Raw genomic sequence first — 56,285 nt, forward strand, 5'->3', positions numbered from 1 at the left:
GCCCGGTCACATTCCGAACCCGGAAGCTAAGCCTCACAGCGCCGATGGTACTGCAGGGGGGACCCTGTGGGAGAGTAGGACACCGCCGGACTTCTTCTGTGAAAGAGCCACCCATCGCTGGGTGGCTCTTTTGCGTTAACGCGCCCCCGATTTGACTTCCCCCGGGTCCGGGCTATGGTCAGAGGTCACCAACCCGCCAGCCGAAAGAGGGGAAGCGAGTCACATGGCCGGAAAGACACCGCAGTCGCGTGCGAACAAGAAGGTCCCGAAGCTCTCGATCAAGGAGAAGAGGGCCGAGAAGCGCGCGAAGCGCGAACCGGAGACATTCATCAAGACCCGCAAGGGCGCGACCGGCTGATCAACAGGCTACGGCCGGGCTCAAGCCCGGTCGTAGCCGAGGCGGCTCTGCAGCATCCGTGCCGCCTCCACGACCGCATCCGTCGGGTCGGTCATCGCCCGCTCTTCCTGCCACGTCACCGCGATGGCCGCCGCGGGCCAGCCCGCGTGATCGCGCACCACCGCCGCGACGGAGCGGAAGCCCTGCGTGACCTCCCCGTCCTCCGTGGCGACGCCGGCCGCGCGGACTGCCCGCAGCACCTCGCGCAACTCGGACGGCCGGGTCGGACCGCGGCCCGTACGGTCGGTGAAGGCTGCACGATCCGGGTACAGCGCTCGCACCTGGCTGCCGGGAAGCGCGGCCAGCATCGCACGCCCGGTGGCGGTGAGATGCGCGGGCAGGCGGACGCCGACGTCGGTGATCAGCGCCGGCCGGCGCGCCGCACGCTCCTCGACGATGTACAGCACGTCGCGCCCGCTCATCACCGCGAGATGCGCACTCTCGCCGATACGGTCCGCGACAGCGGCGATGAGGGGGCGCCCCAGCCGGGCCAGCGGCTCCTGCCTGGCGTACCCACCTGCCAGCTCGAAGGCGCTGGTCCCCAGCCCCCAGCGGCGCTCCTGGGCGAGGTGCACCACGAAACCGTGCACCTCGAGTGTCGCCAGCAGGTGGTAGACGGTGGAACGCGGGATGCCGAGATCCCGCGCCAGCGCCGACGCCGCGATCGGCGCCGGACGGCGCGCGAGATGGCGCAGGATCCGCAGGGTCTGATCCGCTGCCGGCACCTGGGGACGCGCCGCTCCGGTATCCGCGGAGGTGCGGCGTGGTGCATCCCCGCCGGCGTGCACATCGTCTGGTATCACAGACACAGTCTGCCACCACGGCTGTCGCAGGGCGGCGGCACGGTGTGGAATCAGAGCATGCAGCATTCGTCTTCTGTCACCGTGGGCGCAGTGCCCGTCTCGCCGGCCGACGTCGTCGCGGTCGCGCGGCACTTCGCGGAGGTCGAGATCGCCGACTCGGCGCGCGAGCGAGTCGCGGCCGCTCGTGCCGTGATCGAGGGCCTCGCGGCCGATCCGAATCCGCACTACGGCGTCTCCACCGGTTTCGGTGCGCTCGCGACGACGTTCATCGCGCCCGAACGGCGTCGGCAGCTGCAGCTCAGCCTGATCCGATCGCACGCCGCGGGCACCGGCGCCGAGGTGGAGACCGAGGTCGTGCGGGCGCTGCAGCTGCTGCGTCTTCAGACTCTGGCATCCGGTCACACGGGTGTGCGCCCTGTCGTGGTCGACACGTACATCGCCATGCTGAACGCCGGAATCACCCCCGTGGTCCGCGAGTACGGCTCGCTGGGCTGTTCCGGAGATCTCGCGCCGCTGTCGCACGTCGCCCTCGCAGCCATGGGCGAGGGGGAGGTGCGCGTTGCGCGCGCCGAGGGCGAGCCATCGGCTCCGATGCCCGCGGCCGACGCACTCGCCGCCGCCGGCATCGCGCCGCTCGTCCTCGAGGAGAAGGAGGGGCTGGCTCTCATCAACGGCACCGACGGGATGCTCGGGATGCTGGTGCTCGCACTCCACGACCTCGAGCAGCTCGTCAGCACCGCAGATCTCGCCGCCGCCATGTCGATCGAATCGCAGCTGGGCACCGACGCAGTGTTCGCCGCCGATCTCATGGCGCTGCGCCCGCAGCTCGGGCAGGCGGCATCCGCCGCGAATCTGCGCGCCTTCCTGGGCGACTCGCCCATGGTCGCCAGCCACAAGGGGCCGGAGGACGGGCGGGTGCAGGACGCATACTCGCTGCGCTGCTCGCCGCAGGTGCACGGCACCGCGCGCGACACCATGGCGCACGCCGCGCTGATCGCCGAGCGCGAGCTGGCATCGGTCATCGACAACCCCGTCGTCACCGGCGACGGGCGCATCGAGTCCAACGGCAACTTCCACGGAGCCCCGGTCGCCGCCGTCCTGGACTTCCTCGCGATCTCGGTCGCCGACGTCGCCTCCGTCTCCGAGCGGCGCACCGACCGCGCCCTGGATCCGGCGCGCAGCCACGGTCTGCCGCCGTTCCTCGCGCACGAGGTCGGCGTGGACTCCGGACTCATGATCGCGCAGTACGCCGCCGCCGGCATCGTCTCCGAGCTCAAGCGGCTGGCCGCCCCGGCATCCGTCGACTCGATCCCGTCCTCGGCCATGCAGGAAGACCACGTCTCGATGGGCTGGGCCGCGGCCCGCAAGCTGCGTCGCGCCATCGACGGCCTCACCCGAGTGCTGGCCATCGAGATCCTCACCGGCGCGCGTGCACTCGACCTGCGCGCGCCGCTGGAGGCGGGCCCTGCGACCGGCGCGGTGCGCGACCTCGTTCGCACCGTCGCCGACGGCCCCGGACCCGATCACTTCCTCTCACCCGACATGGAGGCCGTCACCGAGCTCGTGCGCTCGGGAGCGGTCCTCCGCACCGCCAAGGAGCACGCGCATGTCTGACACCGACACCCGAACCGTCCGCGCCGCGCGCGGCAACGAGCGCACCGCGAAGAGCTGGGGCGCCGAGGCCGCCAAGCGGATGCTGATGAACAACCTCGATCCCGAGGTCGCCGAGCACCCCGAGGATCTCGTCGTCTACGGCGGCACCGGACGTGCCGCGCGCAGCTGGGAGGCGTACGACGCGATCGTGCGCACCCTCGACGAGCTTGAACCGGACGAGACGCTGCTGGTGCAGTCCGGCAAGCCGGTCGGTGTCTTCCGAACGCACGAGTGGGCGCCGCGCGTGCTCATCGCCAACTCGAACCTCGTCGGCGACTGGGCCAACTGGCCCGAGTTCCGCCGCCTCGAGTCGCTGGGTCTCACCATGTACGGACAGATGACCGCCGGCTCCTGGATCTACATCGGCACCCAGGGCATTCTGCAGGGCACCTACGAGACCTTCGCCGCTGTGGCGCGCTCGCTGGGCAAGGAGTCCCTGAAGGGCACACTCACCCTGACCGGCGGCGCCGGCGGCATGGGCGGCGCGCAGCCGCTGGCCGTCACCCTCAACGACGGCGTCGTGCTGATCGTCGACGTCGATGAGTCGCGCCTGTCTCGTCGCGTGGAGCACGGCTACCTCGACGAGTACACGACCGACCTCGACGCGGCGGTCGCCCGCGTCGTGGCCGCCAAGGGAGCCGGAGAGGCGCTCTCCGTGGGCGTCGTCGGCAATGCCGCCGAGGTGTTCCCCGAACTCAAGCGCCGTCAGGACGCCGGACTCCTGACGATCGACGTCGTCACCGACCAGACCAGCGCGCACGACCCGCTCGCCTACCTGCCCGTCGACATCGCCGTCGAGGACTGGAAGGCCGAGGCCGAGCGCGACCCCGAGGAGTTCACCCGCCGCTCGCGAGAGGCCATGGCCGCGCATGTCGCGGCCATGGTCGCCTTCCAGGACGCCGGTGCCGCCGTCTTCGACTACGGCAACTCCATCCGCGCCGAGGCACAGCTGGGCGGGTTCGACCGCGCCTTCGAGTTCCCCGGCTTCGTGCCGGCGTACATCCGCCCCCAGTTCGAAGAGGGCCGCGGACCGTTCCGCTGGGCAGCGCTCTCGGGAGACCCGGAGGACATCTACAGGACCGACCGCGCGATCGCCGAGCTCTTCCCCGAGGACAAGGCGCTGCACCGCTGGCTCGACAAGGCCGGCTCGACCGTCCATTTCGAGGGCCTGCCGGCACGGATCTGCTGGCTCGGCTACAAGGAACGCCATCTGGCCGGGCTGAAGTTCAACGAGATGGTGGCCTCGGGCGAGCTGAAGGCGCCGATCGTGATCGGCCGCGACCACCTGGACTCCGGATCCGTGGCCTCGCCGTACCGTGAGACCGAGGGAATGAAGGACGGGTCGGACGCGATCGCCGACTGGCCGCTGCTGAACGCTCTGCTGAACACCGCCTCCGGCGCGAGCTGGGTCTCCCTGCACCACGGCGGCGGCGTCGGGATCGGTCGCAGCATCCACTCCGGCCAGGTGACCGTCGCCGACGGGTCGGAGCTCGCCGCGCAGAAGCTCGAGCGCGTGCTCACCAACGACCCGGGCACCGGCGTGATGCGGCACGTGGACGCCGGTTACGAGCACGCCCGCGACATCGCTCGCGAGCGCGGACTCAAGGTGCCGATGCTGTGAGCACCGTGCTCATCACGAACATCGGGGAGCTGACGACCAACGTCGTCTCCCCGCACGACACCTTCGGCACCCTGCACGACGCGGCGGTGCTGATCGAGGGCGACCGGATCGCGTGGACGGGTGCCTCGGGGGATGCGCCCGTCCACGTGGACGAAGTGGTCGACGCCGGCGGCCACGCCGTGATCCCGGGCTTCGTCGACAGTCACAGCCACCTCGTCTTCGGCGGCGACCGCGCGGCCGAGTTCGAGGCGCGCATGGCCGGGCAGAAGTACGCCGCCGGTGGCATCCGCTCCACCGTCGCCGCGACCCGCGGCGCGAGCGACGACGAGCTGCGTGCGCGCGTTCGCGGCCTGCGGGACGAGATGCTCGCCCAGGGCACCACGACCGTCGAGATCAAGAGCGGCTACGGGCTCGACGTCGCGACCGAGGAGCGTCTGGTGCGCCTCGCCGCGGAGGTCACCGATGAGGTCACCTTCCTCGGTGCGCACGTCGTGCCGCCGGAGTACTCCGACCGCGCCGACGCGTACGTCGATCTGGTGATCGGCGAGATGCTCGACGCCTGCGCGCCGCATGCGAGATGGATCGACGTGTTCTGCGAGACCGGTGCCTTCACCGTGCCGCAATCGCGACGTGTGCTCGAAGCCGGCATCGCGCGCGGGCTGAAGCCGCGCGTGCACGCCAGCCAGCTCGGGCCCGGCGACGGGGTGCGGCTCGCGGTCGAGGTCGGCGCGGCATCGGTCGATCACGGCACCTACCTGACCGACGCCGACATCGCAGCGCTCGCCGCATCGGACACCGTGCTGACCCTGCTCCCCGGGGTGGAGTTCTCCACGCGTCAGCCGTATCCCGACGCGCGCCGGCTCATCGATGCCGGTGTGACCGTCGCGCTCGCCTGCGACACCAACCCGGGCTCCAGCTTCACCTCGTCGATGCCGTTCTGCATAGCGGTCGCGGTGCGCGACATGGGCATGACTCCGGCCGAGGCGATCCGGGCGGCGACTGCCGGGGGCGCCGCAGCCCTGCAGCGGGACGACGTCGGAGTCATCGCCCCGGGCACGCGCGCCGATCTGGTTCTGCTGGACGCGCCCACCCGGGTGCACCTGGCGTACCGGCCGGGGGTTCCCCTCGTGAAGCGGGTCTGGAAGGACGGCGTCACCGCCTGGCGGAAGGAGCAGCGTGGCACTGTCGCATGACGAACTGTGGCCGAGGGCCGGGTCGTGGCCCGTCTCCGCCGCGGGGGAGCGGGTTGACGCCGCGATCCTCGGGGTGCCGACCTGGCGCACGTCGCTGTCGTCGACCGGCGCGCATGCCACGCCCGCGGCGATCCGAGAGGCGCTGCGCCGGTACAGCGCGACCCTGATGGGGCCGCCCGCGCTCGACCTGAACGAGGCCCTGCGCATCGTGGACGCGGGCGACGTGCACGAGCCGGACGGCGACGAGGGCGTGCAGCGCACGGTCGATCGCGTGCGCGGACTGTCGGAGGACGCGCGTCTCGTCATCGCACTCGGCGGCGACAACTCGCTGACCTACCCCGTGGCGCGCGGATCCGGCGCCACCGGGCTGATCACGATCGACGCCCACTTCGACCTCCGCGACGGCGTCTCCAACGGTTCGCCGGTGCGGCGACTGGTGCAGGACGCGCCCGACGCTGAGCAGATCGATCCGCGGCGGATCGTCCAGATCGGAATCGCGGACTTCGCGAACTCGGCGGCTTACGCGCGACGGGCTGCCGAGTGGGGCATCCGCGTGATCACGCTCGACGAGGTGCGCGGCCGCGACCTCGCGGACGTCGTCGGCGAGGCGGTGCGGGTCGCGGGCGCGGAGTCGCGCATCCATCTCGACGTCGACGTCGACGTCGTCGACCGCGCCGTCGCCCCCGGGTGCCCGGCCAGCGTCCCTGGCGGGCTCGCCGCCTGGGAGCTGCGTGCGCTCGTGCGCGGGATCGCCACCGACCCACGGGTCGTCAGCGCCGACATCGCGGAGGTCGATGCGACGGCGGATGCCGAGGACGCCCGGACCGTGCGCCTGGCCGCGCTGTGCGTGCTGGAGCTTCTCGCGGGCCTCGCGGGCCGCTGATCCGACGACCGCCGCAGTCGCAGATGCTCAGGCGCGGTCGACGAGCTCGGTCTCGCCGGCGGAACGCGCGCAGTTCGCGCAGCAGAAGATCCTGCCCTCGGTCTCGACGCCGTGGCCGATGACCCGGCATCCGCAGTGCTCGCAGGTCGGTGCCATGGCGTGAATCGCGCATTCGAAGCTGTCGAAGGTGCCCACCGTCGTGCCGCTGGTGACCATGATCATGCGATCGTAGGTATTGCCGCAGACGTCGCAGACGCCGGTGGCAGACCCTTCCGTGGGGGCGATGCTCATGACGATTCCTCCTCGGTCGTTTCGTGCCAGCATGCGCTCCGATAGGGCCCGCCCGGCAGGGGGTGGTCAGCTCCCCGGTGGCGGCGTACCCTGTGGGCTGACGTGGTGCGGGGTAGCGTGGAGGCATGACTCGCGTACTGATCGTCGGCGGCCACGGCAAGGTCGCGCTGCTGCTCGCGCCGATTCTCGCCGCCCGAGGCGACGAGGTCACGGCCGTGATCCGCAATCCTGCTCATGCCGACGACGTCCGCGCCGCGGGCGGGAATCCGGTGGTGTTCGACATCGAGCGAGAGGGTCGGGAGTCCCTGGCGACGCTCATCGCCGGGCACGACGCCGTGGTCTGGTCGGCGGGCGCCGGCGGAGGTGCGCCGGAGCGGACGAACGCGGTGGACTTCGAGGCGGCGGTGCGATCGATGGATGCCGCGGCGGATGCCGGGGTGCGTCGCTACGTGATGGTGTCGTACTTCAACGCCTCGCCGCAGCACGGGGTCCCGCCGGAGAACTCCTTCCACGCGTACGCGGAGGCGAAGGCCGCGGCGGACGAGCACCTGCGCGCCTCGCCGCTGGACTGGACCGTGCTCGGCCCCAGCGCGCTCACCCTCGGTGAGGGAACCGGCCGGATCGACGCGCAGGCCGCCCGGTCGGGTGAGGTCTCCCGCGCGAACACGGCGCTGGTCATCGCGCAGTGCCTCATCGAACCGGCGACCATCCGGCGGACGATCCGGTTCAACGACGGCGATCAGCCGATCGCCGAAGCGCTCGCGGGGTAGCCCGCCCGCGGACGCCCGGGCGTCGGCGATGTCACCGCGTATCAGACCGGCAGCGCGGGGATCACCGCGTGGGCGACGGCGAAGATCGCGAGCCCGGCCAGAGCGCCGACGACGGTGCCGTTCAGCCGGATGTACTGCAGGTCGCGCCCGACCATCAGCTCGATCTTCTCGGTGGTCTCGGCGGCGTCCCACTTCTCGACCGTGTCGGTGATGATCGAGGCGATGTCGTGCCGGTACCGGTCCACGAGGAAGACGGCGGCATCCGTCACCCAGCCGTCGATGCGCGCCTGCAGCGCGGGCTCCGTGGCGAGCCGGTCGCCGATCTCGGCCAGGGCCGAGGCCGCCCGGCGCCGCAGTCCGCTGTCGGCGTCGGCCAGGGCCGTGAGCAGGCCGTTCTTGGCCGTGTTCCACGCCTCGGCGGCCAGCGCGATCACGCGAGGACTGTCGAAGACCGCGGACTTCGCGCCCTCGAAGCGATCGCGCAGGGCCGGTTCGTGCTGCAGGCCGTTGGCGAGGCGTGACAGGTAGCCGTCCAGCGCGAGTCGCGCCGGATGCCGCGGATCGGCCTGGACGGCGGCCACGAAGCGCACGGCCTCGTGGTAGACGGTCTCGTCGACGAAGCGGTGTGCGAGGCGGGGCACCCACCCGGGCAGGCGCTTCGACACCAGCCCGGTGAAGGTGTGGGCGTTGCCGTCGAGCCAGTTCGCGATGCTGTCCACGGCGAGGTCCACTGCCCCGCGGTGGGCATCCGCCTCGACGATGCGCTCCAGCCAGCCCCCGGCCGCCGGCGCCCAGTCCGGGGTGATGAGATGCTCTCTCGCGAGGTCGGCGATGAGGCTCTGCACGTCGTCGTCGCTGAGCGCGCGCAGCACGGCGGATGCGGCCGTCGCGCCCTCTGCGGCCACGCGCTCGGCGTGCGTCCGCCCGGACGAGGACGGAACGGGGTCGCGCAGCCACTCGCCGAGACGCTGCGACAGCGCGGTGCGCGAGAGCTTGTCGCGCACGACGGGGCCCGCGAGGAAGTTCGTCTCGACGAACTCGCCGAGCGTGCGCCCGATCTCGTCCTTGCGGTTCGGGATGATCGCGGTGTGCGGGATCGGCAGGCCGAGCGGATGCCGGAACAGCGCGGTCACCGCGAACCAGTCCGCCAGCGCGCCGACCATCCCGCCCTCCGCGGCGGCGCGCACGTAGCCCAGCCACGGATGCCGACTCTCCAGCCAGAAGGCGATCACGAACACCACGGCCATGAAGACGAGGGCGGCGAGGGCGACCGCCTTCATCCGCCGCAGCCCGCGCAGCCGCTCCTGGTCGGCCGGGGACAGCAGTGCCATCGGGATTCGCGACATGCCGACATCCTTTCACGGACGGCTAATCTCGAAGGGTGATCGAAGACATCAAGAAGCGCGCTCTGCACCGCACCAGCATCCTCGAGGGTCAGCTGCGCGGCATCGCGCGGATGATCGAGAACGAGGAGTACTGCATGGACATCATCACGCAGTCGCGTGCCGTGCAGCGCTCGCTGGAGTCACTCAACCGGCTGCTGCTGGAGAACCACCTGCGCACGCACGTGACGCACATGTTCGACCAGGGGGGCGACGAGCGCGAGCAGGCGGTCGGCGAGCTCCTGAAGGCGTTCGACTTCGACCGGAGGTGACCTCGGAGGTCAGCTCTCGACGGGGCCGAGCCAGAAGCTCGCGGCGGTCGAGTGCGCCGACTCGGGATCCGAGGGATGGAAGTGTCCGGCGAGCACGTCGCGGTACAGGCGCGACAGTTCGTTCCCGCTGAAGTACGAGCCGCCCCCTCCGACGAGCATCGCCTCGTCGATGACACGCTTCGCCATCACGACCGCGCGGTGCTTCACACCGGACAGCAGCGTGAACCAGCGCGCACCGTGGTCGGTCCGATCGTCGACGTCCCGCGCCAGGCTCGCGATCTGGGGCGGCAGGGCGTCGTGCGCCAGGGCCATCTCGGCGATCCGCCACCGGATGTCGGGATCCTGGCTGTACGCCGCGCCGGACTTCTTGGAACGCCGTGTCCGCGCGGCGCTCACGGCCAGGTCGAGTCCGCGCCGGGCGATGCCGGTGTAGACCGAGGCGAGCAGGATCTCGAACACGCTGAAGATGCCGAAGACGATCGGATCCGGATTCGGGCCGGGGTCGATACGGCGCACCACATGCTCGGGCTTCGCGATCGCGCCGTTCAGACGCGTCGTGCGACTCTGCGTGCCGCGCATCCCCAGGGTGTCCCAGTCGTCGCTCGTCACCACGGCGTCCGTGCGTTCGATGAATGCGAAGACCAGCCGGGGGGCGTCGTCACTCGTGGTGTCGAGCCCGTGCAGGCCGAGCTTCGTCCACACCGGGGCGAGCGAGGTGAAGATCTTCGTGCCCGTGAACGCATAGCCGCCGTCGGGTCGGGGCGCGGCATCCGTGTCGCTGCCGAACAGCACGAGGTCGTTGCCCCCCTCGCTGATGCCGAACGCGAAGACCTCGCCGTCCACGGCTCCGCGCTGCACGAACTCCAGGCCGGGGACTCCGCGATCGGAGAAGACCTTGGCGACACCCGTCCAGACCAGGTGCATGTTGATCGCCAGGGCCGTGGCAGGGGAGGCCGTCGCGAGCCGCTGCTGGAGCACCGCCGCCTGCTCGAGGCCCAGGCCGGCGCCACCGAGCTCGACGGGCACGAGGACCGCCAGGTAGCCGGCATCCCGCAGGTCGTCGAGATCCTGCTGCGGGAACGTGTTCTCACGGTCGTGCACGGCGGCGCGCTCGCGAATGCGCTCCAGCAGATCGTCGGGAAGGTGCGCTGCGGGGTCGAAGGTGCTCACGGGGCCAGCCTATGCCGCACGTCTCAGGGCCGGATGGTCGGGATGGAGAGAGTCTCGGTGTCCGGGTACGGACTCGGATCGCGGTGGCGCAGATCGGGGAACGCGTGCACGAAGACGATGGAGACGATCAGGCCGACGAGAGCGAACAGCGCCGCCGCCAGGTAGGCGCCCGTCGGGCCGCTGCCGTCGATGAGGATGCCGGCCACCGCCGACCCCGCTGCGGCGCCGATGAGCTGGCCGGTGCCCGCCCAGCCGAAGGCTTCGGCGGTCTCGCTGAACTTCACGCTCGCCGTCGTGATCGCGAAGAGCACGGCCAGCGCGGGGGCGATGCCGATGCCGGCCAGCAGCAGCGTCCCGCCGATCCAGAAGATGTCGAGCGACACCATGGTGAGCGCCAGGCCGATCGTGACGATCACCAGCCTGCGCGCCATCGCCCACGGACCGATCGGGATGTGCCCGAATGCGAGCCCGCCGGCCAGGCTGCCCACGGAGAACACGGCCAGCACCAGACCCGCTTCGAGTCCGCCGTGGCCGAAGGTCGCGACCACGCCGACCTCGACGGCAGAGCAGGCGCCGATGAGCAGGAAGCCGATCACGGTGGCCAGCAGCACCGGCGGCTTGAGCACGACCCGTCCGAAGGCGCGCCGGCTGCGCGGGATGCGAACCCGCCCGACCTCGGGGGAGAGGATGAACCAGGCGCCGCCGACGACGAGGATCACGGCGACCAGCTGCAGGCCCTGCACGGTGCCCGCCTGCGTGGAGACCATGGTGATCACGACCGGCGCGACGATCCAGATGATCTCCTGCAGGGACGCGTCGAGTGAGAACAGCGGGGTGAGCTGGCCGGCGTTGACGAGCTTGGGGTAGATGGTGCGCACCGCCGACTGCACCGGCGGGGTGGAGAGCCCCGCGAGCAGTGCGAAGACCATGTATCCGGGCAGGTTCAGCGGCAGCAGGGCGAGGCAGAGCACGGCCGCGACGCACACGATGAGCGTCAGGGTGAGCACCCGCCGCATGCCCCAGGCTCCCATCCAGCGGCTGGTGACGGGGCCCGCGATCGCCTGGCCGACGGATGCTGCGGCGAGGACGATCCCGGCCGCGCCGTAAGATCCGGTCTGCTGCTCGACATGCAGCAGGATGGCGAGGCTGGTCATCCCGTTGGGGAAGCGCGCCAGCAGCTGTGCGGCGATCATGCGCCCCACCCCCGGCGTGCGAAGAAGGTCCCGATATCCCGCCACCAGAGAACACTATCCGGGGCCTGCGTGGGCGCGCGAGGGGCGGATGCGGCGACACGCCGCGACACGCCGAGGAGTCTTCTCCACAGGAAATCGGATGTCGGTGACCCGGCGTAGCGTCCGGGCTGTGGATGGATCGCCTTCGGTGTCGCGCGAGCCGCGAGAACATGCGCTTCGGAGGGCTTCCGACAGGGCCCGCGGCTGTGGAAGGAATGGTGGACAACCTGTGTTGTACATGGGGAGAGCGGTGGAAAACTACACGGATGTAACTACTATCCCTAGTGGTCGCCCTCAATGTCCGTCCCCATATGTAGTATTGAAGTCCGGCGGGGGGCCTGCCGGAGGAACACCTGAGATCCGAGGGGAAGAAGCCAGAAATCATGTCGATCACGGTCTACACAAAGCCTTCGTGCGTGCAGTGCAACGCCACCTACCGCGCTCTCGATGCGAAGGGCATCGAGTACGAGATCCACGATCTCTCCGAGGACGCCTCGGCGCTCGAGCAGGTCAAGGCGCTCGGCTACATGCAGGCGCCGGTCGTCGTCACCGATGAGGACCACTGGTCGGGCTTCCGTCCCGACAAGATCGACGAACTCGCATCCCGCCTGGCGTGAGGTGACCGGCCATGAGCGCAGTCGCGACCGCCGCGCCGCTCCTGGTCTACTTCTCGAGCGTGTCCGGCAACACCGCACGCTTCATCGAGAAACTCGGGCTTCCCGCCCGCCGCATCCCCCTGCACCGCACTGACGAGCCACTCGTCATCGACGAGCCGTTCGTGCTCGTCACCCCGACGTACGGGGGCGGTCAGGGGCGCGGCGAGGAGAAGGGCGCCGTTCCCAAGCAGGTCATCCGGTTCCTCAACGACGAGCACAACCGCAGCCTGATCCGAGGCGTGATCTCGGCCGGGAACACCAACTTCGGCGAGGCGTTCTGCCTGGCCGGTGAGATCGTCAGCCGCAAGTGTCATGTGCCGCACTTGTACCGGCTCGAAGTATTCGGCACGCCGGATGATGTCGATCGCGTGAGCGACGGATTGGAACGATGGTGGACACGGCAGTTGAAGAGCAGGCAGTGACGGAGCAGGTGCAGTTCAAGGTCAACCCTGCGTTCGAGGGGCTCGACTATCACGCGCTGAACGCGATGCTGAATCTGTACGACGCGAACGGCAAGATCCAGTTCGACGCCGACAAGCGCGCCGCCCGGGAGTACTTCCTGCAGCACGTGAACCAGAACACCGTGTTCTTCCACTCCCTCAAGGAGCGGCTGGACTACCTGGTCGAGAAGGAGTACTACGAGGGTGCGGTCATCGAGCAGTACTCGTTCGACTTCATCCAGAAGCTCAACGACCTCGCCTACTCGAAGAAGTTCCGCTTCGAGACCTTCCTCGGCGCATTCAAGTACTACACGAGCTACACGCTGAAGACGTTCGACGGCAAGCGCTACCTCGAGCGCTTCGAGGACCGGGTCGTGATGACCGCTCTCGCCCTCGCCGAGGGCGACGAGCAGGTCGCGATCGACCTCGTCGAGGAGATCATCTCGGGCCGCTTCCAGCCGGCGACACCGACCTTCCTCAACGCGGGCAAGGCACAGCGCGGAGAGCTCGTCAGCTGCTTCCTGCTGCGCATCGAGGACAACATGGAGTCCATCGCGCGCGGCATCAACTCGTCGCTGCAGCTCAGTAAGCGCGGCGGCGGCGTGGCTCTGCTGCTCAGCAACATCCGCGAGTCCGGCGCCCCGATCAAGCAGATCGAGAACCAGTCCTCGGGCATCATCCCCGTCATGAAGCTGCTCGAAGACAGCTTCAGCTACGCCAACCAGCTCGGTGCGCGCCAGGGTGCGGGTGCGGTGTACCTCTCGGCCCATCACCCCGACATCATGCGCTTCCTCGACACCAAGCGCGAGAACGCCGACGAGAAGATCCGCATCAAGACGCTCTCGCTCGGCGTCGTCGTGCCCGACATCACCTTCGAGCTCGCCAAGAAGGGCGAGGACATGTACCTGTTCTCGCCGTACGACGTCGAGAAGGTGTACGGAGTGCCGTTCGGTGACATCTCCGTCACCGAGAAGTACTACGAGATGGTCGACGACGCGCGCATCAAGAAGACCAAGATCAACGCGCGCGAGTTCTTCCAGACCATCGCCGAGATCCAGTTCGAGTCGGGCTACCCGTACATCATGTTCGAGGACACGGTGAACAAGGCCAACCCGATCAAGGGCCGCATCAACATGTCCAACCTCTGCAGCGAGATCCTGCAGGTGAACACGCCGACCACGTACAACGACGACCTGTCGTACGACCGGATCGGCAAGGACATCTCCTGCAACCTCGGCTCGATGAACATCGCCCTCGCCATGGACGCCGACGACCTCGGCCAGACCGTCGAGACCGCGATCCGTGCGCTCACCGCGGTGAGCACGCAGAGCCACATCAGCTCCGTGCGCTCGATCGAGGACGGCAACGACCGCTCCCACGCGATCGGTCTCGGCCAGATGAACCTGCACGGCTACCTGGCCCGCGAGCACGTGTTCTACGGCTCGGAGGAGGGTGTCGACTTCACGAACATCTACTTCTACACGGTGCTGTTCCACGCGCTGCGCGCCTCGAACAAGCTCGCCATCGAGCGCGGCGAAGCCTTCGACGGCTTCGAGGACTCGACGTACGCATCGGGTGCGTTCTTCGACAAGTACATCGACCAGGCATGGGTGCCGGCGACCGAGAAGGTCAAGGAGCTCTTCGCGGGCAAGCACATCCCCACCCAGCAGGACTGGGTCGAGCTGCGCGAGAGCATCCAGAAGCACGGCATCTACAACCAGAACCTGCAGGCGGTGCCGCCCACCGGCTCGATCTCGTACATCAACAACTCGACGTCGTCGATCCACCCGATCGCGTCGAAGGTGGAGATCCGCAAGGAGGGCAAGCTGGGCCGCGTGTACTACCCGGCGCCGTTCATGACGAACGAGAACCTGGACTACTACCAGGACGCGTACGAGATCGGCTACGAGAAGGTCATCGACACGTACGCCGCCGCCACCCAGCACGTGGATCAGGGCCTGTCGCTGACACTGTTCTTCAAGGACACCGCCACCACGCGCGACATCAACAAGGCGCAGATTTACGCCTGGCGCAAGGGCATCAAGACGATCTACTACATCCGCCTGCGTCAGCTCGCGCTCGAGGGCACCGATATGACGGAGTGCGTCAGCTGCATGCTGTGACGCGCCAGGATCTGAGAACAGGAAAAGAACGATGACACCCTCTCCGAAGCTCACGCTGGTCGACCACGTGCAGGCGATCAACTGGAACCGCATCCAGGATGACAAGGACCTCGAGGTCTGGAACCGCCTGGTGAACAACTTCTGGCTGCCCGAGAAGGTGCCGCTGTCGAACGACGTGCAGTCGTGGAACACGCTGACGCCCGAAGAGCAGCTGCTGACGATGCGCGTCTTCACGGGGCTCACTCTGCTCGACACGATTCAGGGCACCGTGGGTGCGGTCTCGCTGATCCCCGACGCGATCACCCCTCATGAAGAGGCGGTGTACACGAACATCGCCTTCATGGAGTCGGTGCACGCCAAGAGCTACTCCTCGATCTTCTCGACCCTCGCGTCGACGAAGGAGATCGACGAGGCGTTCCGCTGGTCGGTCGAGAATCAGAACCTTCAGAAGAAGGCTCAGATCATCGTCGACTACTACCGCGGCGACGACCCGCTGAAGCGCAAGGTCGCCTCCACCCTGCTGGAGTCGTTCCTGTTCTACTCGGGCTTCTACCTGCCGATCTACTGGTCGTCGAAGGCGAAGCTGACCAACACCGCCGATCTCATCCGTCTGATCATCCGTGATGAGGCCGTGCACGGCTACTACATCGGCTACAAGTACCAGCGCGGGCTCGAGACCGAGACGGCGGAGCGCCGTGAGGAGCTGAAGGACTACACCTTCTCGCTGCTCTATGAGCTCTACGAGAACGAGGTGCAGTACACGCAGGACCTCTACGACGGCGTCGGCCTGACCGAGGACGTCAAGAAGTTCCTGCACTACAACGCCAACAAGGCCCTGATGAACCTGGGCTACGAGGCGATGTTCCCCTCGACGGTCACCAACGTGAACCCGGCGATCCTCTCTGCCCTCTCACCGAACGCCGACGAGAACCACGACTTCTTCTCGGGATCGGGCTCCTCGTACGTGATCGGCAAGGCCGAGGCCACCGAAGACGACGACTGGGACTTCTGAGAAGTGCGCGGCGTCATGCAGTGTGGCGCCGCGCCACATTGAAGCTGGCACACCTCAAAGGGAGTGGCGCTACTCGCCACGGAGCGTCGTCCCTGCCGCCCATGGCTCATCTCCACGACCAGCTGCAGGCGGAGAGCCCGCAGCTGGGGTCAAGGGCCGTCAATCTGTGCCGCATGTGTCTTCTCGGCATCGCATCGGGCTTGGCATACGACCGAGAGAGCGGCGTGTCGACTCGGTCCGAACCGCGTTCGCGGGTGCGGCGGGGCAAGCGATACCCACACCGACTCATACGTCGTCACCCCTTTCGGTGGTGCGAGCCGAGAGCGCTACTGCAGCTCCGAGAGCGAGAACGACGGCGTTCGCCCAGAACACAGAGATGAGACCGAGGGGCCCGGCGATGGCGCCCACGCCGAGGGGAATCGCGACTTGAGCGATGCGATTGGCCGTCAGCCGCAGGCCTAACGCCGCTCCGTGCGCGGTGGGCGGCGTGATAGCAGTCGTCCATGCCATCGTGAGCGGTTGAGGTACTCCGAGTGCGATGCCGAGCCCGACCATTACCGGGATGGCGCCCCACGTTCCGCAGAAGGGGAGCGCGACGAGACTCGCCACGCCGACGAGCATGGACGTGACGAGCAAGGGCTTCCGACCGAACCGCCCCACGAGACGCCCGAGCCCGAGACGGCTGAACACGGAGATGAGGGCGCGTAGGGAAAGAAGGAGCCCGACGGCAGACGCCGGGATGTTCCGGTCGACGGCCCACAGGGGCACAAACGTGTACAGCAGATCTACAGTGACGAGGACGGCTCCGCTCGCAGTCAGCGCCTTCCATAGCTCTGGGGCTCTGAGCACCTCCCTCACGCGCGGTCTTGTCTGCGGTGCCGTGGTCGCGCGTCGGTGGGCGTCACCCTTGTGGAGCACGAAGATCATAGGAAGGGCGGCGAGTGTGAATCCCACGCACACAGCCAAACCCACGGTGACGTCCGGCCGTGTCGCTCCGTGCAGAGTCGATCCGATGGTGACGGCCGAAGGGCCGATCAGCTGACCAATCGAAGCGGCGGCGGCCAGGGTGCCGAATCCGCTGTCGTGGGAACCGCCGCGGCTGGCGTGCGCGACGTAGGTCTGCTGGCCGACCATCACGCATAGGTGACCGAGTCCGACGACCAGAGTGCCGAGGATCAAAGTCGCGACCGTCGGCTGAAGGAGGAGAATCGTCGTAGTCCCGGTGCCAGCGACGATGAGGCCGCACGTGGCGACGGAACTGCCGCCGATCCGGTCGCTGACTCGGCCGATAGGTAGAGCGGCCACAATCGTAGGGACCGCGAAGCAGGCTGCCAGAACAGCGAGGAGTAGCGGGTCCGCCTGGAGGGCGAGTGCCTGATACCCGACCATGATTCGCACACCGACCCATGACGCTTGCGACAGCGAAGCCTGGAGGCTGAGTGCAAGGCGCCAGCGAGGCGCGGTCACGAACGGATCGGGATCTCGTCGGTGCCACCCAACATGCGCGTGAGACCGTCGATGTCCTCACGGATAGCGTGATAGCGATTGCGGTCAAGATGGTAGATCGCAAGTTGAAGGCCGTAGCTGATAGCCATGGGGACGAAGAGCGTTCGGTACTCGCTGTCTGCGCTTCGAGCAGCGGCCAAGAGTTGGTCGGGGGCAGGGCGGATCTGCGCCCCGGGCACGTCCGTGATAATCAGCGACTTGCCTCCGCGCCGGCTCACCTCGCCGATGAGCGCCGGGAGCATGCGAGGCGTCTCCCGGAGCGCGAATCCGATGAGAACGCTGGAGGAATCGAACGGCACGAACCGCTCGGCGAGGTCTTTGGCTTGCGGTGTCAGCGAGACGACGACGATCCCCACACGTCGAAGGCGTCGGCCCAGCAGCTCCTGGAGAGACCGCGAGTCCCCGTTCGCAAAGATGTACACGACGCTCGCCTCGCTGATGGTTCGGGCAGCGGCATCCAGTTCGTGCTGGTGAACGAAGTCAGAGACTCGTGACAGTCCCGCCAACTCGTCGTCGATGAAGGAGGCAAGGTCGGGGCCGGAGTCCGAACGCATGAGAGCGACGTGACGCTGCTGAGATTCATCGACGCGCAGGTCCCTGCGCAAGTCGGGGTATCCGCGATACCCGAGCTTCTTCGCTAACCGGACGACGGTGGACTCATGTGTCCCGGCTCGTGAAGCGATTTCCGCAGCCGTCAGTTCAGACGTGGCATCGCTCAGTAGCACCGTGATCACCTTCTGCTCTGTAGTGCTGAGGGACGCGGTGCTACGTGCTGCGACAGCTCGGAAGCTCATTCTCTCTCCTTCGAGACACCCATTTCAGGTCGTGTTGACAAGTGTGGCGCATCCTGCAATCCTGTGCAAGTGCGCAAGTTCGCTTGTGTGCTTGCAAGCGTAAACATATCCGCAGAGAGGCGGCTTGACGATGACGTCGAATGTGTCGACTTCGCCCGCAGCGAAGTCGCGAACGTATCTGGAATGGTGGGTGGTCGGTGTCAGCCTCGCCGGGGGCATCGCGGTAGCCATCTCAGGGCTCGGCTTCGGCCTGACGAATACCACTGGCGTCGGCGCGGGCTTCTTCCCACTCGTGGCGGGTGCCGCGATTGCGCTCGGTTCGTTGCTCTGGGGTTTCCAGATCCTCGGCGAGCTGCGCGAGCGTCGCAGGGAAGGGCTCGCATCGTCCAGCGGGGAGATCGGTACTCGAACCTTCGAGGACAAGCGTGTCGATCCGCCCACCGATACCGCGCTTGGCGCCCTCGTTGTCGACGGGATCGACGAGGAGGACGACGATATCGTGCTTCCCGATCGCCAAGGTGTCATCCGTATCGCATCGGTCGTCGTCGCCCTCGTGCTGGCTGCCATCGCGCTGCCATTCCTTGGCTATCTGCTCACCATGACCCTCATGCTGTTCGCCGTCATGACGCTGGTCAGTGCTCGTCGTTGGTGGGTCGCGCTCATCGTCGCCGTTGTCGCCGCATTCGCGAGTCGCTTCGTGTTCGAGACGCTTCTCGGAACCGCGTTGCCACACCCTGCTATCGACATCCTTCGCGTGATGGGACTCTGACATGGACTTCGGTGCACTCTTTCAAGGACTTCTGACGGTACTCACCCCTGAGAACCTGCTGTTCGCCCTGGTCGGCTGCGTGCTCGGAATGCTCGTCGGCGTGCTGCCCGGCTTCGGCCCGGCGGCGGCGGTGTCGCTGCTCATTCCTGTCACCTTTGGGCTGTCGCCGACAACCGCAATCATCATGCTCGCCGCGATCCTCTACGGTGCCGCGTTCGGCGGGACAATCACTGCCGTACTGTTGCGTATCCCCGGCGAGGCATCGTCCATCGCGACGACGCTGGACGGATACGAGCTCGCCAAGCAGGGACGCGGAGGACCGGCGCTCATCATCGCGGCGGTTGGCTCGTTCGTGGGCGGGCTCGTCGGCGTCATCGGGTTCGTCGCTGTCGCACCGTTCGCTCGCATCGCCTTGGAGTTCGGAGCTCCGGAGCTCTTCCTCGTCGCTCTTCTCGGGTTGGCTCTCATCACAAGCTTCGCCGGCGCGAATCCTGCGAAGGCACTGCTGAGTGCTGGAGTGGGCCTCGCGATCGCGACCGTGGGCATCGACCCGGGCGTTGGAATCGTGCGGTTCGGCTTCGACGTCCCGCAACTCTTCGACGGGTTGAGTCTCGTTGCCATCGTCATGGGCGTCTTTGGTCTGAGTGAGGTGCTCTCGCAGGCGCAGCGCGGGCCGCAAGGCATCCCGAAGCCGCTGTCAGTGGGGCGGCTTTTCCCCACGCGGGACGACTACCGTCGGTCGGCTCTCCCTTTTCTTCGCGGTTCGGTCATCGGGTTCTTCATGGGCCTCCTCCCGGGTTCACCGGGCTCTGCCACCTCACTCGCGTCGTACGCCGCGGAGAAGCGATTCTCTCGCCATCGCTCACTGTTTGGGCGGGGCGCCATTGAAGGCGTCGCCGGACCCGAGACTGCGAACAATGCGCTCGCGGTGTCGTCCATGATCCCGTTGTTCACGCTGGGTATCCCGACATCGGCGACCGTCGCCATTATGGCCGGTGCGTTCACCATCAACGGGCTCATCCCCGGTCCGTTGCTCTTCCGTGACAACCCCGAGGTTGCATGGGCAATCATTGCCAGCTTCCTCGTCGGCAATGTGATCCTGCTGATTCTGAACGTGCCGCTCGTGCGAGTGTGGATCGCGGTCCTTCGCCTGCCATTCGCCTACTTGATGGCCGCGATCCTTGCGTTCATGTTCCTCGGGACGTACTCCATCGGCGGAAACACGTTTGAGATCTTCGTGATGGTGGCATCGGGCGTCGTCGGATACGTCTTCCACCTGTTGCGAGTTCCACTCACACCGCTTGTCCTCGCCATCATTCTCGGGCCGCTCCTGGAAGACAATTTCCAGCGATCCCTCGCTCTATCGAAGGGGGACTGGGGAGTGTTCGTCAGCAGCCCCATCGCGTCCGGCCTGCTCGCGATCTGCGGACTCGCCCTCCTGCTCGGAGTGCTTCGTCCCGCCCTCGCCGCAGTCATGCGCAAGCGGGAGCGCACCCGTTCCACGTCCCGATAACAGATCACACCAACACTAAGAAGGAGATACTCGAGTGAACAGATACCGTCGTCTCGCGCTCGTCACTGTTGCCGCTCTCGCCATCGGAGCCCTCGCTGGGTGCACCAGCGCCTCCGGTACGACCGATGAAGGGAGCCAGGAAAAGTGGCCGGCCGCGGGCACCACCATCGAGTGGATCGTCCCATCCGCCGCGGGGGCGGGAAATGACATCCTTGCTCGCATCATGGCCCCGGTCATGCAGGAGGAACTCGGAGGCACCATCAAGGTTGTGAATGTCGAAGGCGGAAGCCAGGTGGTCGGCCTGACACAGCTGGCCACCGCAACGCCTGACGGGACCTCTTTGGGCCCCACGAACATCCCGTCGATCCTTGGCCGCTACCTCGACCCGTCGAAGAACGCGCCATTCGACCGTGACGACTTCTCCGCGATCGGCGGGTTCGCAGTGAACTCCATCGTCATCGCGGTTGGCAAGGACAGCCCGTACGACACGGCGGAAGAGCTGTTCAGCGCCATCGAGGAGTCACCGGGGGAGATCACCGCAGGCACCGACTCCCGAGGGGGCGATGATCACATCAACCTGAACCTGCTCGAAGACGCCACCGACACCGAGCTCAACATTGTGCACTACAACAGCGGAGCCGACAAAGTGGCAGCCGTGATGTCGGGGGAGATCGACATGGCGCTCGGCGGGGTCTCCAGCTTCTACGGGCCCTACCAGTCCGGGGACCTCAAGCTACTTGCTGTCGTCGACGAAGAGCAGAGCGACCTGATCCCCGACGTTCCGACTTTGGAGAGCGCGGGATACGAGGTTGCGCCGATGGAGAGCCGGTTCGTCCTGTCCGTTCCGTCGGCAACGCCTGACTACATCCAGGACGCTCTCGAAGCAGCGCTGAAGAAGGCGACTGAGGATCCCGACGTCGTCGAGAAGCTCAAGGGCGCGGCGACGGTGACCGAGTGGTTGTCAGCTGAGGACGCAGGCGAGCTCTGGGATGAGAGGGAAGCCGAGATCGAGCCCATCATCGACGATCTTCTCGGGCAGCAGTGAGCATCGTGACAGAGGGCGACAGTGTGCGAGAAGCGCCCGCGGCACTGACTGCTGAACAGAACCAGCGCTTGGACCGACTCGCGACTTCCAGCATCGTCGACTCCATGGACCGCCTCGGTGCTCCCGATGCAGGAATTTCCGCGGTCTGGCCCGGAGCGCGAGTCTTCGGCCCCGCGCTCACGGTGCTCACCGCCGCCGGAGACAACCGCATCATTCATGAGGCTCTGGACAATGCGAAACCCGGCGACGTCGTTGTCGTGAACGGATTCGGGGACCGCAACCGCGCACTCATCGGAGATCTCATCGCTGAACGCGCCAGGGCGCTGGGCGTGGCCGGCTTCGTCATCGACGGGTGTGTCCGCGATGCCGATGCAATCCACGAGGTGGGCCTTCCGGTCTTCGCTCGCGGTGTAACTCCAGCGGGACCCTATAAGAATGGCCCCGGGCAGATCGGTGTGCCGGTCGCCATCGGTGGAGTTGCGGTCCTACCGGGAGACATCGTCGTCGCGGACGCAGACGGAGTGGCGTTCATCCCTCGCGCGAGGGTCGACGCTGTTGTCACCGCAGCGGAACTCAAGCTCGAAGCGGAAGCGACCAAGCGCGCACAGCTGCGTGGCGAGAACTAAGGCGAGTGGAGGTCGGAAGATGCTCCGACCTCCACTCGTACCAACTGGCCCGAACGGTGGAGTGCAGCGGAGAAGGGCTGTGTGGGGCGGCGACTGTCCCTCACCCCCATAGCAGTGAACGGTTGTCAGCGATCTCGGGGGCGACCCCGGCCCCGTCCGCTTCGCAGCGGCCGCTAACGACGTTCTTGGCGGCGCGGTGACTCGAGTGTCAGTATCCGAGGCGGGATCGGATGTCGTTGAGCAGTTGCGACGAGCGCAGTGCAGCGTCGGGGGCGACCGCTGAGATCCCCTGCACGAGCACATCCGAGATCAGGATGCCGGCAAGGCTCTCCGAGGTGAGGCCGGTCGGGGTGTGCGGTGCGGTGAGTGTTGCGTCTACGCGCGAGGAGAGCCGCTCGTGGAGTTCGTCGGTGACGAGGATCACATTCGCACCGACCAACTGCGCGTGATCGAGCAGCACGTCGATGTCGCGGGTCACGCGGCCGGGTGCGAAGACGACGAGCGCGTCTCTCGCGCTGAGGTTCATGACCTCGTCGGCGAGTCGGAAACCGTCGGTGCTCAGACGCCGGGTTGCGATCCCTGTGCGACGGAGGCGGAGGGCGAGATGCTCCGCCGCGATGCCCGATGCCCCGAGACCATAGCAGTACACGTCATCGGCGCGGACGAGCAGGTTGATGGCAGCGGAGTACGAACTGTCGTCGTTCGAAGTCCGCGCGAGGTCGATGAGCGAGGCCGCCTCGTCCCATGTCTCCTGCTGAATACGGGCGAGATCCTGCCCGATGTGCTCGATGCGCGTCTTGAGCCGGACCTCGGGGGACACGCTGCTCGAGAAGGGAGCGGCGACCTCCTGCTTCAGCTGTGAGAGCCCCGAGTAGCCGAGCTTCTGCAGCGTGCGCACGACCGAGGCGTTCGACGTGCTGCTCTGCGCACCGAGTTCCGCCGCGCTCGCATACAGCAGGTGTTCGGCCGAGGTCGACGACAGCACCCGGCACACCGCGCGCTCAGACTTCGAGAGATCGTTCCACGCGCTCGAGATGCGGCCGCGGAGCCCGGAGAGCGCCGGATTGTCCGTACCGGTTGTTACAAACGGGTCCATCGATGTATCATTCTGTTCGAAAGCTGTTCATCCGTAACGGATGTTCCAATCATCCCGGCAATGCCGGTATTGCGCAACACCAGCAGCGCAGCGTACGAGGAGGTCGCATGGCGGACACCAGGCCGATCCGCATGATCGAGATCAGCGGAGATGCCCGAACGCGCGGACGTCAGCACGGTGAAGGCGCCGCTGATCTCATCGCGCTCTCGCTGGAGTACTACCGGGAGGCGCTGACGCAGCAGACCGGCATGAGCTGGGCTGCGATCACCGATTCGGTGTCGCGGTGGTTGCCGGTGAGCGAGCAGCTCGCACCGCAGCTCGTCGAAGAGATGCGGGGGATCGCCGAGGGTGCCGGTGTTTCGTTCGCCGAGATCGTCACTCTCAACGTTCGAGGCGAGTTCGTCTACGACCATCAGGGCGCACGTGCAACAGTTCCGGCTCCCGAGGTCGACGATGACGAGCGAGACGCGGTCGACGGCTGCACGTCGTACTTCCTGACCGGGGAAGGGAGCGGCACCGGGCACACCCTCATCGGGCAGAACTGGGACTGGCGCACCAGCACCACGGACACCACCCTCATCGTGCGGGTCGTGCAGGAGCCGTCGCCGACGATCATCATGCAGGTTGAGGCCGGTCAGGTGGGCCGCCACGGCGCGAACTCGGCCGGCATCGCGCTCAACGCCAACGGCCTGGGTGGCAGCTTCGGCGGCGGAGTCGGCCTGCCGCAGACGCTGATCCGACGCCTGGTGCTCGATCAAGCGGGCATCGCGCCTGCACTCAAGGTGCTGGTCAAGACCCGGCCGCACATCGCGAGCAACGCGCTGCTCGCGCATCGCAGCGGATTCGGCATCGACATCGAGACGACGCCGGCCGGCGTGGACTGGATCTACCCCGAGCATGGAGTGATCGCGCATACGAATCACTTCCAGGCATCCGTGCCGACGCAGGTCGCGGGAGCGTATCGTCCGGTCTCGGCGGATTCCCTGTTGCGACTGCCGCGGGTTCAGGAAGGGCTCGCGCGTGTCGCCGGGGCGACGACCCCGGCGGAGAGCTACGAGCTCGTGCGCGCGGCGATGTCTGATCATGTCGGACACCCCGAGGGTGTCTGCACGCATCCGCACCCCGATTCGCCGGCGGTGAAGCAGTGGTCGACGCTGCTGTCGAGCTGCGTCGATCTCACGACGGGGGAGTACCGCGTCGCCAATGGATTCCCCTGCAGGACCGCGTACGAACTGCTGCCCTGGAACCTCTATGACGGCCCGGGCGATCCCTTCGAACCTTCCGCGCACCAGAGCCCCATTTTCCCCCTGACAGACTGAACAACGAGGAGACGAGTTCAATGAAGAATCAACATCGCCCCATCTCGCTGATGATCGGCGCGCTCGCCGTTTCATCACTGGCGCTCGCCGGGTGCAGCTCCGGATCCGGCTCGGATGACGACGGCGGTGCCGCACAGCTCGACGCACCGTTCGGGGCGACCACACCCGCGGCGAGCGGTCCGATCGACAGCGTGACGTGGATGCTGGGCGGTGAGCCCACCACGCTCGACGCCGACATCGATGCCACGACGCCCGACGACACCGTGCTCGCGAACGTCTGCGACCGGCTGATGCAGGTGCAGCCCGATCTCACGCTCGGGCAGGGCATCGCTTCGGCCGCCGACTGGGTCGACGACACCCACCTGGTCTTCACGATCCGGCAGGATGCGCTCTTCCACGACGGCAGCCCCGTCAGCACCGCGGACGTGCTCTGGAGCATGCAGCGCCACTCGGCCGAGGGTGCGGCGGAGTCCGACGAGTATCAGAACGTCGTCTCGATCGAGCAGACGGGCGACGATCAGATCACCGTCACGACCTCTCAGCCGGACGCGATCCTGCTTCAGGCGATGGCGGGCGACGGCGGCATCGTCTGGAATCCGCGCGTCATCGAGGCCGAGGGAGACAACTTCGGCAGCCCGACCTCGGCTTCCGCGTGCAGCGGCCCGTACGAGGTGACCTCGTGGGAGGCCGGATCGCAGCTCACCATCACCAAGTTCGCCGACTACTGGAACCCCGACGTCGACGCCCTCGCCGAGGAGGTCGTGTTCCGCTGGGCCGAGGAGACCGCGATCGCCAACAGCGTGACGACCGGTGAAGCGCAGGGGTCCTTCCTCGAGAACGCCGGCGCGGCGATCAGTTTCGCCGGCAGCTCCGACGTCTCGGTCTTCCAGGGACCCTCGACCAACGCGTGGGTGCTGGAGACGACCGATCGCGGCGCGCTCACGGACGAGCGGGTCCGCAAGGCGCTGTCGCTCGCACTGGACCGGGAGGGCGTCGCGACCGCGGCCTTCGGGGGGCTCGCCGAGCCGTGGAAGACGCCCGTGGGGTCGGGATCGTGGGGCTACGAGGTCGAGGCCTTCGAGACGGCCTACGATGCCCTCAAGGGGGCGCCGGCGAAACCGAGCGAGGACGACCTCGCCGAGGCGAAGAAGCTCATCGACGAAGCGGGCGCGCCGTCCGAGCCCATCGTGGTGGCATCGAACGGCTCCTCGACCCACAACGTGATCGCGAACGCGCTCGTCGCCGCAGCGAAGTCGATCGGGCTCGAGGCCGAGATCACCGTGGTGCCGCAGGTGCAGTACGGCGACTTCTACTCCGACGCGGAACTGCGCGGCCAGGCAGATCTCTGGCCCGACGAGTACTACATCTCGAAGAACGATCCTCTCGGGTTCTACAAGAACGGCAAGTCCGATGCGAGCGTCAACTTCGGCGTCTTCAGCGACCCCGAGTACGACGCTCTGGTCGATGCGGGCTACGCTGCCACCGATGACGCCGAACGCGCCGAGATCACGATCGATCTGCAGCGGCGCTGGGTCGATCATGCGATCTGGCTGCCCGTCGTCGCCACTCCCGCAACGCTGATCATGTCGAATGACGTGACGGGTGTTCCCTCTTCGGCGGCGTACATCTACTACCCGTGGGCGGCTGACCTCGGCAGCGCGAAGGGCTGACCCCGATGGCGTTCGCGATCCGCAAGCTCGCCGGCATGATCCTCACGCTGGTGATCGCTTCCTTCATCATCTTCGCCGCGATGTACGCGGCACCGGGTGACCCGGTCACGTTCTTGATCGGCAACCCCGAGAACATGACGCCGGAGCGGATCGCGAACGTCCGGGCCCAGTACCATCTCGACGAGCCCATGCTCGCGCAGTACTGGCACTGGGCCTCCGCCACGCTGACGGGGGACTTCGGTCAGTCGTTCCAGTACCACCAGCCCGTGAGCGCACTCCTCGCGGCCCGGGTGCCCGTCACGCTCTCTCTCGTCGGGTACGCCGCGGTCCTGCTCTCGGTCGTCGGCATCGGGCTCGGCGTCCTCGCCGCGGTTCGCCGCGGTAAGACGGTCGACACCCTCATCGTCGGAGGCACCACGCTCGCCGCGAGCGTGCCGTCGTTCGTGCTGGGCATCGCCTTCGTCGCGCTCTTCGCCGTGCAGTTGCGATGGTTCCCCGTCGCGGGCGCAGGATCAGGGGGATTCGATCGGCTGTACGCTCTGACGCTGCCGGCGCTCACCCTCGCGATCACGGCTCTCGCCATCGTCAGCCGGGTGACGCGCCAGTCGATGATCGAGCAGTTCTCCTCAGAACATGTGGAGGCTGCGCGAGCCTCGGGTCTGCGCGAGCGCTTCATCGTCCGCGACCATGTGCTGCGGGGATCCTGGGGGCCGATCATCACCATGGTCGCACTCGTCATCGCCAGCATGATCGCAGGCACCGTCGCGGTCGAGACGGTGTTCGGCATCTCGGGCATCGGATCGCTCCTCGTCGACGCGATCAACACGCACGACTTCCCGGTCGTGCAGGCCGTCCTGCTCTTCATGGTCGTCGCGTACATGGTCGTCACCACCATCGTCGACCTCCTTCTTCCGGTGCTCGACCCTCGCATCAATCGAAAGGCGGTGTCCGCATGACCGCGATCCTGCCACCGCGGGTGCGCCGGCGCAGGCGAGGCGGATCCGACATCGGGTTCTGGATCTCGTCCGGCTTCCTGGCGCTCGTCGTCGTCGCGGCCGTCCTGGGGCGGTTCCTGGCGCCGTATGAGGCGGATGGCGTCGACTTCGCCGCGATCTGGTCGGGTCCGAGCGCCGAGCACGTGCTCGGCACGGATCAGCTCGGTCGCGATCTTCTGTCCAGGCTGCTGATCGGCACCGGTGAGACGCTGCTCGGCCCCGTGCTGCTGCTCGTGCTCGCGTCGATCATCGGCGTGGCGGTGGGAGTGCTGGCGGCGTGGCGGGGCGGCTGGCTCGACACGCTGCTGGCGCGGGTCACCGACGTCATGTTCGCCTTTCCCGGACTGCTCTTCGTGGTGCTCGTCATCGCGGTCTTCGGGAAGGGTCCGGCCACCGCCGTCGTCGCCCTCGCGTTCGCCTATGCTCCCGTCATCGCGAAGTACACCCGCAGCCTTGCACTCAGCGAGATGTCGAAGCCCTACATCGACGCCTACCGGGTGCAGGGGCTGGGCGGTCTCGCGATCTGTGTGCGAGGCGTCGTGCCGAACCTGCTGCCGCCGCTCGTCGGGTACCTCGTGGTGCTGTTCGGAGAGGCCCTCATGAGCCTCGCGACGCTGAGCTACCTCGGGTTCGGGGCGCAGCCGCCCAGTTCGGAGTGGGGCCTCATGGTGCAGGAGGGCCAGGCCGGCATCATCCAGGGACAGTTCCTGCCGACGTTGGTCCCCGGCGCTGCGATCGCACTCGTCGTCATCGCGGTCAACATCGCCGGCGTGCGCGTCGCCGATCGGCTGCTTGCGAAAGGGTGAATGATGCTGCTTGCTATTGAGGGCCTTGAACTCTCGTTCGGCGAGGGGGAAGACGCGGCGCGCATCCTGACGGGGATCAGTCTCGCCGTCGACCGCGGTGAGCTCGTCGGTCTGGTCGGCGAATCCGGATCCGGAAAGTCCACCACCGTGCGCGCAGCGTTGCGGCTCTATGGCGACGAGGCGACGATCGGCGGAAGCGTCGTCATCGACGGCACGGAGATGGTGGGCGCCGACTCCGGAACGCAGCGACGGGTGCGCGCCGAGTCGGTCGCGCTGGTGCAGCAGGATCCTCGCGCCGCGCTCAATCCGGTGCGACGCATCGGGGACTCGCTCGCCGAGCGGCTCGTGCGCGTGCACGGGTGGAAGCGAGCCCGGGCCGACGAGCGAATCCTCGAGCTGCTCACCGAAGTCGGCCTGACGCAGCCCGGACGCCGTATGCGCCAGTACCCGCACGAGCTCTCGGGCGGCATGCTGCAGCGGGTGGTGATCGCCTCCGCCCTCAGCACCGATCCGAAGCTGCTGCTCGCGGACGAGGCGACGAGCGCGCTCGATGTCACCACGCAGGCGGAGATCATCGCGATCTTCCAGAGGCAGATGCGCGAACGCGGTCTCGGGATGCTGTTCATCACGCACGATCTGCACCTCGCCGGGGCGATCTGCGACCGCATCCACGTGCTCAAGCAGGGGGAGATCGTCGAGACGCTCACGGCGCCGGGCCTGTTCGACGGGGCGCAGCACCCGTACACGCGCGCACTCATCGCCGCGGCCCCGTCCCTTGAACCGAAGGAGCGAGCATGAGCCTGGTGGAGGTCACCGACCTGCAGCGCGTGTTCCGAGCGGCACGCGGTGCCGACCACGTCACGGCCGTCGACCACGTGAGCTTCGCGATCGAGTCCGGCGAAGCGGTGGGGCTCGTCGGCGAGTCAGGATCGGGCAAGACCACGATCGCCCGCATTCTCGTGGGCCTCGAGCGTGCGGACGGGGGGTCGGTCACGGTCGACGGTGCGGATCGCCTCAGCCGTGCGCGCGGCAGGACGGAGCGGCTGGCGCGCGCGCGGGCCGTTCAGATGGTGTTCCAGGACCCGAACGGCTCGCTCGACCGCCGGCTCAGCGTGACGGAGACGCTGCGGCGCACCCTGCGACTGCGTGTCGATGCTCCGCACGGCGCGTCCGCGGAGCGCGCGGAGGTGCTGCGGCTGCTCGATCGCGTGCGCCTCACCGAGCGGCATGCCGTGGCGAAGCCGCACGAGCTCTCGGGCGGTCAGCGGCAGCGCGTGGCGATCGCGCGAGCGCTCGCCGTGTCGCCGAAGCTCGTGGTGCTCGACGAGGCCGTGTCGGCGCTCGATGTGTCGGTGCAGGCGCAGGTGCTCGACCTGCTCGCCGAGATCCAGCGCGACTCGGGGGTGAGTTACCTCTTCGTGAGTCATGACCTCGCGGTGATCCGTGAACTGTGCTCGCGCGTGCTCGTGCTGTTCCGCGGGGCGGTCGTGGAGTCGGGCGAGACGTCTCAGGTCCTGACCGCGCCGGAGCACGCATACTCTCAGCTGCTCATCGCTTCGACACCCGGGCCGGGCTGGGACCCGGAGCGAGTCGTGCAGGCCCGGATGTCGTTCACCCAGCGGATGGCGGCGGTGCGCACCGACGGCTGATGGCAGAGTGGACGGATGACACGCAGAACGAGGTCCCTGGCTCCGATCATCGGGCTGCTCGCCGCCGCTGCGCTGCTGATCGCCGGCTGCACCCCCGTGCAGGTGGGTGAGCCGGCGAGCGACCGCTCGCCGGCTGCGGAGACCCTCGCACCGCCGTCGACGTCGCCCTCGTCTTCACCCACGCCCGACGGGGACGCGACGACGAGCTTCCTCGCATGGCTCGACGCCTCGAGGATTCCCGACATCGGCGCCGCGTGCGCACCGTTGGCACCCGCCCTCGTAGACCGGATGCTCGCGGAGATGCGAAGCGACGGCTTCCCCGACGTCTCGACGTGCGACGAGATGATCACGCTCTCCGCTGAGCTCTACCGTGCGTTCGACCAGAGCGCCGAGGTGGAGATCGACGTGCAGTCCGAGACGGCGAGTGACGCCATCCTGTTCGTCACCTACCTCGCCAACGGGGACTGCGGGACGGTCGTCATGGAGCGCCCCGCAGCCACGTGGATCATCACCGAGCAGACCGAGGGATGCGACTGACCAGCATCCGCCCGCCCGGCTCAGGACTGCGCGCTGTAGTCCGGGAGCTCCTGCAGGGTCCAGGTGTTGCCGTCGGGGTCGTCGAAGGTCACGAAGCGTCCCCAGGCGAGCTCGTCGACGCCGCGCGCCTCGACACCGAGACCGCGCAGGTGCTCGAGTGCCTCGTCGGCATCCGGGACCACGACCTGGATCGTGTTCTGCTGCCCCGGCTCGAGGCCGGTGCCCAGGCCCGTGCCGAAGGCGATGGAGCACGCCGAGCCCGGGGGTGTCATCTGCACGAACCGCAGCTCGTCGGTGACCGTCTGGTCGTGGTCGGCGTTGAAGCCGATCTTCACGTAGAAGTCCTTCGCCCGGTCGACATCGCTGACCGGCACGAAGATGAGCTCGATCTTCCAGTCCATCTGCCTGCGCCCTTCTCGAGGTGGCGAGAGCGGTCGCTCCCTGCCCCTGACGGTAGACCTCGCCACCGACATCGACCAGGCCCGCCACGACACCCGTCGACGCCATCCATGCCCGCAGGCGTATACCAGGGCGCGTAGCGTGGGAACCAGCGATCGGCGACTGCCTTTGGCTTCCAAGGCTCAAGGGCTCCGATCGACAGGAGAGCATCATCTCCCTCACTCAGGTCGACACGACCACGACCACCACCAACCCGGGCCGGATCCGGCAGACGTACTCGGGCAATGCCGACTTCCCGCCGATGGCCCGCGCGTACAAGGACGTCCTGAACGTCATCCGCGACATGGGGCTGCTGCGGCGCACGCCCGTCTTCTACTCCCTGGTCGGTGCTGCGCTGCTGCTCGCCTTCGCCGGCTGCGTGGCAGGCTTCCTGCTGCTCGGCGACAGCTGGTTCCAGCTGCTGATCGCCGGCGCGCTGGGCATCCTGTTCACCCAGGTCGCCTTCCTCGCCCACGAAGCCGCGCACCGGCAGATCCTCTCGTCGGGGCCGGCGAACTTCCGTCTCGCCCGCATTCTCGCGGGCGTCGTCGGGATGAGCTATTCGTGGTGGGACTCGAAGCACACGAAGCACCACGGCAACCCGAACATGGTGGGCAAGGACCCCGACATCGAGATCGACACGATCTCCTTCCTCGATGAGGACGCCGCCCGCTCGCGCGGGGTCATCCGGTGGATCACGCAGCGACAGGGGTGGCTGTTCTTCCCGTTGCTGACACTCGAGGGCCTGAACCTGCACCGGCTGAGCTTCCAGCACCTGTTCTCGCGCGGCACCGTCAAGGGGCGCTGGACCGAGCTGGGCATCATCACGCTGCGCTTCGCCCTGCTGCTGACGCCGCTGTTCCTGTTGCTTCCCCTGGGGATGGCCTTCGCCTTCTTCGGCGTGATGGTGGCCGTGTTCGGCGTCTACATGGGTGCGTCGTTCGCACCCAACCACAAGGGGATGCCGATCATCGCCCGTGACGCCAGACTCGACTTCTTCTCGAAGCAGGTGCGCACCTCGCGCAACGTGTCGGGCGGCTGGTGGGCAACCTGGATGTTCGGCGGGCTCAACTATCAGGTCGAGCACCACCTCTTCCCGAGCATGTCGCGGATGAACCTCTCCCGGGCGCGCGACGTCGTCCGCGACTACTGCGCGGCGAACAGCGTGCCGTATACGGAGACAACCGTGCTGCGCTCGTACGGCATCGTGATCCGGTACCTGAACCGAGTCGGGCTCGCCGCGCGCGACCCGTTCGACTGCCCGGCCGCCGGTCAGTTCCGACGGGCCTGAACCGACGGGCGGCTCAGCCGTCCGTCACCGTGTAGTGCACCGTCTGCATCACGATCAGGCCGTCCCGGACGACGAAGCTGTCGGCGCCGTCTCCCACCTGGCTCTCACCCGTCTCCGCCGTCCATTCCAGGTAGCCGTAGTCGCCGTCGATGAGGGTGTGACGGTAGACGAAGACCGCTGATCCCAGCAGGCGGTCCAGCTCGGCGGCGCACGCGCGCACCCCGTCGAGGCCGCGGTAGATGCCCGAGCCGGTGAGCATCACGATGTCGGGAGCGTAGTTCGACAGATCGGCCTCGACATCGGCTGACAGCCGGTTGCCCAGGTGGTCGTGGATCACCTCGGTCGTCGTGCGCATGGCGCTCCTCGCCTCTTCGCCGCTCAGGCGGCCGAGTACCCGGACCCCTTCAGCATGCGGGCGAGATGAGCGGCGTTTGCGGCGGCGGTCGCCGTGGTCTGGGCCACCTTCTCGGGCGTCTCGGGCAGATCCTTGTAGTCGGTGGACTGCATCGCCTCGCCGTTCCAGTAGATGGAGCCCTGCGCCGGCACGGTGAAGCCCACATCGTTGAGCGACTGGAAAAGGACCGCGGCGATGTGGTGCGCGCCGTCCTCGTTGCCGACGATCACGGCGAGCGCCACCTTGTCGAACAGGATCGGCCGCCCCTGGTCGTCGGTCTCGGAGAGCTCGGCGTCGAGACGCTCGAGCACTCGCTGGGCGACGCTGGAATGCTGGCCGAGCCAGGTGGGCGTCGCGAACACGACGATGTCGGCTGCGAGAACGCGCGCACGCAGCGCCGGCCATTCGTCGTCGGCGCCCATGTCGGTCTGCACTCCGGGCAGGATGCGGTGATCGACCGCCCGGATGCGGTCAGCTGTGACGCCGTGCTCCGCGAGAGCACTGAGAACCTGTTCGCCCAGCACGTGGGTGCTCGATCCGTCCGGCGACGGCTTGAGGGTGCAGTTGATCAGAAGTGCGCTGAGCTGTTCATCCATGCCGGCACGGTAAGCCTGACACCCGCCGCCGGTGGAGGGGGTTCCGGACGGCGGGTCGATGCGCTACGGGTTTCGAGGCGTGCTCAGAAGCTCCGATGGGCCTGGTAGTACGCCAGCAGCGCCTTGGTCGAGGCGTCCTGCGCGGCGAGGGCATCCGCATCCCCCTCGATCGCCGGGGCGATCTGCAGCGCCAGCTGCTTGCCGAGCTCCACGCCCCACTGGTCGAAGGAGTTGATGCCCCAGATCACGCCCTGCGTGAACGTGATGTGCTCGTACAGGGCGATGAGCTGACCGAGCACCGCCGGGGTCAGCGACGGCGCGAAGATCGACGTGGTCGGGCGGTTGCCGCCGAACGTGCGGGCGGCCACCAGGGGCCCCTCGGTTCCCTCCGCCTCGACCTCGGATGCCGTCTTGCCGAAGGCGAGCGCCTTGGTCTGCGCGAGGAAGTTCGCCAGGAAGAGCCCGTGCACGTCGCGCCCGTCGTCGGCGAGCGGATAGGCCGGGTTGACGAACGCGATGAAGTCGGCGGGGATCAGCCGGGTGCCCTGGTGGATGAGCTGGTAGAACGCGTGCTGGCCGTTCGTGCCCGGCTCGCCCCAGAACACCTCGCCCGTGTCGGTCGTGACCGGAGTTCCGTCCCATCGCACGGACTTGCCGTTGGACTCCATGGTCAGCTGCTGCAGATAGGCGGCGAACCGGCTCAGCTGCTGCGCGTACGGGAGCACGGCGTGCGACTGCGCGCCGAGGAAGTTCGTGTACCAGATGTTGAGCAGACCCATCAGCACGGGAACGTTCTGCGCGAGGGGAGCGGTGCGCACATGCTCGTCGACGGCGTGGAAGCCCGCGAGCAGCTCCCGGAACGCGGCGGCGCCGAACACGATCGTCAGGGAGAGCCCGATCGCCGAGTCCACCGAGTACCGACCACCCACCCAGTCCCAGAAGCCGAACGCATTGGCGGGGTCGATGCCGAACTCGGCCACCTTGTCGAGCGCGGTCGAGACGGCCACGAAGTGGTGCGCGACGGCATCCGTGCGGCTGGCCTCGTCGTCGCCGATCGCTCCGGATGCCGCCAGACCCGTCCAGAGCCAGTCGCGGGCCAGACGGGCGTTGGTGAGCGTCTCCAGGGTCGTGAACGTCTTCGACGCCACGATGAACAGCGTGTTCTCCGGGTCGAGATCGGCAGTGGTCTGCGCCAGATCGGTGGGATCGATGTTCGACACGAACCGCGCCTCGATGCCCGCGTCCGCGTACGGTTTCAGCGCCTCGTAGACCATGACCGGTCCGAGATCCGAACCGCCGATGCCGATGTTCACCACGTGGGTGACCTTCTTGCCCGTCACCCCCAGCCAATCGCCCGAACGCACCCGCTCGGCGAAGGCCGCCATCGCGTCGAGCACCGACTGCACATCGGCATCCACATGCTGCCCGTCCACGACGAGCTCGGGAGAGGCGCCGGCGGGGCGGCGCAGCGCCGTGTGCAGCACCGCCCGATCCTCGGTGGTGTTGATGTGCGCGCCGGCGAGCATCGCCGCGTACCGCTCCGCGACGCCCGTCTGCTCGGCGAGGCGCACGAGCGAGGCGACGATCTCATCGGTCACGAGGTTCTTCGACAGGTCGACGTGCAGGTCGGCCAGCGGCAGCGAGAGCCGCTCGACACGCGTGGGGTCGGCGGCGAACCAGCCGCGCAGATCGGGGGAGAAGCTCTCACGCAGAGCGGTGAGCTCGGCCCAGGCGGGAGTGGTCGTCGCGTCGATCGGAGCGGTCATGCAAGCAACGTTAGCGCTCGGAGCGCTCAGCCGCGGCGTGTGAGTCGCATCTCGAGATGGGCCTTCACCGCGGGCCACTCGGGCTCGATGATCGAGTACTCCACACTGTCGCGGAACGCGCCGTTGCGATAACGGCCCATCGCCCTCAGCACGCCGTCCTGCTTGGCGCCGAGCCGCTCGATCGCGGCGCGGGACTGGAAGTTCACCCACTGCGTCGTCAGGCCGACGCGGAACACGCCCAGGGTCTCGAAGGCGTGTGTGAGAAGCAGCAGCTTCGACTCCGCGTTGGTCCCCGTGCCGTGCGCCGACGGACGGTTCCACGTGTAGCCGATGTGCACCCGGGGCACGTCGGCGACCAGGTCGTACAGGGTCGTCATGCCCAGGATGCGCCCGCCGGCGTCGACGGTGGTGAACGGCACCATCTCGCCTTTCTCCAGCAGATCCAGCCGCCGCTCGATCTCGGCTTCGACGCCGTCCGGCGCGGGTACGGACGTGTACCAGGCGCTGCGATGCAGATCACCCTCCCGCACAGCCTCGATCAGCCCGTCGCGGTGCTCGCGGCTGAGAGGGCGCAGTTCGACCAGCCGGCCGGTGAGCGTGACGGCGGAGGGAGAGGTGCGGAAGGGCATGCCGACATTCAATCAGGCCGGTAGCGTTGTCTGATGCAGCGCGGGCTGCGACTCAGGAGGAACCATGAAGACCGTCCCCTTCGGCGAAGCGAGCGCACCAGCGGTCATCGCCGGCATGATGCGCATCCCCGACAAGACGGATGCCGAGGTGCGCGAACTCTACGAGACCGCGCGCGGCGCCGGGATCGACTTCTTCGATCACGCCGACATCTACGGCGGGGCGATGCACGTGTGCGAGGACCGATTCGCATCAGCTCTGCAGCTGTCGCCGTCGGAGCGGGCCGAGATCACCATCCAGACCAAGTGCGGGATCGTGCCGTCGGAGCAGATGTTCGACTTCTCCTACGAGCACATCGTCACCCAGGTCGAGGGATCGCTGAAGGCGCTGCGCACCGACTACATCGACACCCTCCTGCTGCACCGGCCGGACGCGCTCGTCGAGCCGGAGGAGGTCGCCCGGGCCTTCGACGAGCTCTCCGCCGCGGGCAAGGTGCGCTCCTTCGGGGTCTCCAACCACACGCCTCGGCAGATCGACCTGCTGCGCACCGCGGTCGTACAGCCGCTGATCGCCAACCAGCTGCAGCTGTCGATCACGCACTCGCCGATCATCGCGCAGGGCATCGCGGCGAACATGTCCGGTGAGGACCAGAGCATCGTCCGTGATGGCGGCGGCGTGGTCGAGTACTGCCGCATCAACGGCATCACGATCCAGGCGTGGTCGCCGTTCCAGGCCGGCTTCTTCGACGGTGTCTTCCTCGGCAGCGACAGGTACGCGGAGCTGAACGCAGTGATCGACCGCCTCGCCGCCTTGTACGCGGTGGAGCCGATCGCGATCGCGACCGCGTGGATCACCCGCCACCCGGCGCGGATGCAGGTGGTGCTCGGCACCACGACGCCGCACCGCATCGCGGATGCCGCGGCGGGCGCCGACGTCGAGCTGACCCGCGCGGAGTGGTACGAGCTGTTCCGGGCCGCCGGCCACATCGTCCCCTGAGCCGCCTCGCGAGCTCCGCCCGTTCCCCCGAGAGGATGCCCCGATGAATCCGCTGATCTCCGCGCGCGAACTGCAGGATCGTCTGGGCGCGGTGCGTGTGCTCGACGCCCGCTGGCAACTCGGTCGTGACGACGGGCGCGAGCAGTACCTCACCGGCCACATCCCCGGTGCCGTGTTCGTGGACGTCGAGGGCGAGCTGTCGCGGCACGGCGAAGCGCACGAAGGCCGACACCCGCTGCCCGACGACGCCGCGCTCGCCGCGGCCGCCCGGCGGTGGGGCATCCGCACGGGGATCCCGGTGGTGGTCTACGACGACCACCGGATGCTGGCGGCGTCGCGCGCATGGTGGGCTCTGCGTCGTGCGGGTCTCGCCGACGTGCGCGTCCTCGATGGCGGCTGGCGCGCGTGGACGGCATCGGGTGGCGAGATCGCGAAGGGTGAGGTGCGCGTCGCGGAGGGTGACGTCGTGCTGTCCGCTCCCGGCGACGCGGGGATCATCGACACAGCCGGGGCCGCAGCCTGGCCGGCCGACGGCGTGCTGCTCGATGTCCGGGCGGCGGAGCGGTACCGCGGCGACGCGGAGCCCATCGATCCGGTGGCCGGTCACATCCCCGGCGCCCGGAGCCTTCCGGTCGGCCGGCTGCTCACCGAGGACGGACGGTTCCTGCCCGCCTCCGACATCTCCGCGGCCTTCGACGCCGTCGGCGCCGGCGACGGCGCCCCGGTCGCCGCCTACTGCGGCTCGGGCATCACGGCAGCGCAGATCGCGCTCGCCGGCGCGATCATCGGGCGCGAGGTCACGGTGTACCCCGGCTCGTGGAGCGCGTGGTCGAACAGCCCGGGACGACCGGTCGCGGTCGGTGATGAGTGAGGGCAGACGCGCCACGCAGTCGTCTACTCTGAGAGCATGGCCTTCGTGGTGTGGTTGATCGTCCTGGCGCTGATGGTGTTCGCGCTCGTGGACATCATCCGTCGTGACGATTCCCAGGTGAAGTTCATGCCGAAGTTCGTCTGGCTGCTGCTCGTCGTGCTGCTGCCCTTCATCGGCAGCGTGCTCTGGTTCGCGATCGGTCGCGAGTACCCGGAGGGCGGGGTCAGGCTCGGGCGCCCCGAGCGGCATCACGCGCCGAGGCCCGCTGCGCCAGCTGCTCCCGCGATTCCCGTCGACACGCGCACCACCGAGCAGCAGATCGCCGATCTCGATCGGGAGATCGAGGAGTGGCGCCTGCGCGAGGAGCTCGAGAAGCGCAAGCGCGAGCGCGGCGACTCCGCCGCAGGGCCCGGGACGTCGACGCCGGAATAGGTCAGCCGTCGAACGACGCGCGCAGCGCTTCGTCCAGGTCCGGATGCCGGAACGTGTAGCCCGCATCGAGCAGCTTTCCGGGGAGGACCCAGCGGCTCTTGAGGATCAGCTCCGTCTCGGTGCGGATGCCGATGGCGCCGAGCTCCAGCATCCACCGCGGCGTGGGCACGCCGAAGCGCACCCCGAGGGCACGGCGGACCGCCGCCATGAACGTGGCGTTGTCGACGGGGTTCGGCGTGGAGGCGTTCAGGGGTCCTTCGAGGGAGGGATGCTGCTCGAGGAAGTCGATGATCCCGACCACATCGTCGACGTGGATCCAGCTGAATCGCTGCCGTCCTGCGCGCGCTCCGGGAAGGTGGGCGGTTCCCGCGGCGCGGCGTGCTCTCGTCACGGGCCACCAGCCATCCAACTGCGTGCCGCCGAGGCCGAGCCGTGCGAGGACGCGCAGCGGACCCAGCACGCCGCCGTCGCCCAGGACGATCGCGGTGCGCAGGGCGACCCGCCGCGTCGTCGGGTGCTCGCCTGCGAACAGCGCGCTCTCCCAGGCCCTCGCGACGTCGACCGAGAAGCCCGTGCCGACCTCGCCGTCGGCCTCGGTCATCGGCCGGTCCTCGGCGTGCCGGTAGATGGTGGCGGTCGAGGAGTTGATCCACAGCGGCGGGGGAGCGGATGCGCGGGCGATGGCACCGCTGAGCGCGGCGGTCGTGTCCAGGCGCGATCGGAGGATCTCAGCGCGGTTCGCCGGCGTGTAGCGGCAGCTGACGCTCTTGCCCGCCAGACCCACGACCAGGGCGGCGCCGTCGACGGCCGCGTCGATGCCGGCCCGGTCGTCCCAGGTGAGGTCGGCATGCGAACGGGAGATCGTGACCACTTCGCGGCCCTGGGCGAGATACCGCTGCTGCAGGTGCCGCCCGATGAAGCCGGTCGAGCCGCCGATCACGACGCGGGTCATGGCTGATCGTCCCGCAGGCCGTACACGAAGGTGCCCTCGTACTCGTACACGCGGCCGATCACGGGCATGTCGACGGTGAGCCGCACCCGCTGCCGGCCCGCCTGCTTCTCGGCGCTCTCACGCAGCCGGATCACCGGGGCGATCGCGCGAGGTATCCTCACGCGCAGCGGGCCCAGCCGGATGCCGATACGCGTACTGCGAAGGGCGAGGGCGTCGCCGTCGACCGACACATGGAACGCGACGGCCAGGGTGGTGGGCTCGCCGAGCTGATCCACCACCAGCCCGTGCGGGCGCGCGCAGACGGCGTCCTTCATCGTCCAGTCGCCGTCGGGCAGCTGGAGCGTGCGCACGCCGATCGCCTTGCCGGCCAGCGTGCGATTGCGGATCGTGAACGGCACGTCGTGGTGCCAGCCGGCGTGCACGACGCCGTGGCGCTGCAGCATCCGCAGCACCGGCCACAGCCAGCGCCGCGGCGTGCCCACCGTCTCGAACACGCCCTCGCCGACGCCGACCCGACCGCGGGGCACCGCGGCGAAGTAGTCGCGCAGGGCCGGATGCAGCAGAGCGCGCTGCTCACCCAGGGCCCTCAGATAGGGCGACTGGGGCACATGTTCCATGCCTCGAGATTATCCCGGAGCGCGGGACGCGGTGACCGGTGAGGCGCCGCTCACGCGCTCCAGCGCTCGTCGGCGGCGATCGCCGCGTCGATGTTGGCGGGGGAGAGCACCTCGCGGATGACCATGATCGCGGCTCCCAGAACGCCGGCGCGGTCACCCGCCTGCGTCTGCACGATCGACAGATGCTGGGTCGCCAGCGGAATGGACCGGCGGTACACCACCTCGCGCACGCCGGCGAGAAGATGCTCCCCCGCGCCGGCGATGCTGCCGCCGAGGACGATGATCGACGGGTTGAGGAGATTGACGACCGTGGCGAGCACTTCTCCGACGTCTCTGCCCGCCTGCCGTGTGGCGTCGATCGCGGCCGCATTGCCCGCGCGGACCAGTTCGACCACGTCGGAGCTGTTCTGCGCGGGCAGTCCCTGGGCACGCAGGGCCTCGGCGATCGCAGAACCGCTGGCCAGCGCCTCAAGATCGCGCTCCTCGCCCGGCTCATGCGAGGAGTCCGCCGAGTGCGGGACCCGGACGTGCCCCAGGTCGCCCGCCGACCCCTGCGCACCGCGCTGGAGGTGGCCACCGACGATGATCCCGGCGCCGATGCCGGTCGCCACCTTGACGAACACGAGGTTGGTGGCGTCGGGAAAGCTCGTCGCCTGCTCGCCGAGCGCGAGGATGTTGACGTCGTTGTCCACGAGGACGGGCACCTCGAAGCTGCGGCGCACGTACTCGGGGACGTCGAAGCGATCCCACCCGGGCATGATCGGCGGGTTGTAAGGACGCCCGGTGGAGTGCTCCACCGGGCCGGGGACGCCGATCCCCGCGCCGACGACGCGGATGCCGTCGAACCGCTCGTCCCGGAGGAGCCGGCGCCATTCGTCGAGGATGGCATCCAGGACGACGACGGGGCCTGCGGCGATGTCGATCCTGTCCCTGCTGGCGGCGAGGATGTTGCCGGCGAGATCGGATACGGCCGCGGTGCCGTGCGAAGCGCCGAGATCTGCGGCGAGGATCAGACCCGCCCGCGGATTGAAGGCCACGCGTGACGGGGGCCGGCCCCCGGTCGATGCGCCTTCTCCGGCAAGTGACACGAGTCCGGACGCGACGAGCGCGTCCACACGGGATGAGACGGTCGATCGGGCGAGGCCGGTGAGATGAACGAGGTCGGCCTTGGTGCGTGCCTGCCCGTCGAGGAGGAGCTGCACGATATCGCCGGCGCCCGGTGTCGCGCTGGCGGAAAGACGGTCGGCGTCGCTCATGGAGTCAGTAAATCACAGTCCTTTCACCTTCTGTCGCCGCAACATCCGCGGTGAGAGGAAGAACTTATGACGATGAACTAGCAAAAGATGGGTGATGTGTGTCAGAATCGCTGGCATGACAACGGACGTCACTGACACCGGGGTCGGAACGATCCGATCCAGCTTCCTCGGCGGGGGCTTCATGGCTCGAGTGCACACTCGCGCAGCACGAGCCGCGGGTGCCAGCCTCGAAGTGCTCGCCAGCTCATCGGCGATGAGCGCGCAGCAGGCGGCCAGCGCACTCGGCGTCGAACGGGTCGCCGACGACGTGACCGAGCTGCTCACGGACGCCGGCGATGTCGTGCACATCTGCACCCCCAACGCCACGCATGCCGATCTCTCCCGTCAGGTCATCGCAGCCGGGCGCCACGTCATCTGCGAGAAGCCGCTGGCCACCACGCTCACAGACGCGCGCGAGCTCGTCGACGCAGCCCGGCACCGCGGCGTCGTCGCCGCGGTGCCCTTCGTGTACCGCTATCACCCGATGGTCCGCGAGGCGCGAGCGCGCGTCGCCGCCGGTGAGATCGGCGCCCTGGTGACGATCGACTGCGGGTACCTGCAGGACTGGATGCTGTCGCCGGAGGACGACGACTGGCGTGCCATCTCGGCCGACGGAGGCCCGTCGCGCGCCTTCGCCGACATCGGCTCGCACCTGTGCGACCTGCTGGAGTTCGTGTCGGGGGAGAGGATCGTCCGACTCACCGCCCGCACGCGACGCGTGTACGACGAGCGCGGCGGGCACGCGGTGGCGAACGAGGACGCGGTCGCCATCCTCGCGGAGCTCGCCTCCGGCGCGATCGGCACCCTGCTGATCTCGCAGATGGCGGCAGGGCGCAAGAACGCACTGACCCTGGAGCTGCACGGAACCCGGCAGAGCATCCGGTTCGATCAGGAGCGACCGGAGGAGCTCTGGATCGGCCAGCGGGAGGGGAGTCGGCAGCTCCTGCGCGACCCGCAGGCCGCCCATCCCGGAGTCGCCCGGTTCTCCCGTGTTCCCGCCGGACACGCCCAGGGGTACCAGGACGCATTCAACTCCTTCGTCGCCGACGTCTACGAGGCCATCCGCGGGGGGCACGCCGACGGCCTGCCGACATTCGCAGACGGACTTCGCGCCGTGGCGCTGACCGAGGCCGTGCTGCGAGCAGCAGACGAACAGTGCTGGGTCGACACCACTCCCGGCGCCGCCTGACCATGAACCACTCGAAGAAGGACAGCTGATGTCTGAGAACCTGGATGTCATCATCGTCGGCTCGGGGCCGAACGGCGCCATCATCGCCGAGCAGGTGCGCTCGCATTCCCCCGAGGCGAAGATCCTCGTCGTCGAGGCGGGCGGAGCGATCACCGACGCGCACGGCGTGCATCTCGTCGAAGCGGACGAATCGGCGATGAACGCGTCGTACGACGACCTGATGCGCCGTGCGCGCCAGATCGAGTACGTCAAGGGCGCGACATCCATGAACGCCATCGACGGCGACTCCTGGACGCCGCAGTCCACCGGCGTGTTCCCCGCTGCCTTCTTCGGGCACAACTTCGCCGAGTTCCCCGGAGCCTCCGTCGCCTGGAACGTCGGTGGTATGGGCGTGCACTGGACCGCAGCGACGCCGTGGCCCTACGAGGCGGAGATCCCCGACTTCCTCCCGCGTGCGGAATGGGACGCCGATCAGGAGACCGCCCGACGACTGCTGCGCACGTCGGTGGGGCCGCTGATCCCGGACGTGGAGAACCCGTTCGCGAAGCCGATCTTCGAGACCCTGCGCGAGATCGTCCCCAGCCCCGATCCGGAGCGCGCCTTCGGATACATGCCCATGGGTGGCGTCGCATCCGCCGGCCGGCCGTTCGGGCGGACGGGTCCGCGTGACATCGCGCCGTTCGTCTTCGACGGCAGCGCACCCGGGGTCGAGCTGCGCACCGGTCTGCTCGTCACGACGATCGAGCACGACGGATCGCGGGTCACCGGCCTCGCGGTGCGCGACCTCGCGACCGGGGCCGAGGAGACCCTGCGCGCCGACCGATTCCTGATCGCGGCGGACGCACTGCGCACACCGCAGCTGCTCTGGGCATCCGGCATCCGCCCCGCCGCACTCGGCGTGCGCCTGAACGAGCACGCATCGATCGACGGCGAGGTCGAGATCGATGCCGCACGCTTCGGCCTGACCGACGACGACGTCCTCACGCCCCCTGCGGGCGAGCCGTTCATCGACTCGTTCTGGAGCCCGTCCATCGGCGCCGGCCGACCGATGCACGGCCAGCTGATGGAGCGGGAGTTCAACGGCAGGCACATGCTCAGCGTCGGCTGGTACTGCTCGACGGACATCCGGCCCGAGAACCGGATCGAGTTCTCGGACGAACTCGTCGACGAGCTCGGCATGCCGCACATGACCGTGCACTTCTCGTACTCCGAGAACGACCTGGAGGCGATCCGGCGGATGCAGGACGTGCAGCAGGACGTCGCCAACGCGCTCGGCACCTTCCCGCGCGAGTATCGCGAGGTGCAGCCCCCGGGCGCATCCCTGCACTACACCGGAACCGTCCGGATGGGAGCTGCCGACGACGGAACCAGCGTCGTCGACACCGACGGCCGCGTGTGGGGATTCGAGAACCTCTACCTGGCAGGCAACGGCGTCGTCCCCACCGCGCTGACCTGCAACTCGACGCTGACCGGGGCGACCCTGTCCGTGCGTATCGCGCGTGCCATCAGCGCGGATATCTGACCTGCAGTAACCACCACAACCCACCAAGGAGATGATCGCGATGTCCACACCCGTTTCTTCGCGACGCCGGGCGATGCTGCTCGGTACGACTCTGGTCGTCGCCAGCGCTCTGCTGCTGACCGGCTGCGGTCGCAGCGCTGACGACGGCGCCCCGAGCGGCGACGCCGCCACGATCGACGCCGAGCCGGCTACCGGAACGCTCGACGTCTGGACCCAGGGAGCTGACGGGGCGAAGCTGCCCGAGATGTTCGAGGAGTTCAAGAAGGACAACCCCGACGTCACCATCAAGATGACGGAGGTGCCCGAGTCCGAGTTCCAGTCCAAGCTCACGGCGGCGATCACAGCCGGCACCACGCCGGACCTGCTGTACGCCTTCACCGAGACGCAGTCGGCGCTCATCGCGACCGGCGGCTTCGACGCCGTCCCCGACGGTCTCGTCGACTCCGCAGACTTCTACGAGTCGATCTGGAACAACTCCGTCGTCGACGACGTCGCGTACGGCGTTCCGTGGTACGCCTACGCGAACGTCTTCATGTACCGCAAGGACCTCGTCGAGGCCGCCGGCGCAGAGGTCCCGAAGGATTGGGAGGGGGTCGTCGAGTTCGCCGAGAAGCTCAAGGCGGATGGCGTGGAGTACCCGCTCTCCCTCTCGGCGAACTACGACCAGTACACGGCTCAGCAGCTGGCCGTGATCGCCGCTCAGAACGGCGGCGCGATGATCAGCGACGATCTGCAGACGTGGACGATCGATTCTCCCGAGAACGTCGAGGCCCTCGAGTTTTGGGCGGGCTTGATGAAGGACGGCTACGCATCGCAGGACGGCCCCGCGTTCCTCGACACCGTTCCCTGGATGACACAGGGCAAGAACGCCGCCATCTGGGACGGCGGGCCCTGGTTCGCCTCGTGGTTCGACGACGCGAACGGGGAGGGCTGGGGCGCCGAGCACATCGGCTACGCGCTGAACCCCCTCGGACCGACGGGTGACTCCGGATCGAGCATGGGCGGCGGCAGCTGGATGGTGCCGTCGGACAGTGCGAACAAGGACGCGGCGTGGAAGTTCACACGCTGGATGTCGGAGCCCGCGCAGCAGGTGCAGTGGTACAAGATCTTCAAGAACATGCCCGCGGTCAAGGCCGCGTGGGACGACCCCGCGCTCACGGGCGATCTGCTCGACGTCGTGCGCGAGTCGCTGGAGTCCGGCGTCAACCGCCCTGCCGTCTCGACGTGGACGCAGGTGGGCAACATGATCGGGCAGCAGATGGAGAAGGTCGTTCGCGGCGGTGTCTCGGCGAAGGATGCTCTTGCGGATGCGCAGAAGCAGGCCGAGCAGATCGGGACGGGCCACTAGTCCGATGTCCACGGCATCCACTCGAATGGTCGTCGTCCCGGGGGCGCGCAAGCGCCCCCGCGGCGACGGCCGCCGGTCCTCCGAGGGCACGCGGGCCGAAGCGATCACGGGGTGGTTGTTCCTCGTCCCGTTCCTGCTGATCTTCGCCGTGTTCACGGCGATTCCCGCCGTGCTGGCGGTCGGGGCGAGCATGACGGACATGAAGGCGAGGGACATCCGCACGCCCTTCGGCGTCGATTTCGTCGGTTTCGAGACGTTCATCCGCGTCCTCGGTGACGCCACCTTCCAGTCGTCGTTCCTCAACACGATCGTCTTCGTCGTCCTGTGCGTCCCGCTGAGCATGGCGCTGGGACTTTCCCTCGCCCTCATGCTGAACAACGGCATCCGCCGACTTCGCGCGACGTTCCGCGCCGCCGTCTACATTCCCGTCATCACGAACATCGTGGCGGCCGCCGTGATCTGGCAGTACGCCTTCTCCATCGCCGGCCCCGTCAACAGTTCGCTGGGCTCCATCGGGCTGCCGCAGCCGAACTGGCTGGGAGACCCTGCCTGGGCCGTGACGACCGTGGTCATGATGGGCGTCTGGCGCACCGCCGGTACGGCGATGATCCTCTTCCTCGCGGGCCTCCAGGCAGTGCCGGAAGAGGTGCTCGAGGCGGCATCCACCGACGGCGCGGGTGCCGTCCGCCGCCTGTGGTCCATCGTGCTGCCGCTGCTGCGTCCCACGACGCTGCTGGTCACGGTGCTGATGACGGTCATGTTCCTGAACATCTTCGAAGAGCCGTATCTGCTCACCGGAGGCGGGCCGCTCGGCTCCACCCGCTCGATGGCGCTCTGGGTGTACGAGCAGTTCGGGTTCGGCAACGTCGCGGCATCCATGGCCGGATCCGTGCTCCTGCTCATCCTGGTCGGCTTCGTCGCGATCATCCAGTTCAGAATGCTGAGGCCGAAAGAGTGAAGACCATGTCGACGGTTCGTCAGGCCGTGCTCTACGCGATTCTGGCCGTGATCACGATCTTCATGCTGCTGCCCTTCGTGTGGGTCATCTCCGGCTCGTTCAAGACGCAGGCGGAGTTCCTCTCGAACCCCGGTGCGTGGCTGCCCGAGTCGCTGCAGATCGGCAACTACATCCAGCTCTTCGCAGAGCGCGGCTTCGGCACCTACATGCTCAACAGCATCATCGTGTCCGCGGTCGCGGTGCTCGGCAACGTGCTGTTCAGCGCGATGGCGGGCTACGCGCTCGCGAAGCTGCGATTCCGCGGTCGCAACGCGATCTTCCCCCTCGTCATCGTCGCGATGATCATCCCGTACGTGGCGCTGTTCGTGCCCCAGTTCGTGATCATCGTGCAGCTGGGACTGGTGGACACGCTCACCGCCATCATCCTGCCCGTGCTCATCGCACCGCTTTCGGTGTTCATCATGCGCCAGTTCGCATACTCCGTGCCGTTCGAACTGCTGGAAGCGGCGCGCATCGATGGCGCCGGGGAGTCGCGGATCTTCTTCCGCATCTTCCTGCCGCTCTCCGGGCCGGCGCTGGCCACGGTCGGGATCCTCTCGTTCCTGGCATCCTGGAACAACTTCCTGTGGCCGCTGGTGGTCGCGCAGTCCCAGGGCACGTACACCGCGCCCGTCGGTCTCTCGGTGGCATCGCAGGCTTCCAACAGCATCTCCTTCGGCCTGCTGCTCGCGGGAGCGCTCGTCGTGCTGCTGCCCATCCTCATCCTGTTCCTCTTCCTGCAGAAGTACTTCATCCAGGGCGTCGCGACAGCGGGCCTGAAATGACTCCCGAAAGGCTCTGACATGCAGATGAAAGACCTGCGCTTCGCGCTGAACGCCATCCAGTGGATCAACGTCAAGGCGGATCCGAACGATCCCGACAGCGAGAGCCTGTGGCGATTCGCCGATCCGTCCTTCGTGGCGGAGTATCCCGGAGTGCTGGAGCAGATCCGGGCCGCCGGGTTCGACGCGACCATGATGGAGGTGCTGGCGACGCAGACGCTGCAGAGCTTCGCCGGCATGATCGAGCGCGCCGGCCTGAAGCTCGCGCCGGGCTACGTGCAGGTGCCGCTGATGAGCGATCATGGCGACCGGTTCGAGAAGGGCTCCTTCGAGCGTGCTCACTGGTTCGACGGCGTGCGCCGGCGCGCCGAGGAATCCAACTACTTCGGGCTGAAGACGGTCTTCCTCGCCGCAGAGGTGAACTACCTGGCGAGCCGCTGGGAGAACCCGGCGATCGGCTACGAATTCTCGCAGGACCGACTCGACGAACTGACGCAGTTGATCGACGAGGCCGTCGACGTGCTGAACGCGGAGGGCGTGCGTCCCGGGCTGCACAACCACGTCGGCACGTGGATCGAGACCGAGTACGAGTACGAGCACGTCCTCAACAGCATCGGTGCGGATCGCCTGGGCGCCTCGTTCGACATCGGGCACCTGGAATGGGCGGGGATCAGCGCGAAGGACGCGATCGCCAAATGGGCCGATCGGGTGCAGGATCTGCATCTGAAGGACCTCGATCTCGACATCGCCCGTCGCACCCGCGAGGAGGGCCTGTCGTACACGCGCGCCACCGATCTCGGTCTCTACCTCGAGCCCGGGCTCGGCGACCTCGACCTCGTCGGTACCCTCGAGGCGCTTCCCGACGACTTCGGCGGCTGGGTCATCATCGAGGTGGACCGTGCCAGCATGGACCCGGTGGCCAGCGCCCAGCACACCGCGCGCTGGCTCGCAGAAGTCACCGCAGATGTTTCGAGGCGATCACGATGAGCACCCATCCCGTCACTCTGTTCACCGGTCAGTGGGCCGACCTTCCCTTCGAGGAGGTGGCGCGCCTGGCGTCCTCGTGGGGCTACGACGGCCTGGAGATCGCCGCCTCCGGCGATCACCTCGACCTGAAGCGCGCGGACGAAGACGACGCGTACCTCGCCTCGCGCAAGGAGATCCTCGATCGGCACGGCCTGCAGGTCTTCGCCATCTCGAACCACCTCGCGGGCCAGGCGGTGTGCGATTCACCGATCGACTTCCGCCATCAGGCGATCGTGCGCGACCATGTCTGGGGCGACGGTGACGAAGAGGGAGTGCGTCAGCGCGCCGCAGAGGACATGAAGCGCTCGGCCCGCGTGGCGCGCAAGCTCGGCGTCGACACCGTCGTCGGTTTCACGGGATCGTCCATCTGGCAGTACGTCGCGATGTTCCCGCCGGTCCCGGCATCCGTCATCGACTCCGGCTTCGACGACTTCGCCGCGCGCTGGAACCCGATCCTCGACGTCTTCGACGCCGAGGGAGTGCGCTTCGCGCACGAGGTGCACCCCTCCGAGATCGCGTACGACTACTGGTCGAGCATCCGCGCGCTCGAGGCGATCGATCACCGCGAGGCGTTCGGGTTCAACTGGGATCCGTCGCACATGATGTGGCAGAACATCGATTCGATCGGGTTCATCTGGGACTTCCAGGACCGCATCTATCACGTCGACTGCAAGGACACCCGGATGCGGCCGCAGAACGGCCGTGCCGGCGTGCTCGGCTCGCATCTGCCGTGGGGCGACCCGAGGCGCGGCTGGGATTTCGTCTCGACGGGCCACGGCGACGTGCCGTGGGAGGACGCGTTCCGCGCGCTGGACGCGATCGGCTACGACGGTCCGATCTCGATCGAGTGGGAGGATGCCGGGATGGACCGCCTGCACGGTGCCGCCCAGGCCATCGAGTATGTGCGCTCGCTGCTGTGGCCGAGGCCGACCGCGTCCTTCGACGCAGCTTTCAGCAATCAGTAGCCGGTCCCGGCCGGTGCCAGGCGCCGCCGGCGCTGCGTCCGCATCAGTCGGCGCCGCGCGGCGTCAGCGTTCGCGCAGCCGCACGAGCCGCTCGTGACCGGTCTCCTCGAGCTCGGCGACGTCGTCGCGGGAGCGGAGGAAGTCGTTGAACGACCGGTAGCCGAGCGCCTTCTCGCTGAACGAGGGGTCCATTCGGCGCATCTGCGTCTTGACGGCCGACGCGTGCAGCCACTCGTCGGCGTCGGCCTTGTCGTGGCCCAGTCGCAGCGCCCGTTCCAGCAGCTGTGTCGCCTCGCCCTGCTCGTCGGGCTTCGCCGCGGCCTTCGCCTTGCGCGTGGCTCCGGTGGGCTTCTGCTCCGGCTTCTCCTTGGCATCCTTCGCGGACGTCGAACGCGTCGCGGGCGCCGCGACCGCCCTGGTCGGACGCGCGACGCCGGGCAGGGAGTCGTAGGACTCGAACTCGTCGCAGGCCGCGGCGAGGGACTTCGCGGTGGATCCGGCCACGCCGACGCCGACCACGTAGCGGCCGAGCCGTTTGCAGCGCTGCGCCAGCGGGACGTAGTCGCTGTCGCCGGCGACGATCACGACGTGCGTGAGGTCGGGAAGCCGGAACATGTCCTCGACCGCGTCGACGGCCAGCCGGATGTCGGCGCCGTTCTTGGCGTAGGCGGCGGCGGGGAACAGCTGCACGAGATCGACGGCCCGCGCGACCAGCTGGGTGCGGTACTCGGCGTTCACGGGTGAGGACCAGTCGGCGTACGCCCGGGTGAGCACCAGGGTTCCGAACGACGAGGCGTAGTCGATGATCGCACCCACCTCGACCATCGCCTGGCGCAGCCGCTCGGCGACCTCCGCGTCGTGCGGGTCGTCGGAGATGCGCTGCCTGTCCTTACCGTAGGCGTTGCGGCCGTGCACGCGGTCGTACCAGGAGATGACGATGTTGTCGAAGTCGAGATAGACGGCCACGCGTCCCGTCGTGTCGGCCATGGTCAGTGCTCCTCGGGGTAGGTCACGCCGATCTGCCGGCGGATCTCGTCCAGGGTGCCCATGATGCCGACGGTCTCGTCGATCGGCAGCACGTCGCCTGCGAGCACGCCCTCGGCGACCATCCTTTCGGCTGCGAGCGCCTCGTACTGCATGCCGCGTCCCTCGTCGGGGGAGGGGCGGCCGTCGAACTCCTCGATCAGGTCGCCGTCCGTCGAGTACACGCGCAAGATGCTCGGCGACCAGAAGAAGCGCTGGATCTCGACGCGCCCTTCGGTGCCGACCACCGCGGCGGTGTTCGGCCCGGCGGCGCGCGACGACGACAGTGTGGTCGAGATCGCGCCACCGGCGTGGGTCATGATGGTCGCGACCTCGGCATCCGCCCCGGTCTCGATCAGGCGGGCGGAGGCCTGGACGGTGTCGGGCTCCCCGAGGATGTCCCAGACGAACGAGATCGGGTAGATCGCCAGGTCGAGCAGGGCACCCCCGCCCAGTTCCAGAGCGTTGAGCCGGTGCGCCGGGTCGGTCGGCAGGCTCTGCGTGTGATCGGCCATCACGGCCCGGATCTCGCCCAGCGCGCCCTCGGCGATGATCTCGCGCAGTCGCACCATGTGCGGCAGGTAACGGGTCCACATGGCCTCCATGACCAGCAGACCCTTCTCAGCGCCCAGTCGCTGCAGGTCCTCGGCCTGGCCCCGGTTGACGGTGAAGGCCTTCTCGACGAGCACGTGCTTGCCGTGCTCGAGCGCGAGGCGCGCGTTCGCGTGGTGCATCGGGTGCGGTGTGGAGACGTAGACGATGTCGACGTCGGGGTCGGCGACGAGCGACTCGTAGGAGGCGTGCGCCCGAGGGATGCCGAAGCGGGCGGCGAAGGCATCGGCCGACTCCTGCGACCGCGAGCCGACGGCGGCGATGTCGAGACCCGCGGTGCGCAGGTCGGATGCGAAGGCGGAGGCGATGCCGCCCGTGGCGAGGATGCCCCAACGAAGTCCGGTCATGGGCACCAGCGTATCGGGGCCGCTGCCCGGGTGCGGCGCGCGCCGGGCCTGTCGGGTGCACTCACACGCACGCGAGTGCGCGGTCGAGGTCGGCGATGAGGTCTTCGGGGTCCTCGAGCCCCGCTGAGAGGCGGACCGTGCTGAGCGAGATGCCCGCCGCGGCGCGCTGCGCCGGCGTCAGGTGGGAATGGGTCATGGATGCGGGGTGTGAGACCAGGCTGCGGGCGTCGCCGATGTTCGCGACGAGGCGGAACACCTCCAGCACGTCGATGAAGCGAGCGATTCTCTCCTGCGCATCGTGCTCCTCTCCGGCGAGGTCGAACGAGAAGACCGAGGGGCCTCCGTCCGGCAGGTAGCGCTGCGCCAGAGAATGCCACCGGTTGGCGGAGAGGCCGGGATGGTGCACCTCCGCGACGGCGGGATGCTCCGCCAGATGCCGGGCGATCCGCAGCGCACTGCCGGACTGCCGCGCGACGCGGAGGTCGAGGGTTTCCAGGCCCAGCAGGATCTGCCAGGCGTTGAACGGCGACAGCGACGGGCCGAGATCGTGCACGTACTTCGACTTCACCAAGGCGGCGAACGCCTGCCCCTGTCCGAAGCGCTCCCAGAGGACGAGGTCGCCGAAGCGTGCGTACGGCTCGGTGAACTGCGGCCAGCGATCGGGAAGGGCGCCGAAGTCGAAGGAGCCGAGGTCGACCACGACGCCGCCGAGCGAGGTGCCGTGCCCGGAGAGGAACTTGGTCGCGGAGTGCACCACGAAATCCGCGCCGTGCTCACCGGGCCGGATCAGCGCGGGAGTGCCGACGGTGCTGTCGACGACCAGCGGCAGGCCGGCGTCGTGGGCGATGTCGGCGACCAGCCGGATGTCGAGCACCTGTGCGATCGGATTCGCGACGGTCTCGGCGAACAGCACCCGCGTCTGCGGGGTGATCGCCGCGCGCCAGGCGCTCGGGTCGTCCTGGTCGACGAAGGTCACCGGGATGCCGAAGTCCCCGAAGGTCTCCTGCAGCAGGTCGACGGTGCCGCCGTAGAGCTGATCGGCTGCGACGATGTGGCCGCCTCTGCCCGCGAGCGCCAGCAGCGTGACGGCGACCGCAGCCTGCCCGGAGGCGACGGCGACGGCACTCGTCCCGCCTTCGAGCAGTGCCAGGCGCTCCTCAAGCACCTGCTGGGTGGGACCGGCGTTGCGGCCGTAGATGATGCCGGGCCGGCGCAGTGCGAACAGGTCGGCGGCCTCCTGCAGCGAGGAGAACTCGTACGCGGCGGTCTGATGGATCGGAGGCACGGCGCCGAAGGACGGGCTGCCGGGCGTGAAGCCCGCCTGCACCTGGGCGGTCGCGAAGCGGTGCGCACGCTGCGGCGCGGGTGCTCCGCTCATGCGTCCCGGCTCGGCTCGGTGCTGGTCGCGACGCGGCGCGCGATCGGATCGGAGACGCGGGTCATGCGTCCCATCTTCGGCATGGTCGTGCTCTGCGAGCATCGATGTGTCGTACTGTTGCGCCGCGTTTCCCTCCGCTTCGCGTCGCTTGCCGCGGCCCGCGATCGGTCTCCGTCGGCGCAGCCCCGCCTCAGGGGATCAGGACGATCTTCCCGTCGGCCTCGTGCCGCTCGATGAGCTCGTGCGCGCGGGCCGCCTCGGCCAGGGGCAGCTCGGGCCCCAGCTCGATCTGGAAATCGCCCGCCGCGACGAGATTGATCGTCACGCCCACGGCTTCACGTCTCCAGGCGAGCTGCTCCTCGGTGAGCGGGACGGGACTTCCGCCCGAGTACGCCTGGATGCCGAAATCTGCGGCATCCGGCCCCCGCACGATCGTGGCGATGCGGTCGCGGTCGGAGACGAGGTCGAGCGAGACCCGGATCGCCTCGTCGGTGCCGGCGCAGTCCAGCGCCACGTCGACGCCCTGCGGGGCGGCGTCGCGCACCCGCTCGAGCAGGCCCTCGCCATACGCGACCGGTGTCGCGCCGAGGGCGCGTACCTGTTCGTGGCGTTCGGGGCTCGCGGTCGCGATGACGGTCGCGCCCCACAGCACCGCGAACTGCACGGCGGCCTGCCCGACTGAGCCGGATCCCGCGTGGACGAGCAGGGTGTCGCCCTTGCGGACGGCGAGGGAGCGCAAAGACTGGTACGCGGTGCCGGCCGGGATGCCGATGCCCGCACCCTCGGCAGCCGTGACGCCGTCGAGCATGCGTGTGATGTTCCCGACGGGGACGGCCAGTGACGTCGCGTAGGTGCCGCGGGTGTCGTGGACGGCGACGCGCTCGCCGACGGCGAAGCCGGTGACGTCGTCTCCGAGCGCGGTGATCGTCCCCGCGCCGTCGAAGCCCACGTGCCGTGGCTCGGTGATCGGAGGCAACGGACGCTGGCCGGAGCGCTGCTTCACGTCGATGGGGTTGACCCCCGCGGCTTCGATGCGCACGACCACCTCACCGGGAGCGGCGACGGGGTCGGGGACCTCGACCAGGCGGAGGACGTCAGGGGAGCCGAGTTCTGTGTGGACGATCGCGCGAGCCATGCTGCCAGGCTAACCCGGTCAGCGCGGAGCGAGGGCCTTCATGATCCGCTGCGGTGACACCGGCTGCGCCGTGCCCAGCCGCTGCGCGAAGACGCTGACCCGGTACTCTTCGAGCAGCCAGCGCACCTCGACCAGCTCGGCGGGCGTGTCGCCTGCGGGCGGGATCGCCCCGCCGGCATCCGCATACGCGTTCGCCATGCGTTCGAACTCGGTCATCCGCGCACGGTCTCTGCCGGGTGCGTCGGCGAGGGTCTTCAGCCGCTCGAGCATGCCGTCCAGGTAGCGGGGCAGGTGGGTGAGGCGCTCCACCCCGGTGTGCGCGATGAACCCGGGCCGGATGAGCCCGCTCAGCTGGGAGCGGATGTCGTTCAGCGGGCCGAGCAGCGCGAGCGAGTTCTGCGACTTGATGCCTCGCTCGACGTCGCGGCTCTTGGTGAGGATGCGGGCGACCAGCGACACGCACGCGAACAGCTCGTCGACGAGGGCGGCGTTCACGGCGTCGCGGACGCGGCGGAACTCGGTGTCGGTTCGGACGACGCCGCCGGGCACCTGCAGCGCGATGAGGTGGCGGACGACCGCCGTGCGCGCATCCTCGATCAGCGCCGCCGCGTTCTGGTACGGCGAGGACGCCAGCGCCAGCTTCTCCGCCGAGGTGAGGTGGTTCTGCACGTAGGAGGCCGGCGACGGCACGTTCAGCAGCACCAGGCGCAGCACGCCCTCGCGGGTGGCGGATGCGGCGGCATCCGCGGTCGCCTCCAGCCGCACCGATACGGTCGCCCCGCGGTCGACGACCGCCGGGTAGCCGCGCACGACCCCGCCGGCGACCTTCGTGTCGAGCACCTCGGGGAGGTCGCCGAAGGTCCAGTCGGTGAGGCCGTCGCGCTCGATCGGGCCGCGGACGGATGCGGCGGCCACCGCCGCGGCGTCCGGCCGGCGCGCGCCCGGGGAGGGGGCGTCATGTCGGGCGATCGACCGCGCCACGCTCTGCCGCGACCGATCGGACAGTCGCTGCTGCAGCGCGACGAGGTCGCGGTCGGACCCGACCACCCGGCCGCGTTCGTCGACCGCGCGGAAGTTCATCAGCAGGTGTCCCGGCACGCGATCGTCGTCGAAGTCGGAGGCCGAGACGGGCTGGTTCGCAAGCGGCTGGATGAGCCTGGCGAGCGCCTGCTTGAGCGAGTGCTCCGGTGCCCCGTCGTGCTTCTCGGGCCCGTGCTCGGCGAGCTGCTCGCCGAAGCGCTCGGCCCAGTCGGCCGCGGGGACCACGTGGCGGCGGATGGCCTTGGGCAGGGCTCGCAGCAGAGCCGTGATGAGCTCGTCGCGCAGGCCGGGCACCTGCCAGTCGAACCCGGTGTCGCGGACCTGCTGCAGCAGCGCGAGCGGAAGCACCACGCTGACACCGTCATCCTCCGCACCCGGTTCGAAGCGGTAGGCGAGCCCCAGCACCTGGTCGTCCTGCGTCCAGCGCGTGGGGAAGTCGGACTGGTCGGCGCGGTCGTCGTCCTCGAGCAGGTCGCTCTCGCGCATGACCAGCAGCTTGGGAGTCTGCGCCAGCGCATCGCGCCACCACTTCTCGAAGGAGCGCACATCGAAGACCTCGTTGGGGATGCGCTCGTCGTAGAAGGCGAACACGGTCTCGTCTCCGGCGAGGATGTCGCGGCGGCGCTCGCGCTCCTCCAGCTTTTCCAGGCGGCGGCGCAGTTCGGCATTCGCACGCCAGAACGCACTGACCCGCTTGTCGATCCGGGACGGGTCCCACTCGCCCTCCACGAGTGCGTGCCGCAGGAACAGCTCGCGCGCGCCGGCGCGGTCGATGCGCGCGAACTGTACGCGCCGCCGTGGAATGATCTCCACCCCGAACAGCGTCACCTTCTCGAAGGCCACGGCGGCGCCGGCATCCTTCGACCAGTGCGGCTCGGTCACCTGCCGCTTGGCGAGATCGCCGGCCAGATCCTCCGCCCAGGCGGGATCGATCGCCGCGACGGTGCGCGCGAACGTGCGCGAGGTCTCCACGATCTCGGCCGCCATGACGGCCTGCGGGGCCTTCCTGCGCAGGCCGGAGCCCGGGAAGATCGAGAAGCGGATGCCCCGGGCGCCGCGGTACTCCGCGAGGCGCCGCCCCTTCTCGCCCTTCTTCGGCTTGTCCTTGTTGGCGCTTCCGGCCGCGGTCCGCTCGTCCAGGATGCCGATCTGCGAGAGCAGGCCGGCGAGGATCGCGCGATGGACGGCATCCGCGTCGGCGGCGGACGCAGCGCCGGTGTGCTTCGGAGCCTTCACCAGCGTTCGCAGCTGACGGTGCACGTCGAACCACTCCCGCACACGCACGTAGTTCAGGTGCTCGCTGCGGCACATCCGGCGAAACGCGCTGGAGCCGAGCTCCTTCTGCTGCTCGCGCAGGTGCTTCCACAGCTTGAGCAGGGAGAGGAAGTCGCTGGTCGGGTCGACGAAGCGGGCGTGCGAGCGGTCGGCCTCGTCGCGCACCGACTGCGGGGCATCGGCGGACGGGCGCTCGCGGACGTCCTGGATGGACAGGCCCGCGACGATCGGCATGACGTCGTGCAGCACGCCGGAGCCGGCGGAAGCTCCCGCGACCAGCATCCGGGCGAACCGCGGATCCATAGGCATCCGGGAGATCTCACGGCCGATCCGGGTGAGCCGCGGCTGCGCGCCGCGTGCGATGTCGACCGCGCCGATCTCGGTGAGCAGGTCGAGGGCCGCCTTGACGCCGCGCGAGTCCGGGGGAGTGAGGAACGGGAACTCGGTGATGTCGCCGAAGCCGAGCGAGAGCATCTGCAGAACGACCGACGCGAGCGAGGTGCGCAGGATCTCGGGCTCGGTGAACTCCGGTCTCTTCGCGAAGTCGTCCTCGCCGTACAGGCGGATCGCGATGCCGTCGCTCGTGCGTCCGGCGCGTCCCGAGCGCTGGTTCGCGGATGCCTGCGACACGGCCTCGATGGGAAGGCGCTGCACCTTCGAACGTGCGCTGTAGCGCGAGATGCGGGCCGTGCCCGTGTCGACGACGTACTTGATGCCGGGTACCGTGAGGCTGGTCTCGGCGACATTGGTGGCCAGGATGATGCGGCGGCGCAGCCCCGCGACGCTCGAGCGCTCGAAGACGCGATGCTGCTCCGCCGCCGACAGACGTCCGTAGAGCGGCAGCACCTCCACGGGCGCGCTCCCGGAGCGGTAAGCGCCGCGAACGGCCTCGGCGGCGTCTCGGATCTCGGCCTCGCCCGGCAGGAACACCAGCACATCGCCGGGCGCCTCGCTGTCGAGTTCGCGCAGGGCCGCGACCATCGCGGTGACCTCGTCCTCCGGCTCCTTCTGCGACGCCGACATCGCGCTGTCGCCCTGCTGCTCGTCGACCAGCGGCCGGTACCGGATTTCGACCGGGAAGGTACGGCCGGATACCTCGATGATCGGTGCCGGGCTGTCGTCGGGGGCGGCGAAATGCGCGGCGAAG

54 protein-coding genes and 1 rRNA gene (1 of these 55 running past the window's edge) are annotated in these 56,285 nt (G+C 68.4%); 34 read left to right on the forward strand and 21 right to left on the reverse strand.

The genetic code is table 11. The features are described 5' to 3' along the window. Both rrf and ACFWHT_RS13800 read left to right on the forward strand, forming a co-directional pair. Positions 1–91 (forward strand): 5S ribosomal RNA (gene rrf, locus ACFWHT_RS13795); the annotation flags it as partial. 132 nt (positions 92–223) lie between these two features. Further along, positions 224–358, forward strand: coding sequence for a hypothetical protein (locus ACFWHT_RS13800; RefSeq protein ID WP_378829518.1), 135 nt, complete (start codon positions 224–226; stop codon positions 356–358). A gap of 20 nt (positions 359–378) precedes the next feature. Here ACFWHT_RS13800 and ACFWHT_RS13805 read toward each other — a convergent pair whose 3' ends face one another. Next, complete coding sequence (locus ACFWHT_RS13805) at positions 379–1,206, reverse strand: IclR family transcriptional regulator (RefSeq protein WP_378829519.1); 828 nt, start codon at positions 1,204–1,206, stop codon at positions 379–381. Positions 1,207–1,257: 51 nt separating this feature from the next. On the opposite strand from ACFWHT_RS13805, the gene hutH reads away from it, so the two are divergent. From hutH to ACFWHT_RS13825, 4 genes are read left to right on the forward strand one after another with little or no spacing between them, the layout of a single operon-like run. Further along, positions 1,258–2,814, forward strand: a complete 1,557-nt coding sequence (hutH, locus tag ACFWHT_RS13810) for a histidine ammonia-lyase (RefSeq protein ID WP_378829522.1) — start codon at positions 1,258–1,260, stop codon at positions 2,812–2,814. After that, a complete protein-coding gene (gene hutU / locus ACFWHT_RS13815) occupies positions 2,807–4,474 on the forward strand; it encodes a urocanate hydratase (RefSeq protein WP_378829524.1) in 1,668 nt (555 codons plus the stop codon). The genes hutH and hutU overlap by 8 nt, the downstream gene beginning before the upstream one ends. Further along, positions 4,471–5,667: an imidazolonepropionase gene (hutI, locus tag ACFWHT_RS13820; RefSeq protein ID WP_378829526.1), complete on the forward strand. Its 1,197-nt coding sequence runs from the start codon at positions 4,471–4,473 to the stop codon at positions 5,665–5,667. Before hutU ends, hutI begins: the two co-directional genes overlap by 4 nt. Beyond that, complete coding sequence (locus ACFWHT_RS13825; RefSeq protein WP_378829528.1) at positions 5,651–6,550, forward strand: arginase family protein; 900 nt, start codon at positions 5,651–5,653, stop codon at positions 6,548–6,550. The genes hutI and ACFWHT_RS13825 overlap by 17 nt, the downstream gene beginning before the upstream one ends. Before the next feature lie 27 nt (positions 6,551–6,577). On the opposite strand, the gene ACFWHT_RS13830 is transcribed toward ACFWHT_RS13825, so the two are convergent. Beyond that, complete coding sequence (locus tag ACFWHT_RS13830) at positions 6,578–6,841, reverse strand: hypothetical protein (protein WP_378829530.1); 264 nt, start codon at positions 6,839–6,841, stop codon at positions 6,578–6,580. Positions 6,842–6,966: 125 nt separating this feature from the next. On the opposite strand from ACFWHT_RS13830, the gene ACFWHT_RS13835 reads away from it, so the two are divergent. Further along, entirely contained in the window at positions 6,967–7,611 is a 645-nt protein-coding gene (locus ACFWHT_RS13835) for an SDR family oxidoreductase (protein ID WP_378829532.1), read from the forward strand. Between the two features lie 41 nt (positions 7,612–7,652). On the opposite strand, the gene ACFWHT_RS13840 is transcribed toward ACFWHT_RS13835, so the two are convergent. After that, positions 7,653–8,957, reverse strand: a complete 1,305-nt coding sequence (locus ACFWHT_RS13840; protein ID WP_378829534.1) for a DUF445 domain-containing protein — start codon at positions 8,955–8,957, stop codon at positions 7,653–7,655. A 35-nt stretch (positions 8,958–8,992) separates the two neighbouring features. Between ACFWHT_RS13840 and ACFWHT_RS13845 the strand changes: the two genes are divergently transcribed. Next, positions 8,993–9,265 carry a metal-sensitive transcriptional regulator gene (locus ACFWHT_RS13845; RefSeq protein ID WP_378829537.1) on the forward strand — a complete coding sequence of 91 codons (273 nt, stop codon included), beginning with the start codon at positions 8,993–8,995 and terminating at the stop codon, positions 9,263–9,265. Between the two features lie 9 nt (positions 9,266–9,274). Here the strand turns inward: ACFWHT_RS13845 and ACFWHT_RS13850 are convergent, their stop codons facing one another. Both ACFWHT_RS13850 and ACFWHT_RS13855 read right to left on the reverse strand, forming a co-directional pair. Continuing rightward, positions 9,275–10,435: an acyl-CoA dehydrogenase family protein gene (locus ACFWHT_RS13850; RefSeq protein WP_378829539.1), complete on the reverse strand. Its 1,161-nt coding sequence runs from the start codon at positions 10,433–10,435 to the stop codon at positions 9,275–9,277. A gap of 23 nt (positions 10,436–10,458) precedes the next feature. Then, positions 10,459–11,628 carry an MFS transporter gene (locus tag ACFWHT_RS13855; RefSeq protein WP_378829541.1) on the reverse strand — a complete coding sequence of 390 codons (1,170 nt, stop codon included), beginning with the start codon at positions 11,626–11,628 and terminating at the stop codon, positions 10,459–10,461. Positions 11,629–12,050: 422 nt separating this feature from the next. Here ACFWHT_RS13855 and nrdH point away from each other — a divergent pair, with 422 nt between their 5' ends. From nrdH to nrdF, 4 genes are read left to right on the forward strand one after another with little or no spacing between them, the layout of a single operon-like run. Then, entirely contained in the window at positions 12,051–12,284 is a 234-nt protein-coding gene (gene nrdH, locus ACFWHT_RS13860; protein ID WP_378829543.1) for a glutaredoxin-like protein NrdH, read from the forward strand. Positions 12,285–12,295: 11 nt separating this feature from the next. Then, positions 12,296–12,745 carry a class Ib ribonucleoside-diphosphate reductase assembly flavoprotein NrdI gene (gene nrdI, locus ACFWHT_RS13865; protein WP_378829545.1) on the forward strand — a complete coding sequence of 150 codons (450 nt, stop codon included), beginning with the start codon at positions 12,296–12,298 and terminating at the stop codon, positions 12,743–12,745. After that, positions 12,712–14,886: a class 1b ribonucleoside-diphosphate reductase subunit alpha gene (nrdE, locus tag ACFWHT_RS13870; protein WP_378829547.1), complete on the forward strand. Its 2,175-nt coding sequence runs from the start codon at positions 12,712–12,714 to the stop codon at positions 14,884–14,886. Before nrdI ends, nrdE begins: the two co-directional genes overlap by 34 nt. A 31-nt stretch (positions 14,887–14,917) precedes the next feature. Further along, positions 14,918–15,898: a class 1b ribonucleoside-diphosphate reductase subunit beta gene (nrdF, locus tag ACFWHT_RS13875; RefSeq protein ID WP_378829550.1), complete on the forward strand. Its 981-nt coding sequence runs from the start codon at positions 14,918–14,920 to the stop codon at positions 15,896–15,898. 285 nt (positions 15,899–16,183) lie between these two features. On the opposite strand, the gene ACFWHT_RS13880 is transcribed toward nrdF, so the two are convergent. Next, on the reverse strand, positions 16,184–17,365 hold the full coding sequence (locus tag ACFWHT_RS13880; protein ID WP_378829552.1) for an MFS transporter: 1,182 nt from the start codon (positions 17,363–17,365) through the stop codon (positions 16,184–16,186). Then, entirely contained in the window at positions 17,362–18,198 is an 837-nt protein-coding gene (locus tag ACFWHT_RS13885) for a MurR/RpiR family transcriptional regulator (RefSeq protein WP_378829553.1), read from the reverse strand. The genes ACFWHT_RS13880 and ACFWHT_RS13885 overlap by 4 nt, the downstream gene beginning before the upstream one ends. A gap of 130 nt (positions 18,199–18,328) precedes the next feature. On the opposite strand from ACFWHT_RS13885, the gene ACFWHT_RS13890 reads away from it, so the two are divergent. The 4 genes from ACFWHT_RS13890 to ACFWHT_RS13905 are packed head-to-tail and all read left to right on the forward strand — an operon-like array spanning position 18,329 to position 22,151. Continuing rightward, on the forward strand, positions 18,329–18,967 hold the full coding sequence (locus ACFWHT_RS13890; RefSeq protein WP_378829555.1) for a tripartite tricarboxylate transporter TctB family protein: 639 nt from the start codon (positions 18,329–18,331) through the stop codon (positions 18,965–18,967). A gap of 1 nt (position 18,968) precedes the next feature. Further along, the gene (locus ACFWHT_RS13895; protein WP_378829558.1) at positions 18,969–20,480 is read left to right on the forward strand and encodes a tripartite tricarboxylate transporter permease; all 1,512 of its coding nucleotides are present in this window, start codon (positions 18,969–18,971) and stop codon (positions 20,478–20,480) included. Positions 20,481–20,514: 34 nt separating this feature from the next. Then, a complete protein-coding gene (locus tag ACFWHT_RS13900) occupies positions 20,515–21,525 on the forward strand; it encodes a Bug family tripartite tricarboxylate transporter substrate binding protein (RefSeq protein WP_378829560.1) in 1,011 nt (336 codons plus the stop codon). Further along, positions 21,522–22,151, forward strand: coding sequence for an RraA family protein (locus ACFWHT_RS13905; protein ID WP_378829562.1), 630 nt, complete (start codon positions 21,522–21,524; stop codon positions 22,149–22,151). Before ACFWHT_RS13900 ends, ACFWHT_RS13905 begins: the two co-directional genes overlap by 4 nt. 208 nt (positions 22,152–22,359) lie before the next feature. Here the strand turns inward: ACFWHT_RS13905 and ACFWHT_RS13910 are convergent, their stop codons facing one another. Next, on the reverse strand, positions 22,360–23,247 hold the full coding sequence (locus tag ACFWHT_RS13910; protein WP_378829564.1) for a MurR/RpiR family transcriptional regulator: 888 nt from the start codon (positions 23,245–23,247) through the stop codon (positions 22,360–22,362). A gap of 107 nt (positions 23,248–23,354) precedes the next feature. On the opposite strand from ACFWHT_RS13910, the gene ACFWHT_RS13915 reads away from it, so the two are divergent. From ACFWHT_RS13915 to ACFWHT_RS13945, 7 genes are read left to right on the forward strand one after another with little or no spacing between them, the layout of a single operon-like run. Continuing rightward, positions 23,355–24,566: a C45 family autoproteolytic acyltransferase/hydolase gene (locus ACFWHT_RS13915; RefSeq protein WP_378829566.1), complete on the forward strand. Its 1,212-nt coding sequence runs from the start codon at positions 23,355–23,357 to the stop codon at positions 24,564–24,566. A gap of 20 nt (positions 24,567–24,586) precedes the next feature. Beyond that, positions 24,587–26,236, forward strand: coding sequence for an ABC transporter substrate-binding protein (locus ACFWHT_RS13920; protein WP_378829567.1), 1,650 nt, complete (start codon positions 24,587–24,589; stop codon positions 26,234–26,236). 5 nt (positions 26,237–26,241) lie between these two features. Beyond that, complete coding sequence (locus ACFWHT_RS13925; RefSeq protein WP_378829569.1) at positions 26,242–27,192, forward strand: ABC transporter permease; 951 nt, start codon at positions 26,242–26,244, stop codon at positions 27,190–27,192. Continuing rightward, positions 27,189–28,037 carry an ABC transporter permease gene (locus ACFWHT_RS13930; protein WP_378829572.1) on the forward strand — a complete coding sequence of 283 codons (849 nt, stop codon included), beginning with the start codon at positions 27,189–27,191 and terminating at the stop codon, positions 28,035–28,037. Before ACFWHT_RS13925 ends, ACFWHT_RS13930 begins: the two co-directional genes overlap by 4 nt. A 3-nt stretch (positions 28,038–28,040) precedes the next feature. Further along, positions 28,041–28,835, forward strand: coding sequence for an ABC transporter ATP-binding protein (locus tag ACFWHT_RS13935; RefSeq protein WP_378829574.1), 795 nt, complete (start codon positions 28,041–28,043; stop codon positions 28,833–28,835). Continuing rightward, positions 28,832–29,686, forward strand: a complete 855-nt coding sequence (locus ACFWHT_RS13940; protein ID WP_378829576.1) for an ABC transporter ATP-binding protein — start codon at positions 28,832–28,834, stop codon at positions 29,684–29,686. The genes ACFWHT_RS13935 and ACFWHT_RS13940 overlap by 4 nt, the downstream gene beginning before the upstream one ends. Before the next feature lie 15 nt (positions 29,687–29,701). Next, positions 29,702–30,223, forward strand: a complete 522-nt coding sequence (locus tag ACFWHT_RS13945; RefSeq protein WP_378829577.1) for a hypothetical protein — start codon at positions 29,702–29,704, stop codon at positions 30,221–30,223. Positions 30,224–30,243: 20 nt separating this feature from the next. Here ACFWHT_RS13945 and ACFWHT_RS13950 read toward each other — a convergent pair whose 3' ends face one another. Then, entirely contained in the window at positions 30,244–30,624 is a 381-nt protein-coding gene (locus ACFWHT_RS13950) for a VOC family protein (RefSeq protein WP_378829579.1), read from the reverse strand. Between the two features lie 206 nt (positions 30,625–30,830). Between ACFWHT_RS13950 and ACFWHT_RS13955 the strand changes: the two genes are divergently transcribed. After that, positions 30,831–31,952 (forward strand): fatty acid desaturase family protein, encoded by a 1,122-nt coding sequence (locus ACFWHT_RS13955; protein WP_378830013.1) that lies wholly within the window; start codon positions 30,831–30,833, stop codon positions 31,950–31,952. 13 nt (positions 31,953–31,965) lie between these two features. Here ACFWHT_RS13955 and ACFWHT_RS13960 read toward each other — a convergent pair whose 3' ends face one another. The 4 genes from ACFWHT_RS13960 to ACFWHT_RS13975 form a co-directional block, all read right to left on the reverse strand. Further along, a complete protein-coding gene (locus ACFWHT_RS13960) occupies positions 31,966–32,307 on the reverse strand; it encodes a nuclear transport factor 2 family protein (RefSeq protein ID WP_378829581.1) in 342 nt (113 codons plus the stop codon). 23 nt (positions 32,308–32,330) lie between these two features. Then, on the reverse strand, positions 32,331–32,942 hold the full coding sequence (locus tag ACFWHT_RS13965) for a flavodoxin family protein (RefSeq protein ID WP_378829583.1): 612 nt from the start codon (positions 32,940–32,942) through the stop codon (positions 32,331–32,333). Between the two features lie 83 nt (positions 32,943–33,025). Next, positions 33,026–34,708: a glucose-6-phosphate isomerase gene (gene pgi / locus ACFWHT_RS13970; RefSeq protein WP_378829585.1), complete on the reverse strand. Its 1,683-nt coding sequence runs from the start codon at positions 34,706–34,708 to the stop codon at positions 33,026–33,028. 26 nt (positions 34,709–34,734) lie between these two features. Next, complete coding sequence (locus ACFWHT_RS13975) at positions 34,735–35,337, reverse strand: GNAT family N-acetyltransferase (RefSeq protein ID WP_378829588.1); 603 nt, start codon at positions 35,335–35,337, stop codon at positions 34,735–34,737. 64 nt (positions 35,338–35,401) lie between these two features. Here ACFWHT_RS13975 and ACFWHT_RS13980 point away from each other — a divergent pair, with 64 nt between their 5' ends. From ACFWHT_RS13980 to ACFWHT_RS13990, 3 genes are read left to right on the forward strand one after another with little or no spacing between them, the layout of a single operon-like run. Continuing rightward, complete coding sequence (locus tag ACFWHT_RS13980) at positions 35,402–36,331, forward strand: aldo/keto reductase family oxidoreductase (RefSeq protein WP_378829590.1); 930 nt, start codon at positions 35,402–35,404, stop codon at positions 36,329–36,331. 43 nt (positions 36,332–36,374) lie between these two features. Beyond that, positions 36,375–37,202, forward strand: a complete 828-nt coding sequence (locus ACFWHT_RS13985; RefSeq protein ID WP_378829592.1) for a sulfurtransferase — start codon at positions 36,375–36,377, stop codon at positions 37,200–37,202. Between the two features lie 36 nt (positions 37,203–37,238). Further along, a complete protein-coding gene (locus ACFWHT_RS13990) occupies positions 37,239–37,634 on the forward strand; it encodes a PLD nuclease N-terminal domain-containing protein (protein ID WP_378829594.1) in 396 nt (131 codons plus the stop codon). Position 37,635: 1 nt separating this feature from the next. On the opposite strand, the gene ACFWHT_RS13995 is transcribed toward ACFWHT_RS13990, so the two are convergent. Genes ACFWHT_RS13995 through ACFWHT_RS14005 form a run of 3 tightly spaced genes read right to left on the reverse strand, consistent with a single transcriptional unit; the run spans position 37,636 to position 40,459 of the window. Beyond that, a complete protein-coding gene (locus ACFWHT_RS13995) occupies positions 37,636–38,586 on the reverse strand; it encodes an epimerase (RefSeq protein ID WP_378829596.1) in 951 nt (316 codons plus the stop codon). Then, positions 38,583–39,203, reverse strand: coding sequence for a DUF4166 domain-containing protein (locus tag ACFWHT_RS14000; protein WP_378829599.1), 621 nt, complete (start codon positions 39,201–39,203; stop codon positions 38,583–38,585). Before ACFWHT_RS14000 ends, ACFWHT_RS13995 begins: the two co-directional genes overlap by 4 nt. A 50-nt stretch (positions 39,204–39,253) precedes the next feature. Continuing rightward, entirely contained in the window at positions 39,254–40,459 is a 1,206-nt protein-coding gene (locus ACFWHT_RS14005) for an ROK family protein (RefSeq protein ID WP_378829601.1), read from the reverse strand. Positions 40,460–40,574: 115 nt separating this feature from the next. On the opposite strand from ACFWHT_RS14005, the gene ACFWHT_RS14010 reads away from it, so the two are divergent. The 7 genes from ACFWHT_RS14010 to ACFWHT_RS14040 are packed head-to-tail and all read left to right on the forward strand — an operon-like array spanning position 40,575 to position 48,327. After that, entirely contained in the window at positions 40,575–41,687 is a 1,113-nt protein-coding gene (locus tag ACFWHT_RS14010; protein ID WP_378829603.1) for a Gfo/Idh/MocA family protein, read from the forward strand. Positions 41,688–41,715: 28 nt separating this feature from the next. Beyond that, the gene (locus ACFWHT_RS14015; RefSeq protein ID WP_378829605.1) at positions 41,716–43,209 is read left to right on the forward strand and encodes a GMC oxidoreductase; all 1,494 of its coding nucleotides are present in this window, start codon (positions 41,716–41,718) and stop codon (positions 43,207–43,209) included. Positions 43,210–43,249: 40 nt separating this feature from the next. Next, positions 43,250–44,557, forward strand: coding sequence for an extracellular solute-binding protein (locus ACFWHT_RS14020; protein ID WP_378829606.1), 1,308 nt, complete (start codon positions 43,250–43,252; stop codon positions 44,555–44,557). Positions 44,558–44,561: 4 nt separating this feature from the next. After that, a complete protein-coding gene (locus ACFWHT_RS14025; protein ID WP_378829609.1) occupies positions 44,562–45,515 on the forward strand; it encodes a carbohydrate ABC transporter permease in 954 nt (317 codons plus the stop codon). Between the two features lie 5 nt (positions 45,516–45,520). Then, on the forward strand, positions 45,521–46,339 hold the full coding sequence (locus ACFWHT_RS14030) for a carbohydrate ABC transporter permease (RefSeq protein WP_378829611.1): 819 nt from the start codon (positions 45,521–45,523) through the stop codon (positions 46,337–46,339). A gap of 18 nt (positions 46,340–46,357) precedes the next feature. After that, positions 46,358–47,323, forward strand: coding sequence for a sugar phosphate isomerase/epimerase family protein (locus ACFWHT_RS14035; protein WP_378829612.1), 966 nt, complete (start codon positions 46,358–46,360; stop codon positions 47,321–47,323). After that, a complete protein-coding gene (locus ACFWHT_RS14040) occupies positions 47,320–48,327 on the forward strand; it encodes a sugar phosphate isomerase/epimerase family protein (RefSeq protein WP_378829615.1) in 1,008 nt (335 codons plus the stop codon). Before ACFWHT_RS14035 ends, ACFWHT_RS14040 begins: the two co-directional genes overlap by 4 nt. A 63-nt stretch (positions 48,328–48,390) precedes the next feature. Here the strand turns inward: ACFWHT_RS14040 and ACFWHT_RS14045 are convergent, their stop codons facing one another. The 5 genes from ACFWHT_RS14045 to hrpA all read right to left on the reverse strand — a co-directional run. Then, a complete protein-coding gene (locus ACFWHT_RS14045) occupies positions 48,391–49,314 on the reverse strand; it encodes an NYN domain-containing protein (RefSeq protein WP_378829616.1) in 924 nt (307 codons plus the stop codon). A gap of 2 nt (positions 49,315–49,316) precedes the next feature. Beyond that, positions 49,317–50,309, reverse strand: coding sequence for a Gfo/Idh/MocA family protein (locus tag ACFWHT_RS14050; RefSeq protein WP_378829618.1), 993 nt, complete (start codon positions 50,307–50,309; stop codon positions 49,317–49,319). A 61-nt stretch (positions 50,310–50,370) separates the two neighbouring features. Next, on the reverse strand, positions 50,371–51,687 hold the full coding sequence (locus ACFWHT_RS14055; RefSeq protein WP_378829621.1) for an O-acetylhomoserine aminocarboxypropyltransferase/cysteine synthase family protein: 1,317 nt from the start codon (positions 51,685–51,687) through the stop codon (positions 50,371–50,373). Between the two features lie 190 nt (positions 51,688–51,877). Then, a complete protein-coding gene (locus tag ACFWHT_RS14060; protein ID WP_378829623.1) occupies positions 51,878–52,822 on the reverse strand; it encodes a zinc-binding alcohol dehydrogenase family protein in 945 nt (314 codons plus the stop codon). Positions 52,823–52,840: 18 nt separating this feature from the next. Beyond that, positions 52,841–56,285, reverse strand: partial view of an ATP-dependent RNA helicase HrpA gene (gene hrpA / locus ACFWHT_RS14065; RefSeq protein ID WP_378829624.1) — the 3' portion only. 503 nt of this gene lie beyond the right edge of the window; 3,445 of the gene's 3,948 nt are visible here — the last part of the coding sequence; its start codon lies beyond the right edge, outside the window — the gene reads right to left on this strand; it ends in the stop codon at positions 52,841–52,843.

This window comes from Microbacterium sp. NPDC058342, from assembly GCF_042723935.1.
GTDB lineage: Bacteria > Actinomycetota > Actinomycetes > Actinomycetales > Microbacteriaceae > Microbacterium.

Coding starts and splice junctions, on each gene's coding strand:
- ACFWHT_RS14055 (WP_378829621.1), bottom strand. CDS start 51,687: ATGAGCGGAGCACCCGCGCCGCAGCGTGCGCACCGCTTCGCGACCGCC.
- ACFWHT_RS13910 (WP_378829564.1), bottom strand. CDS start 23,247: ATGGACCCGTTTGTAACAACCGGTACGGACAATCCGGCGCTCTCCGGG.
- ACFWHT_RS13950 (WP_378829579.1), bottom strand. CDS start 30,624: ATGGACTGGAAGATCGAGCTCATCTTCGTGCCGGTCAGCGATGTCGAC.
- ACFWHT_RS14020 (WP_378829606.1), top strand. CDS start 43,250: ATGTCCACACCCGTTTCTTCGCGACGCCGGGCGATGCTGCTCGGTACG.
- ACFWHT_RS13980 (WP_378829590.1), top strand. CDS start 35,402: ATGAAGACCGTCCCCTTCGGCGAAGCGAGCGCACCAGCGGTCATCGCC.
- ACFWHT_RS14005 (WP_378829601.1), bottom strand. CDS start 40,459: ATGAGCGACGCCGACCGTCTTTCCGCCAGCGCGACACCGGGCGCCGGC.
- ACFWHT_RS14045 (WP_378829616.1), bottom strand. CDS start 49,314: ATGGCCGACACGACGGGACGCGTGGCCGTCTATCTCGACTTCGACAAC.
- ACFWHT_RS13995 (WP_378829596.1), bottom strand. CDS start 38,586: ATGACCCGCGTCGTGATCGGCGGCTCGACCGGCTTCATCGGGCGGCAC.
- ACFWHT_RS13935 (WP_378829574.1), top strand. CDS start 28,041: ATGCTGCTTGCTATTGAGGGCCTTGAACTCTCGTTCGGCGAGGGGGAA.
- nrdF (WP_378829550.1), top strand. CDS start 14,918: ATGACACCCTCTCCGAAGCTCACGCTGGTCGACCACGTGCAGGCGATC.
- ACFWHT_RS14000 (WP_378829599.1), bottom strand. CDS start 39,203: ATGGAACATGTGCCCCAGTCGCCCTATCTGAGGGCCCTGGGTGAGCAG.
- ACFWHT_RS13985 (WP_378829592.1), top strand. CDS start 36,375: ATGAATCCGCTGATCTCCGCGCGCGAACTGCAGGATCGTCTGGGCGCG.
- ACFWHT_RS13835 (WP_378829532.1), top strand. CDS start 6,967: ATGACTCGCGTACTGATCGTCGGCGGCCACGGCAAGGTCGCGCTGCTG.
- ACFWHT_RS14030 (WP_378829611.1), top strand. CDS start 45,521: ATGTCGACGGTTCGTCAGGCCGTGCTCTACGCGATTCTGGCCGTGATC.
- nrdI (WP_378829545.1), top strand. CDS start 12,296: ATGAGCGCAGTCGCGACCGCCGCGCCGCTCCTGGTCTACTTCTCGAGC.
- ACFWHT_RS13930 (WP_378829572.1), top strand. CDS start 27,189: ATGACCGCGATCCTGCCACCGCGGGTGCGCCGGCGCAGGCGAGGCGGA.
- ACFWHT_RS13800 (WP_378829518.1), top strand. CDS start 224: ATGGCCGGAAAGACACCGCAGTCGCGTGCGAACAAGAAGGTCCCGAAG.
- ACFWHT_RS13840 (WP_378829534.1), bottom strand. CDS start 8,957: ATGTCGCGAATCCCGATGGCACTGCTGTCCCCGGCCGACCAGGAGCGG.
- nrdE (WP_378829547.1), top strand. CDS start 12,712: ATGGTGGACACGGCAGTTGAAGAGCAGGCAGTGACGGAGCAGGTGCAG.
- ACFWHT_RS13945 (WP_378829577.1), top strand. CDS start 29,702: ATGACACGCAGAACGAGGTCCCTGGCTCCGATCATCGGGCTGCTCGCC.
- ACFWHT_RS13830 (WP_378829530.1), bottom strand. CDS start 6,841: ATGAGCATCGCCCCCACGGAAGGGTCTGCCACCGGCGTCTGCGACGTC.
- hutU (WP_378829524.1), top strand. CDS start 2,807: ATGTCTGACACCGACACCCGAACCGTCCGCGCCGCGCGCGGCAACGAG.
- ACFWHT_RS13960 (WP_378829581.1), bottom strand. CDS start 32,307: ATGCGCACGACGACCGAGGTGATCCACGACCACCTGGGCAACCGGCTG.
- ACFWHT_RS13855 (WP_378829541.1), bottom strand. CDS start 11,628: ATGATCGCCGCACAGCTGCTGGCGCGCTTCCCCAACGGGATGACCAGC.
- ACFWHT_RS13915 (WP_378829566.1), top strand. CDS start 23,355: ATGGCGGACACCAGGCCGATCCGCATGATCGAGATCAGCGGAGATGCC.
- ACFWHT_RS13965 (WP_378829583.1), bottom strand. CDS start 32,942: ATGGATGAACAGCTCAGCGCACTTCTGATCAACTGCACCCTCAAGCCG.
- ACFWHT_RS14050 (WP_378829618.1), bottom strand. CDS start 50,309: ATGACCGGACTTCGTTGGGGCATCCTCGCCACGGGCGGCATCGCCTCC.
- ACFWHT_RS14060 (WP_378829623.1), bottom strand. CDS start 52,822: ATGGCTCGCGCGATCGTCCACACAGAACTCGGCTCCCCTGACGTCCTC.
- ACFWHT_RS13975 (WP_378829588.1), bottom strand. CDS start 35,337: ATGCCCTTCCGCACCTCTCCCTCCGCCGTCACGCTCACCGGCCGGCTG.
- ACFWHT_RS14040 (WP_378829615.1), top strand. CDS start 47,320: ATGAGCACCCATCCCGTCACTCTGTTCACCGGTCAGTGGGCCGACCTT.
- ACFWHT_RS13920 (WP_378829567.1), top strand. CDS start 24,587: ATGAAGAATCAACATCGCCCCATCTCGCTGATGATCGGCGCGCTCGCC.
- ACFWHT_RS13890 (WP_378829555.1), top strand. CDS start 18,329: ATGACGTCGAATGTGTCGACTTCGCCCGCAGCGAAGTCGCGAACGTAT.
- nrdH (WP_378829543.1), top strand. CDS start 12,051: ATGTCGATCACGGTCTACACAAAGCCTTCGTGCGTGCAGTGCAACGCC.
- ACFWHT_RS14015 (WP_378829605.1), top strand. CDS start 41,716: ATGTCTGAGAACCTGGATGTCATCATCGTCGGCTCGGGGCCGAACGGC.
- pgi (WP_378829585.1), bottom strand. CDS start 34,708: ATGACCGCTCCGATCGACGCGACGACCACTCCCGCCTGGGCCGAGCTC.
- ACFWHT_RS14010 (WP_378829603.1), top strand. CDS start 40,575: ATGACAACGGACGTCACTGACACCGGGGTCGGAACGATCCGATCCAGC.
- ACFWHT_RS13990 (WP_378829594.1), top strand. CDS start 37,239: ATGGCCTTCGTGGTGTGGTTGATCGTCCTGGCGCTGATGGTGTTCGCG.
- ACFWHT_RS13925 (WP_378829569.1), top strand. CDS start 26,242: ATGGCGTTCGCGATCCGCAAGCTCGCCGGCATGATCCTCACGCTGGTG.
- hutH (WP_378829522.1), top strand. CDS start 1,258: ATGCAGCATTCGTCTTCTGTCACCGTGGGCGCAGTGCCCGTCTCGCCG.
- ACFWHT_RS14035 (WP_378829612.1), top strand. CDS start 46,358: ATGCAGATGAAAGACCTGCGCTTCGCGCTGAACGCCATCCAGTGGATC.
- ACFWHT_RS14025 (WP_378829609.1), top strand. CDS start 44,562: ATGTCCACGGCATCCACTCGAATGGTCGTCGTCCCGGGGGCGCGCAAG.
- ACFWHT_RS13895 (WP_378829558.1), top strand. CDS start 18,969: ATGGACTTCGGTGCACTCTTTCAAGGACTTCTGACGGTACTCACCCCT.
- ACFWHT_RS13885 (WP_378829553.1), bottom strand. CDS start 18,198: ATGAGCTTCCGAGCTGTCGCAGCACGTAGCACCGCGTCCCTCAGCACT.
- ACFWHT_RS13940 (WP_378829576.1), top strand. CDS start 28,832: ATGAGCCTGGTGGAGGTCACCGACCTGCAGCGCGTGTTCCGAGCGGCA.